Origin of the sequence: Mycobacterium sp. URHB0044 (genome assembly GCF_000620625.1) — a bacterium.
Lineage (GTDB): Bacteria > Actinomycetota > Actinomycetes > Mycobacteriales > Mycobacteriaceae > Mycobacterium.
In genome coordinates, this window is sequence record NZ_JIAW01000023.1 from 55,057 (window position 1) to 110,258 (window position 55,202).

At 68.3% G+C, this 55,202-nt stretch carries 60 protein-coding genes (2 of these 60 only partly in view); 39 read left to right on the plus strand and 21 right to left on the minus strand.

Annotated elements, in window-relative coordinates:
* Both N536_RS0131100 and N536_RS0131105 read left to right on the plus strand, forming a co-directional pair.
* Positions 1-525 carry the 3' portion of a GAP family protein gene (locus tag N536_RS0131100; protein WP_029117186.1) on the plus strand. 162 nt of this gene lie to the left of the window's left edge, so the window shows 525 of its 687 coding nt (coding positions 163-687); its start codon lies off the left edge, out of view; the stop codon is at positions 523-525.
* 227 nt (positions 526-752) lie between these two features.
* Complete coding sequence (locus tag N536_RS0131105) at positions 753-953, plus strand: hypothetical protein (RefSeq protein WP_155948816.1); 201 nt, start codon at positions 753-755, stop codon at positions 951-953.
* An 85-nt stretch (positions 954-1,038) separates the two neighbouring features.
* Here N536_RS0131105 and N536_RS0131110 read toward each other — a convergent pair whose 3' ends face one another.
* A complete protein-coding gene (locus N536_RS0131110) occupies positions 1,039-1,956 on the minus strand; it encodes an AraC family transcriptional regulator (protein WP_029117188.1) in 918 nt (305 codons plus the stop codon).
* 117 nt (positions 1,957-2,073) lie between these two features.
* Here N536_RS0131110 and N536_RS0131115 point away from each other — a divergent pair, with 117 nt between their 5' ends.
* Positions 2,074-3,156 (plus strand): aldo/keto reductase, encoded by a 1,083-nt coding sequence (locus N536_RS0131115; RefSeq protein WP_029117189.1) that lies wholly within the window; start codon positions 2,074-2,076, stop codon positions 3,154-3,156.
* A 90-nt stretch (positions 3,157-3,246) separates the two neighbouring features.
* On the opposite strand, the gene N536_RS0131120 is transcribed toward N536_RS0131115, so the two are convergent.
* From N536_RS0131120 to N536_RS0131145, 6 genes are all read right to left on the minus strand, one after another.
* Positions 3,247-4,422: an acyl-CoA dehydrogenase family protein gene (locus tag N536_RS0131120; RefSeq protein WP_029117190.1), complete on the minus strand. Its 1,176-nt coding sequence runs from the start codon at positions 4,420-4,422 to the stop codon at positions 3,247-3,249.
* The gene (locus N536_RS0131125) at positions 4,415-5,611 is read right to left on the minus strand and encodes an acyl-CoA dehydrogenase family protein (RefSeq protein WP_029117191.1); all 1,197 of its coding nucleotides are present in this window, start codon (positions 5,609-5,611) and stop codon (positions 4,415-4,417) included. Before N536_RS0131125 ends, N536_RS0131120 begins: the two co-directional genes overlap by 8 nt.
* Before the next feature lie 164 nt (positions 5,612-5,775).
* Complete coding sequence (locus N536_RS0131130) at positions 5,776-7,056, minus strand: hypothetical protein (protein ID WP_231514689.1); 1,281 nt, start codon at positions 7,054-7,056, stop codon at positions 5,776-5,778.
* A 137-nt stretch (positions 7,057-7,193) separates the two neighbouring features.
* Positions 7,194-7,859: a hypothetical protein gene (locus N536_RS0131135; protein ID WP_036438244.1), complete on the minus strand. Its 666-nt coding sequence runs from the start codon at positions 7,857-7,859 to the stop codon at positions 7,194-7,196.
* Between the two features lie 155 nt (positions 7,860-8,014).
* Positions 8,015-9,253: a lipase LipE gene (lipE, locus tag N536_RS0131140; protein WP_029117194.1), complete on the minus strand. Its 1,239-nt coding sequence runs from the start codon at positions 9,251-9,253 to the stop codon at positions 8,015-8,017.
* Entirely contained in the window at positions 9,250-9,735 is a 486-nt protein-coding gene (locus N536_RS0131145) for a peroxynitrite isomerase (protein ID WP_029117195.1), read from the minus strand. Before N536_RS0131145 ends, lipE begins: the two co-directional genes overlap by 4 nt.
* 18 nt (positions 9,736-9,753) lie before the next feature.
* Between N536_RS0131145 and N536_RS0131150 the strand changes: the two genes are divergently transcribed.
* The 3 genes from N536_RS0131150 (at position 9,754) to N536_RS0131160 (ending at position 12,533) form a co-directional block, all read left to right on the plus strand.
* Entirely contained in the window at positions 9,754-10,884 is a 1,131-nt protein-coding gene (locus N536_RS0131150) for an FAD-dependent oxidoreductase (RefSeq protein ID WP_029117196.1), read from the plus strand.
* Positions 10,885-11,030: 146 nt separating this feature from the next.
* Complete coding sequence (locus N536_RS0131155) at positions 11,031-12,224, plus strand: PP2C family protein-serine/threonine phosphatase (RefSeq protein ID WP_029117197.1); 1,194 nt, start codon at positions 11,031-11,033, stop codon at positions 12,222-12,224.
* A 54-nt stretch (positions 12,225-12,278) separates the two neighbouring features.
* Positions 12,279-12,533, plus strand: a complete 255-nt coding sequence (locus N536_RS0131160) for a hypothetical protein (protein WP_029117198.1) — start codon at positions 12,279-12,281, stop codon at positions 12,531-12,533.
* A 42-nt stretch (positions 12,534-12,575) separates the two neighbouring features.
* On the opposite strand, the gene mrf is transcribed toward N536_RS0131160, so the two are convergent.
* On the minus strand, positions 12,576-13,772 hold the full coding sequence (gene mrf, locus N536_RS0131165; protein WP_029117199.1) for a ribosome hibernation factor-recruiting GTPase MRF: 1,197 nt from the start codon (positions 13,770-13,772) through the stop codon (positions 12,576-12,578).
* 112 nt (positions 13,773-13,884) lie between these two features.
* On the opposite strand from mrf, the gene rpmB reads away from it, so the two are divergent.
* From rpmB to N536_RS39955, 5 genes are read left to right on the plus strand one after another with little or no spacing between them, the layout of a single operon-like run.
* Positions 13,885-14,121 (plus strand): 50S ribosomal protein L28, encoded by a 237-nt coding sequence (gene rpmB / locus N536_RS0131170; protein ID WP_029117200.1) that lies wholly within the window; start codon positions 13,885-13,887, stop codon positions 14,119-14,121.
* On the plus strand, positions 14,121-14,285 hold the full coding sequence (gene rpmG / locus N536_RS0131175; RefSeq protein WP_029117201.1) for a 50S ribosomal protein L33: 165 nt from the start codon (positions 14,121-14,123) through the stop codon (positions 14,283-14,285). The genes rpmB and rpmG overlap by 1 nt, the downstream gene beginning before the upstream one ends.
* Positions 14,286-14,287: 2 nt before the next feature.
* A complete protein-coding gene (rpsN, locus tag N536_RS0131180; protein WP_029117202.1) occupies positions 14,288-14,593 on the plus strand; it encodes a 30S ribosomal protein S14 in 306 nt (101 codons plus the stop codon).
* On the plus strand, positions 14,593-14,853 hold the full coding sequence (gene rpsR, locus N536_RS0131185; RefSeq protein ID WP_029117203.1) for a 30S ribosomal protein S18: 261 nt from the start codon (positions 14,593-14,595) through the stop codon (positions 14,851-14,853). Before rpsN ends, rpsR begins: the two co-directional genes overlap by 1 nt.
* A gap of 2 nt (positions 14,854-14,855) precedes the next feature.
* Complete coding sequence (locus N536_RS39955) at positions 14,856-15,245, plus strand: hypothetical protein (protein WP_036438247.1); 390 nt, start codon at positions 14,856-14,858, stop codon at positions 15,243-15,245.
* Here N536_RS39955 and N536_RS0131195 read toward each other — a convergent pair whose 3' ends face one another.
* Positions 15,246-15,605 carry a hypothetical protein gene (locus N536_RS0131195; protein WP_029117204.1) on the minus strand — a complete coding sequence of 120 codons (360 nt, stop codon included), beginning with the start codon at positions 15,603-15,605 and terminating at the stop codon, positions 15,246-15,248.
* Between the two features lie 103 nt (positions 15,606-15,708).
* Here N536_RS0131195 and N536_RS0131200 point away from each other — a divergent pair, with 103 nt between their 5' ends.
* From N536_RS0131200 to N536_RS0131230, 7 genes are all read left to right on the plus strand, one after another.
* Positions 15,709-16,599 (plus strand): SDR family NAD(P)-dependent oxidoreductase, encoded by an 891-nt coding sequence (locus tag N536_RS0131200; RefSeq protein WP_029117205.1) that lies wholly within the window; start codon positions 15,709-15,711, stop codon positions 16,597-16,599.
* 44 nt (positions 16,600-16,643) lie between these two features.
* Entirely contained in the window at positions 16,644-17,111 is a 468-nt protein-coding gene (locus N536_RS0131205) for an SRPBCC family protein (protein WP_029117206.1), read from the plus strand.
* An 84-nt stretch (positions 17,112-17,195) separates the two neighbouring features.
* A complete protein-coding gene (locus N536_RS0131210; RefSeq protein ID WP_051574885.1) occupies positions 17,196-18,200 on the plus strand; it encodes a DUF4129 domain-containing protein in 1,005 nt (334 codons plus the stop codon).
* Positions 18,197-18,685: a hypothetical protein gene (locus N536_RS0131215; protein WP_029117208.1), complete on the plus strand. Its 489-nt coding sequence runs from the start codon at positions 18,197-18,199 to the stop codon at positions 18,683-18,685. The genes N536_RS0131210 and N536_RS0131215 overlap by 4 nt, the downstream gene beginning before the upstream one ends.
* Positions 18,682-19,656: a MoxR family ATPase gene (locus N536_RS0131220; protein ID WP_029117209.1), complete on the plus strand. Its 975-nt coding sequence runs from the start codon at positions 18,682-18,684 to the stop codon at positions 19,654-19,656. The genes N536_RS0131215 and N536_RS0131220 overlap by 4 nt, the downstream gene beginning before the upstream one ends.
* On the plus strand, positions 19,653-20,906 hold the full coding sequence (locus N536_RS0131225) for a DUF58 domain-containing protein (protein WP_029117210.1): 1,254 nt from the start codon (positions 19,653-19,655) through the stop codon (positions 20,904-20,906). The genes N536_RS0131220 and N536_RS0131225 overlap by 4 nt, the downstream gene beginning before the upstream one ends.
* A 1-nt stretch (position 20,907) precedes the next feature.
* Positions 20,908-21,351, plus strand: coding sequence for a hypothetical protein (locus tag N536_RS0131230; protein WP_051574886.1), 444 nt, complete (start codon positions 20,908-20,910; stop codon positions 21,349-21,351).
* A gap of 4 nt (positions 21,352-21,355) precedes the next feature.
* Here N536_RS0131230 and N536_RS42700 read toward each other — a convergent pair whose 3' ends face one another.
* Complete coding sequence (locus N536_RS42700; protein WP_051574887.1) at positions 21,356-22,855, minus strand: RNA polymerase sigma factor; 1,500 nt, start codon at positions 22,853-22,855, stop codon at positions 21,356-21,358.
* A 218-nt stretch (positions 22,856-23,073) separates the two neighbouring features.
* Between N536_RS42700 and N536_RS0131240 the strand changes: the two genes are divergently transcribed.
* On the plus strand, positions 23,074-23,898 hold the full coding sequence (locus N536_RS0131240; RefSeq protein ID WP_036438249.1) for an acyl-CoA thioesterase domain-containing protein: 825 nt from the start codon (positions 23,074-23,076) through the stop codon (positions 23,896-23,898).
* A gap of 22 nt (positions 23,899-23,920) precedes the next feature.
* The gene (locus tag N536_RS0131245; protein ID WP_036438251.1) at positions 23,921-24,775 is read left to right on the plus strand and encodes a rhomboid family intramembrane serine protease; all 855 of its coding nucleotides are present in this window, start codon (positions 23,921-23,923) and stop codon (positions 24,773-24,775) included.
* On the opposite strand, the gene N536_RS0131250 is transcribed toward N536_RS0131245, so the two are convergent.
* Positions 24,772-25,149, minus strand: coding sequence for a heme-binding protein (locus N536_RS0131250; RefSeq protein ID WP_029117214.1), 378 nt, complete (start codon positions 25,147-25,149; stop codon positions 24,772-24,774). The two genes, N536_RS0131245 and N536_RS0131250, sit on opposite strands and share 4 nt — an antisense overlap.
* A 325-nt stretch (positions 25,150-25,474) precedes the next feature.
* On the opposite strand from N536_RS0131250, the gene N536_RS39965 reads away from it, so the two are divergent.
* Positions 25,475-26,425 (plus strand): esterase family protein, encoded by a 951-nt coding sequence (locus N536_RS39965; RefSeq protein ID WP_051574891.1) that lies wholly within the window; start codon positions 25,475-25,477, stop codon positions 26,423-26,425.
* Between the two features lie 42 nt (positions 26,426-26,467).
* The gene (locus N536_RS0131260) at positions 26,468-26,920 is read left to right on the plus strand and encodes an SRPBCC family protein (RefSeq protein WP_029117215.1); all 453 of its coding nucleotides are present in this window, start codon (positions 26,468-26,470) and stop codon (positions 26,918-26,920) included.
* On the opposite strand, the gene N536_RS0131265 is transcribed toward N536_RS0131260, so the two are convergent.
* Entirely contained in the window at positions 26,904-27,557 is a 654-nt protein-coding gene (locus N536_RS0131265; RefSeq protein ID WP_029117216.1) for an O-methyltransferase, read from the minus strand. The two genes, N536_RS0131260 and N536_RS0131265, sit on opposite strands and share 17 nt — an antisense overlap.
* Positions 27,558-27,673: 116 nt before the next feature.
* Between N536_RS0131265 and N536_RS0131270 the strand changes: the two genes are divergently transcribed.
* The 6 genes from N536_RS0131270 (at position 27,674) to N536_RS0131295 (ending at position 33,569) form a co-directional block, all read left to right on the plus strand.
* Positions 27,674-28,963, plus strand: a complete 1,290-nt coding sequence (locus N536_RS0131270) for an MFS transporter (RefSeq protein ID WP_029117217.1) — start codon at positions 27,674-27,676, stop codon at positions 28,961-28,963.
* Positions 28,964-28,967: 4 nt separating this feature from the next.
* Positions 28,968-29,957 carry a LacI family DNA-binding transcriptional regulator gene (locus N536_RS0131275; protein ID WP_029117218.1) on the plus strand — a complete coding sequence of 330 codons (990 nt, stop codon included), beginning with the start codon at positions 28,968-28,970 and terminating at the stop codon, positions 29,955-29,957.
* An 85-nt stretch (positions 29,958-30,042) separates the two neighbouring features.
* Positions 30,043-31,245, plus strand: a complete 1,203-nt coding sequence (locus tag N536_RS0131280) for a cytochrome P450 (RefSeq protein WP_029117219.1) — start codon at positions 30,043-30,045, stop codon at positions 31,243-31,245.
* Complete coding sequence (locus tag N536_RS0131285; protein WP_029117220.1) at positions 31,242-32,306, plus strand: phosphotransferase; 1,065 nt, start codon at positions 31,242-31,244, stop codon at positions 32,304-32,306. Before N536_RS0131280 ends, N536_RS0131285 begins: the two co-directional genes overlap by 4 nt.
* 42 nt (positions 32,307-32,348) lie before the next feature.
* Complete coding sequence (locus N536_RS0131290; RefSeq protein ID WP_029117221.1) at positions 32,349-32,603, plus strand: hypothetical protein; 255 nt, start codon at positions 32,349-32,351, stop codon at positions 32,601-32,603.
* A gap of 72 nt (positions 32,604-32,675) precedes the next feature.
* Positions 32,676-33,569 (plus strand): DMT family transporter, encoded by an 894-nt coding sequence (locus N536_RS0131295; RefSeq protein WP_029117222.1) that lies wholly within the window; start codon positions 32,676-32,678, stop codon positions 33,567-33,569.
* A 1-nt stretch (position 33,570) separates the two neighbouring features.
* Here N536_RS0131295 and N536_RS0131300 read toward each other — a convergent pair whose 3' ends face one another.
* Positions 33,571-34,503 (minus strand): class I SAM-dependent methyltransferase, encoded by a 933-nt coding sequence (locus N536_RS0131300; protein ID WP_029117223.1) that lies wholly within the window; start codon positions 34,501-34,503, stop codon positions 33,571-33,573.
* A gap of 182 nt (positions 34,504-34,685) precedes the next feature.
* Between N536_RS0131300 and car the strand changes: the two genes are divergently transcribed.
* Positions 34,686-38,195 (plus strand): carboxylic acid reductase, encoded by a 3,510-nt coding sequence (gene car / locus N536_RS0131305; RefSeq protein WP_029117224.1) that lies wholly within the window; start codon positions 34,686-34,688, stop codon positions 38,193-38,195.
* Positions 38,196-38,336: 141 nt separating this feature from the next.
* Here the strand turns inward: car and N536_RS0131310 are convergent, their stop codons facing one another.
* The 5 genes from N536_RS0131310 to N536_RS39970 all read right to left on the minus strand — a co-directional run bounded on the left by N536_RS0131310 (position 38,337) and on the right by N536_RS39970 (position 43,271).
* A complete protein-coding gene (locus tag N536_RS0131310; protein WP_036438254.1) occupies positions 38,337-39,404 on the minus strand; it encodes a dihydrodipicolinate reductase in 1,068 nt (355 codons plus the stop codon).
* A 17-nt stretch (positions 39,405-39,421) separates the two neighbouring features.
* Positions 39,422-41,512, minus strand: coding sequence for an elongation factor G-like protein EF-G2 (locus N536_RS0131315; RefSeq protein ID WP_029117226.1), 2,091 nt, complete (start codon positions 41,510-41,512; stop codon positions 39,422-39,424).
* 115 nt (positions 41,513-41,627) lie between these two features.
* Positions 41,628-41,927 carry a hypothetical protein gene (locus tag N536_RS0131320; protein ID WP_029117227.1) on the minus strand — a complete coding sequence of 100 codons (300 nt, stop codon included), beginning with the start codon at positions 41,925-41,927 and terminating at the stop codon, positions 41,628-41,630.
* A gap of 247 nt (positions 41,928-42,174) precedes the next feature.
* Positions 42,175-42,624 carry a TIGR03668 family PPOX class F420-dependent oxidoreductase gene (locus N536_RS0131325; RefSeq protein WP_029117228.1) on the minus strand — a complete coding sequence of 150 codons (450 nt, stop codon included), beginning with the start codon at positions 42,622-42,624 and terminating at the stop codon, positions 42,175-42,177.
* The gene (locus N536_RS39970; protein WP_036438256.1) at positions 42,621-43,271 is read right to left on the minus strand and encodes a hypothetical protein; all 651 of its coding nucleotides are present in this window, start codon (positions 43,269-43,271) and stop codon (positions 42,621-42,623) included. Before N536_RS39970 ends, N536_RS0131325 begins: the two co-directional genes overlap by 4 nt.
* Before the next feature lie 222 nt (positions 43,272-43,493).
* Here N536_RS39970 and N536_RS0131335 point away from each other — a divergent pair, with 222 nt between their 5' ends.
* From N536_RS0131335 to N536_RS0131350, 4 genes are read left to right on the plus strand one after another with little or no spacing between them, the layout of a single operon-like run.
* Entirely contained in the window at positions 43,494-44,621 is a 1,128-nt protein-coding gene (locus N536_RS0131335; RefSeq protein WP_029117229.1) for an ABC transporter substrate-binding protein, read from the plus strand.
* The gene (locus N536_RS0131340; RefSeq protein WP_029117230.1) at positions 44,618-45,469 is read left to right on the plus strand and encodes an ABC transporter permease subunit; all 852 of its coding nucleotides are present in this window, start codon (positions 44,618-44,620) and stop codon (positions 45,467-45,469) included. The genes N536_RS0131335 and N536_RS0131340 overlap by 4 nt, the downstream gene beginning before the upstream one ends.
* Positions 45,466-46,245 (plus strand): ABC transporter permease, encoded by a 780-nt coding sequence (locus N536_RS0131345; protein ID WP_036438285.1) that lies wholly within the window; start codon positions 45,466-45,468, stop codon positions 46,243-46,245. Before N536_RS0131340 ends, N536_RS0131345 begins: the two co-directional genes overlap by 4 nt.
* A complete protein-coding gene (locus N536_RS0131350; protein ID WP_029117232.1) occupies positions 46,242-47,291 on the plus strand; it encodes an ABC transporter ATP-binding protein in 1,050 nt (349 codons plus the stop codon). Before N536_RS0131345 ends, N536_RS0131350 begins: the two co-directional genes overlap by 4 nt.
* Here N536_RS0131350 and pyrE read toward each other — a convergent pair.
* Positions 47,279-47,848 carry an orotate phosphoribosyltransferase gene (pyrE, locus tag N536_RS0131355; protein ID WP_029117233.1) on the minus strand — a complete coding sequence of 190 codons (570 nt, stop codon included), beginning with the start codon at positions 47,846-47,848 and terminating at the stop codon, positions 47,279-47,281. The genes N536_RS0131350 and pyrE overlap by 13 nt on opposite strands.
* A gap of 42 nt (positions 47,849-47,890) precedes the next feature.
* The gene (locus N536_RS0131360) at positions 47,891-48,691 is read right to left on the minus strand and encodes a HugZ family protein (protein ID WP_029117234.1); all 801 of its coding nucleotides are present in this window, start codon (positions 48,689-48,691) and stop codon (positions 47,891-47,893) included.
* Between the two features lie 147 nt (positions 48,692-48,838).
* Here N536_RS0131360 and N536_RS39975 point away from each other — a divergent pair, with 147 nt between their 5' ends.
* Complete coding sequence (locus N536_RS39975; protein WP_155948817.1) at positions 48,839-49,999, plus strand: hypothetical protein; 1,161 nt, start codon at positions 48,839-48,841, stop codon at positions 49,997-49,999.
* A gap of 31 nt (positions 50,000-50,030) precedes the next feature.
* On the plus strand, positions 50,031-50,543 hold the full coding sequence (locus tag N536_RS0131370) for a hypothetical protein (protein ID WP_029117235.1): 513 nt from the start codon (positions 50,031-50,033) through the stop codon (positions 50,541-50,543).
* A 13-nt stretch (positions 50,544-50,556) separates the two neighbouring features.
* Here the strand turns inward: N536_RS0131370 and N536_RS0131375 are convergent, their stop codons facing one another.
* The gene (locus N536_RS0131375; protein WP_029117236.1) at positions 50,557-50,946 is read right to left on the minus strand and encodes a hypothetical protein; all 390 of its coding nucleotides are present in this window, start codon (positions 50,944-50,946) and stop codon (positions 50,557-50,559) included.
* A 287-nt stretch (positions 50,947-51,233) separates the two neighbouring features.
* Here N536_RS0131375 and treS point away from each other — a divergent pair, with 287 nt between their 5' ends.
* The 4 genes from treS to N536_RS0131395 form a co-directional block, all read left to right on the plus strand.
* Entirely contained in the window at positions 51,234-53,033 is a 1,800-nt protein-coding gene (gene treS / locus N536_RS0131380) for a maltose alpha-D-glucosyltransferase (RefSeq protein ID WP_029117237.1), read from the plus strand.
* The gene (locus N536_RS0131385) at positions 53,030-54,376 is read left to right on the plus strand and encodes a phosphotransferase (RefSeq protein ID WP_029117238.1); all 1,347 of its coding nucleotides are present in this window, start codon (positions 53,030-53,032) and stop codon (positions 54,374-54,376) included. Before treS ends, N536_RS0131385 begins: the two co-directional genes overlap by 4 nt.
* 71 nt (positions 54,377-54,447) lie before the next feature.
* Complete coding sequence (locus N536_RS0131390; protein WP_029117239.1) at positions 54,448-54,972, plus strand: YkgB family protein; 525 nt, start codon at positions 54,448-54,450, stop codon at positions 54,970-54,972.
* Between the two features lie 19 nt (positions 54,973-54,991).
* Positions 54,992-55,202, plus strand: the start of a protein-coding gene (locus N536_RS0131395; RefSeq protein ID WP_029117240.1) for a glycosyltransferase family 39 protein. 1,721 nt of this gene lie beyond the right edge of the window; 211 of the gene's 1,932 nt are visible here — the first part of the coding sequence; it begins with the start codon at positions 54,992-54,994; the stop codon falls past the right edge of the window.

Sequence of the window (55,202 nt, forward strand, 5' to 3'; positions counted from 1 at the left end):
AGCACGTTCGGCGTCTTGACGGTGTTGGGATTGAACTTCCTGACCGACCGGCTGGACTTCGACCTGACGCCGTCGATCCGCTACTGGGGTCAGCTGGCGCTGGGCGTCGTGCTGATCGCGCTTGCGCTTCTGACGTCCGGGGTCAGGAAGCCTGCGGCGCCACTGTGGGTGCTCAACATGGCCAGGAGCAATCCGTGGCTGCTCGGTCTGGTCGGCCTGGTCATCGGATTCGGGCAAGCCCCCACGGCCGTGCCCTACCTGACCGGACTGGCGATGCTCTCGGCGCGCGAACCGCTGCCGACGGGCTGGCCGGTGATCGTATTCTGCTACTGCGCGCTCACCTTGGTGCCGTCACTGCTCGTGCTGGGATTGTCGACGCGGCGAACCGTCCGGGCCAGGCGTATACAACGCAACTTCGTTCGCGTGCTCACCCGGTACGGGCCGCTTGCCGTCCGAATATTGTTTGGGGGCATCGGAATCGTGCTTGCCGTCGGTGCGCTGCTGCACTACGACGAACTCTGGTAGGCGGGGCTCTGGTTTTGGTGCAGCGCCGATCCCCGTCGGTTCCGCGCGCCGCCGCCCGTCGGTTTCAGTCGGTTCCGCGCGCCGCCGGCGTATGCCGTTTGCCCGCCTCACAGCGACTTTTCGCGTCCCTGCCTCGAAAAGTCGCTCGGAGGTGGGCAATTCGGTGGTGGTCTCGGCGTGGATGGTGCGCTCGAGAAAATGGATTGCGGCGCAACGAGTGATGCGCGTTGACGAATATGGACCAGGGGGAGAAGGCGATACTGGCGGGCCTACCCGAAGTCGGCTACGCCGCGTCGCGTGTCGACTGGAACAGTCTGCGGCAGAATGCCGTTGGCCGTGCGCTGGGCCGGGACACGTCGACGGCGACCCACGTCGTCGAGACCAAGCAGGGGTGGTTCGCGACGATCCTCGCGGAGCTGACCCGGTAGCCAAACCCGTTGGCGCCCAACGTGCGCTCGTGTGCGAGATTTCGGCGATTTTTCGCAATCTAGCGCACGCTCGGCGGGGGGGCGGTCAGATCAGCGCGGGTGCCGGGTGCGGTTCGGTCCGCAGGCGCGCCGCGTCCTGGCCGGGCGGCGCACCGAACAGGCGCCGATACTCGCGGGTGAACTGTGACGGGCTGTCGTACCCGACGAGATGCCCGATGCCTGCGACGTCGCGGGGATTGGCCAGCAGCAGCGACCGTGCCTGCTGAAGACGAATACGCTTCTGAAACTGCAAGGGGCTCATGGCCGTTACGGCGCGGAAATTGCGATGGAAGGCCGACGTACTCATTCCGGAGAGGCCGGCGAGGTCGTCGACCCGCATGGGCTCTGCGTAGTTGTCCCGGATCCAGCCGATCGCACGGCTGACGTGGGTGAGGTCACTGTCGGCCAGCCCGATCTGACGCAGCGTGTCGCCCTGCGGTCCAGTGAGGAACCGCCAGAGGATCTCCTTTTCGACGAGCGGAGCGAGCACGGCGGCATCGGCGGGTTCGTCGAGCAGCCGCAGCATCCGCGCGACGGCGTCGAGCAGGTCGACGCTGGCGTCGCAGGTGGCCATGGCGGATACGTCGGCAGTGGGACGCGGCCTTCGCCGTGTGGCGGTCTCCAGCAGCAACGCCGCGATCGCCGCTGGCCGAAGGACGAGGGCAAGCGCCAAGGACGGATTGGCCTCGCTGGTGCCGATCCAGTGGCCGGTCACCGGCAGGTCGGCGGTGACGACGAGACACTGACCTGCCCGGTACTCGTACGTGCGATCGCCGAGCAGGAGCTGCTTGCCGCCCTGGGCCATGAAGACGAGCAGCGGAGCGGTGAGCGAGTACTCCGGGATGGCGGGGCCCGTCGTCACCTTCGACATCAGCAGACCGTCGATGGACGTGCCCGTGTCCGGTCGTGCGTGCTCGGCGATGCGACCGCGGATCTCGTCGAGCAGCTCGGAACGGGGACGCATGACCCAATAATCGGGAATCGAGTAGGAATGTGCAAGAGGTCGGGCGGAACGGTCTACCGCCACGAACGCACCGGAGCTTTGATTTGAGTACACATTCCGATGAACGAGGAGCACGAAATGGCACTGAGCGACTACGTCACTTTGGGACGATCGGGCCTGCGCGTCAGTCCGTTTGCACTAGGCGCGATGACGTTCGGCGAAGATCCTGGCGGCGCGGGCACGACCATCGAGGAGTCGGATCGGATCCTCGACACCTACCTGAAGCTGGGCGGCAACTTCATCGACACGGCGAACTTCTACACCAACACCCATTCCGAGAAGATCCTCGGCGACTACTTCGCCGCACGCCCCGGTATGCGCGAGCACGTGGTGCTGGCGTCGAAGTTCTTCACGAACCTGTTCCCCGGCGACCCGAACGGCGGTGGCGCCGGCCGCTCGTCGATCACCGCCCAGCTGCATCAAACGCTGCGCCGCCTGCAGACCGATTACTTGGACGTCTACTGGCTGCACAACTGGGATCGGCACACCCCGATCGAGGAGACGATGAGGGCCCTCGACACCCTCGTGCAGTCCGGCAAGATCCGCTACGTCGGCTTCTCGAACGCCCCGGCATGGGTGACGGCGCAGGCACAGACCACGGCGCTGCTTCGCGGCTGGACGCCCTTGATCGCGCTGCAGGTGGAGTACTCGCTGCTGGCGCGCACGGTCGAGGGTGAAGTCGCGCCGCTCGCGCTGGACCAGGGCATGGCGCTAGTGCCGTGGAGTCCGCTGAAGAACGGCTTCCTGTCCGGCAAGTACCAGCGGGGCGCGGACGTCGTCGACTCGGCGCGCGCGGCGTTCGTCGGCGGCCCGAGCGATGCGGAGTTCCGCGTCATCGACGTCGTCGGTGCGATCGCCGACGAGCTCGGCACCACGTCCGCGGCGGTGTCGTTGGCGTGGCTGCTGGCGCGGCAGGGCACCGTCGTGCCCATCGTCGGCGCACGGCGCCTCGAGCACTTGACATCGAACCTCGCGGGTCTCGAGATCTCGCTCAGCGCAGAGCAACTCGGCAGGCTCGACGCGGTCTCGGCGCCGACGCTGAACTACCCCGCGGAGTTGAACGGCGACATGCGCGCAATGCTCCAGTTCGCGGGAACCACCGTCGACGGCGAGACGTCGTCGGTGTATCCGCCGCTGCTGCTGAGCGACGTCCGGTACTAGAACTTCCCGCCGAAACTGCTGGGAGATCGTCGATTTCGATCGAATCGCGATCTGACAGCAGTCTCGGCGCGGACGGGAGGGCGCGGGGTGTCAGGCGTGGGTGCCGTCGGCCACCTTCGGCACCCGATCGGCGGACGCGGTGTCGAGCACCAGCTCGGCGACCCGGGAGCGGTGTTGCTCGGGACTGCCCAGCAGCGCGGCGTCCGTGGTGGCGCGCTTGAAGTACAGATGCGCCTGGTGCTCCCAGGTGAATCCGATGCCGCCGTGCACCTGGATGGTGTCGGTCGCGACGCGGACGAACGCGGCGGACGCCACGGCCTGCGCCATGCTCGCCACCAGTGCCGGGTCGTCCGAGCCATCGGTCAACGCCCACACCGCGTGGTACGCCGCCGAGCGGGCATGTTCGAGGTCGACCAGCAGATCCGCCAGCCGGTGCTTGACCGCTTGGAACGAACCGATCGGCCTGCCGAACTGCAGCCGGGTCTTCGCGTAGTCGACCGACAGGTCGAGCAGATGCTGGGCGGCGCCGACCTGCTCGACGGCCAGCAGCGCCGAACCGACTTGCAGCGCATGCTCGATCACACGCGGCGCCTCACCCGGATCGGCCACCAACCGGGCGGGCGCGTCGGACAAGCGGATCGTGGCCTGCGGCCGGGTCAGGTCGAGTGTCAACAGCGTGGTGCGCTCGACGCCGGGGCCGGCGGCCGCCACGGCGAACAGCGCGACGCCGTCCGGTCCGTCGGCGGCGACGAGCAGGTCGTCGGCGACGCTGCCGTCAACCACCCGCTCGACGGTTCCCGTCAGCGTCCACTCCTCACCGGAACGGGCCGCGGTGACGGACACTTTGGAGGGATCGAACGCGCCCGCTCGGTCGGCGACGGCGAACGCCGCGGTGCGGCGGCCCTCCACCAACTCGGATAGCAGCCCGTCGCGAACCGGCCCGGAGGACGCGGCGACCAGCGCGGGGATTGCGAGGAACACGGTGCCGAACACCGGCCCGCAGGCCAGCGACGCGCCGAGTGCCTCGACGGCGACGGCCTGATCGATCAGCGAGCCGCCGACCCCGCCGTCGGCCTCGGGTACGGACAGCCCGAGCACGCCGAGCTCCGTACCGAGCCGCGTCCAGACCGTCGCGTCGAACGGCGGATCGGACTCCATGAGCCGCCGCACCGTCTGCTCGTCGAAGTTCTCGGCACAGAACTTCGCGACGGCGGCGCGCAGCTGCGCCTGCTCGTCGGTGAACGTGAACGTGGAATTCTCAGCCACGGGGGATCTCCTTCCACGGCATGCCTGCGTCGGCCCGTAGGTCCCCTGGCAGCCCAAGGATCCGTTCGCCGAGGATGTTTCGCATCACCTCTGAGGTACCGCCTTCGATGGTGTTGGCGCGGCTGCGCAGGAAGCGCTGTTGCACCGGTCCCCGCCAGTCGGATTCGTCGTCGTCGTCCCGGCCCATGGCGTAGCCGTGATACAGGATCCCCTCTGGCCCAAGGAAATCCATGCAGAACTGATAGATCTGCTGGTTGAGTTCTGCGCCGACCAGCTTGCCGATCGAGCCCTCGGGGCCGGGTCCGCCGACCGTGGCGGCGGCCCGCGAACGTTCGGAGGTCAGGCGCTGGGCCTCGGCGCGCAACCACAGCTGGGACAGGCGGTCCCGCAGCACCGGCGTCTGCAGGTCGGGGCGCGACGCCCACAGCGAGACCGCCTCGGCGATGGTCCCCGCACCGCGGCGGCTGGCGCTGCCGCCGAGCGCGCTGCGCTCGTTCATCAGCGTCGTCATGGCGACGTTCCAGCCGTTGCCGACGTCACCGAGGCGGTGCGCGTCGGGGATGCGGGCGTCGGTGAAGTAGACCTCGTTGAACTCGGCCTGCCCGGTCATCTGGCGCAGCGGCCGGGTCTCCACACCGGGGCCGTGCATGTCGATGACGAAGTACGTCAGCCCCTTGTGCTTGGGCACGTCGGGATTGGACCGGGCGAGCAGCAGGCCCCACCGCGCGCGGTGCGCGAGGCTGGTCCACACCTTCTGCCCGTTGATCACCCAGTCGTCACCGTCGCGGACGGCCGAGGTGGCCAGCCCGGCCAGGTCGGAGCCGGCGCCCGGCTCGGAGAACAGCTGGCACCAGATGTGCTCGGTACTGGCCAGCGGTCGCAGCCAGGACTTCTTGACGTCGTCGCTCTGCGCGTGTTCGCGGATGGTCGGCGCCGCCATGCCGTAGCCCATGGGATTGAGGCCCAGCGGTACGGGACCGCCGGCCCCCTGCAGGATCCGGTCGGCGTCGGCCTGCAGCCCGCGCGAGACGCCAAGCCCGCCGAGACCTTCTGGGAAGTGCACCCAGGACAGGCCGGCGTCGTAACACGCGGCGAGGAATTCGGGGATGGGGACCGACTTCGGATCGTGGTCGGCGACGACCCGGCGCGCGAGATCCGCGACGCGGTCGGCATCAGCAACATTGCTCATCTCGTCACGATAGGAAATCGACACCCGTCAACTTCCACCGGGGCCGCAATCCCCTGCGCTCATCCCCTGCGCCGAGACTGCGGGGAGATCGCGAATTCGGCGCGGAATGCGATCTCCTAGCAGTCTCGGCGGGGGAGGTGAGGGGATCGGCGGGGGAGGTGTCTTCACCCTCGGTGCTGGCGTACTGCCCCCACCCACGGATCGGCGAGCATCAACATGACCATTTCGATGATCTCGGCATCCTGGCTCCGGTTGCGGCCCGCCAGTAGGTGCGCTGCTTCCTCTATGCGCTGCAAACAGGCGCGAAAAGCGCCGCCGGCGGCATCGAGATAGAAGGCGGCAGCCTCCATCTGAGCTTGATCGGTGAACTGCACTGGCGAATGAGCAAACTCGGGGGATAGGTCCCTAGCTCGCTCCTGCACCATCAACACGAGATTTCGTACCAGCTCGACGTCCGGCGGCGGTTGGGACGAATTGTCCTCGGCCATACCGATTTCCAGCGCGTAGTCGATCTGGTAAAGCGCGTCCACGGCGCTCTCGATGGATCTGATCCGCTCGTCCGAGCGGACGTCCGCCGGCGGAATGGGAATCGTCAGCAATCTCGACGCCATGGTCATCGACGCCGACATCGCCCGAGCTACGTCGGCCTGTGCTTGCCGCACGACATCCTCGGCATAGGCATGCGCGCTGTCGATCTCGGCTTGCGCGGCCTGCCGCGCCTGTTCGATCTCGGCCTCTGCGGCCTGCCTCGCGGCGGCCACCTCGGCGGTGGCCTGCCCACGCGCGGCCGCAACCTCCGCGGCCGCATCGGCGCGCACCTTCTCGGACTCGCGGCGCACCCGAGCGAGCGCTTCCTCCCCGGTCGCCCGTTCCGCCGCGCGCTCCGTCATGCGCTGTTCGGCACGCGCCTCCGCGGCGCGGACCCGTTCCTCGGCCGCCGCCTTCTCGGCCTCCGCATCGGCGCGAACCTTGTCGAGCTGGGCCTGCAGCAGTTGCAACGCCTTTTCGCCGGCCGCCCGTTCCGCCGCGCGCTCCGTCATGCGCTGTTCGGCACGCGCCTCCGCGGAGCGCACCCGTTCCTGGGCTGCTGCCTCACCGGCGGCCGCGTCGGCGCGAGCCTGTTCAGTCTCGGCGCGCGCCAGCTGAATTGCCTGCTGATCGGCCGCCCGTTCCTTGGCTCGTTGACGGTCTTTGCGCGCCGAGTCGGCCTGCACCGCGCGGATCCGTTCCTGCGCTGCGTTGACTGCGCGTGCGGAATCGTCGGCTTCCGCCCGCGCCATCGACGCCGCTGCCTCGGCATCCAACCGAGCCTGGTGTGCGTCGCGTGCCCGGCTTTCGGCCTCACGGCTTCGTTGGTCGGCCTCGACGAGCTGCATCACCAGCGAGGGACGGGGCTTGGCAGGCCCGTGGCGTTGGCGATGCTCGAGGAGTTCACGCTCACTCATCGCCGCTATCGCGACCGACTCTGGCCTTGGCTGCAAGCCCAACCGCTTGGACGACTCGACCGATTCCACGGCAGCGCGTCGCGTCAACCGGGCCCACTTGTCGACGTCGAGGTCCTCGATGTGCTGGCGCGTGGTCGTCACCGGCGCCGCCGCCTTCCGCCGGTCTCTTCGCCCGTGGCGGAGGGTGTTTCACCGGACGCCGGTTCTGGGGCGGCAGCGGTGGCCGGCTCCGCCGCGCGCCGCCGTCTCGGCTCGGGAGCCGACCCGCTCGGAGCGGGCTCTCCGGTGCTCGATGCCTGTCCGTCCGGTGGCGGCGTCTCGACCGGCCCGCGGTGTGCCTGCGCGGGCGCGGCAAGCGTGGAAAGTGGTCCGCTCTGCTGTGCCAGCACCAGGAGAAGCTGCTCCTGGTGGACCGCCACGGCCTTGGCGAGGGTGTCGTCGCCGAGCCGCTCGGCATCACGAAGCAGCCCCCGCAGGAGCTCCAACGTCACCTCCGGTCCAAGGCCCAGGGTCGCGCCCTCGCTGGCCGCAGGTTCTAGCGCGGCGGTGTCCACCACCTGCCACCACTGGTCCCAGCATCGCGCCACGGCCTCCGCGCGCTGCTCAGCCTCGCGACCTTCCTCGTAGTGGCGTTCTCGCTGATCACGCTCAGCGACAGCCCGCTTACCGGCCTGACGAGACGCGAACAGCACAGCGCATAACACGATGACAGCGGCGACCACCGCGGCCGCGCCCGCGAAGCCAGCGGAGAGGACGAAGTCCCGCGCCGGCGGAAAATCGATTGCTAGTACAACTCGGCTCACCCCGTCAGTCTCGCACCCGACGGCGCCGTCGGATGCACGGAATTGGAGTCGACATCCCCTGCGCCGAGACTGCTGGGAGATCGCGAATTCGGCCCGGAACGCGATCTCCCAGCAGTCTCGGCGGGGGGGGGGGGGATCGGCGGGTGGGGGTGGGGTCAGCGAGCGACGGGGATCTCCGCGGCGATGGCGTCCAGCAGCGCGGGGTAGCGCTTGGCCTCGCGGTGCCCGCCGGGCTTGCCGCTGCTGACGACGCCCGCGGCGAGCCCGCGCGACGGGTCGGCCCATACCGCGATGTTGACCAGACCGGTGTGCCCGAACGCGTCGGGGGCGTTGCGGCCGAACGGCCCGAACCGCTTGGAACCCAACATGAATCCGGTGCCCCAGCGCAGCGGCACCCCACCCGTCGCGACGTCCGGGCGGAGCCTCCGGGCCTCGCGCGTCGCCGCGCGCAGCGTCTCGGGCCGCATCACCCGCACGCCGTCGAGTTCGCCACCACGGCACCAGATCTCGGCGAAGCGGGACAGCTCGTCGGCGTTCGACACCGTGTTGGACGACGGCAGCACGCCGGTGAGATAGCGGGGCGTGTTGGTGAACGGAATGATCTGGTGCGTCGTACCGCCGATGGCCGTGCGGAACGCCGCCGCGATCAGCGCGGGCAACGGCTTGCCCGTGGCGTGACTCGGCGCTACCAGCGGAACGTCTTGCGGCGCAACGCCGTAATTCGTCCAGCGGAAGCCCAGCGGGTCGAGGATCTCCTCGGCGAGGACGTCGCGAATGTTGCGTCCCGTTGCAGCCGACACGATCTCGCGGACCAGCGGACCCCACGTCAGTGCGTGGTACACGTGCACCAGACCGGGCCGGTAGATCGGTTTCAGCTTGCCCAACATCTCGCGGGCGTACTCGCTGTCGTCCATGCGCTTCACGTCGGGCCGTGGCCCGGTGGCGAACGGCACGCCCGCACTGTGCGTCAGCACGTGCCGGATCGTGGTGCGGTCCTTGCCGTGACTGGTGTAGCTCGGCAGGTAGTCGCACACGCGGTCGTCGAGCGAGAACGCGCCGCGCTCGACGAGCATGTGCACGACGGTCGTGGTCATCGCCTTGGCCGCCGAGTACACGCAGAACGGGGTCTGCGTGCTCACCGGCACCTGCTCGGCGTCCGGTGGGTCGTCCGGGCCGTTGCCCCAGCCGTGCCCGATGGCACGGTTCAGCACGACCTTGCCGTCGTGTCGCAGGCAGACCTGGATGGCCGGGTGCATGCCCGCCCGATACCAGTGCCGTGCGGCCTGCCAGATCCGTTCCACCGCCGCGGGATCGATGCCGGAGTGGTCCTCGACGCCGACTGACGTCACCGCATCCAGGTCCGCGGGGACGCGGATCCGGCCGTCGGCCGTCATGCCGGTTGTCTCCGCAACGTCGCGGCGAGGTGGTGTTGCAGCGGTTGGCCAACCGCGCCGAGGCGCAGCGTGTAGGCCAGCTCGCCGCCGTCGACGCGGATCGAACGGCCAAGGGCCGTCACGTCCTTCGCCGATGCGGTGAGTCCGATGGTCGTGGCGGTCAGTTCCATCTGGATGACCGTCCCGTCGACCGTCAGCGTCCCCTCCTGAATCTCGGTGATCCCGGTCGGGTGCGCCAGCACCCACTCGACGCGGCCGGGGGTCGGCACCCGCAGGTACCCGACCTCCGCGTGCAGCGGGCGGCCGTCGTCGACGGCCCTGGTCTTCTGGCCGTAGGCGAGGAACGGCTTGCCGACGTGACCGAACGTCACCTCCTCGACGTAGCCGAACGACGGAATCGTCGGGTATTCACCCGTTCCCGACCCGGCCCACGCGCCAAGCAGCGGCGCGAGTACGGCGATGTCGGGGTGCAGATCGACCACGCCCGTAGGGTACTCACCATGGCGAAACCGCGGCGCCGCGTCATCGTCGCCGGACTTGGGGACAGCGGCGTGCTCACCGCGATCGGGCTGGCACGTCACACGGACGTACTCGGCGTCTCGGCGAAGCCGGCCTTGGTCAGCGGCCAGGAACTGGGCGTGCGGCTGTCCCGGCCCGACGACTGGGCGCGCGACTACTGGGTTGCGTTCGACCGGTTCCGCGGCCTCGACCGGGTGGACACCGTCCAGGGCACGCTGACCGGCGTCGACCTCGACGCTCGCACGGTCGGCATCAAGCGGGAGGACGGCGTGACGCTCAGCGAGGCGTACGACGCGCTCGTCATCTCCACCGGCGTGTCGAACGGCTTCTGGCGTCAGCCGACGGTGCAGTCCGCTGCCGAGGTGGGCGCCGACCTCCGTGCCGCACACGATCGGCTGGCCGCGGCCGACTCGGTGATCGTCATCGGCGGGGGTGCGGCGGCCGTCAGCACCGCCGCCAATCTCGCAACGACGTGGCCGCACAAGCGAATCGACCTGTACTACCCCGGCGACCGTGCGCTCGTCGGGCATCACCCGCGCGCCTGGGAACGCGTCAGGGGCAGGCTCACCGACCTCGGCGTCGGCCTGCATCCGGGACACCGCGCGGTCATCCCCGACGGCTTCGCGTGCGACGAGATCACCGAAGGACCGGTCGAGTGGAGCACCGGCCAGCCGCCGTCGTCCGCCGCCGCCGTGCTGTGGGCGGTGGGACGGGTGCGGCCGAATACCGACTGGCTGCCCGCCGAACTGCTCGACGACCACGGCTTCGTGTGCGTCACACCGGAGCTGCGGGTGTCCGATCGCCCCGGCGTGTTCGCAGTCGGTGACGTCGCCGCGACCGACCCGCTGCGGGCGTCCGCCCGCAACCGCGCGGACAAACTGCTCGTGCACAACGTGCTCGCGCACTTCGCGGGCAAGCCGCTGCGCACCTACCGGCCGCCGCAGCGGCGTTGGGGGTCGGTGCTGGGTGCACAGCCCGACGGCCTCGAGGTCTTCGCGCCCAACGGTCGGGCCTTCCGCTTCCCCGCGTGGTCGATCGACCGGGTGCTACAGCCGTGGATCGTGCGACGGGGCATCTACCGCGGCGTGCGCGACGATCAGCCGCTTCGCTGACGACCACCAGACCGGCAACCAACGCGACGCCCGCTGGGTATTGTCTACCCATTGAAATAGATCGAACGAGGTCGGCAGAGCCGCGGTGCGCACCTCGATGAACGTGTTTGGCGACGGTTGCGTCGCATCACCCCGAACGGACGTACATGCTGCCACCCGACGCTGACCCCGCCGCGCCTGGCGTGCCGCTGTCGCTACTGGTGGTGGAGGACGACCGAGCCGACGCCCTGGTGGTTCAAGAGCTGATCTCCAACGCCGAGGCCGACATCCACGTGGTGTGGGCATCGTCGATGGCCGACGCCGAACGCGAGCTCGAGAATGCTCGTCCCGACTGCGTGCTGCTGGATCTCGACCTGCCGGACGCCAACGGGATCACCGCGTTGGACCGCATCGCCAAGCGGGACGACCACATCCCGGTGGTGGTGCTGACCGGACGCAACGACGAACACTTCGGTGTCTCCGCGGTGGCGTCGGGTGCACAGGACTATCTGGTGAAGGGTCGCGTCGACCCGGAAATGCTGCGACGGGCGTTGCTCTACGCGATCGAACGCAAGCGTGCCGAGCTCACTGCGGTGGAACTGCACGCGAGTCAGTTGTTGGCACAGGAGAACGCGCGCCTCGAGCGGGGACTCCTGCCCACGCCGCTGCTGTTGGAGGACCCGGGCGTCGACATCGTCGCCCAGTACCGGCCCAGCCACCGGAACGCCCTGCTGGGCGGCGACTTCTACGACTTCGTCCAGACGCCGGACCGGACCGTCCACGTCATGGTCGGCGACGTGGCCGGACACGGTCCCGACGCCGCTGCCGTCGGAGTGGCATTGCGGATCGGCTGGCGTGCGCTGACCTTCGCCGGCCTGCGCGGCAATGAGCGGATGCGCCAGCTCGAGCGGATACTCCTCACGGAGAGCCCGCGTCAGGGCATCTTCGCGACCGTGCTCAGCTTGGCCTTCGCGCCAGACAGCCTGAAGTTCACCGCCGTTCGCGCCGGCCATCCCGGCATGCTGTTCCACGGGCCGAACTCCGTCGAGTGGGTCGAACCGCCCGCCGGGCCCGCCCTCGGGCTCAACGGCACCGACTGGCCGCTCAACGTACTGGAGCTACCGGAGGGGCACGGCTGCCTGCTGCTCACCGACGGCCTGTTCGAGGGGCATTCCGGTGACGGCAACGAGCGCCTCGGGGAAACGGGCCTGCTCGACCTGGCCCGCTCGCTGGCCGCGCTGCCGGGCCCCGAGTTCGTGACCAGGCTGATCGACGGGGCCGAGAAACGCGCCGAGGCGCACGGCGGGCTGAGCGACGACATCGCGGTGGTGCGGGTGGAGCGCACGGCCCGACCCGACTGACGTTTGTCGCATGGCCGACCGGGAACTCGTTGGGGACGACAACGAGGAGGGCTCATGACGATCTGCGCGACGTGCGGCAACGACTACGACAAGGCGTTCACCGTCACCTGGCCCGACGGGCGCACGGCGAACTTCGACAGCATCGAGTGTGCTGCGGCTCAGGTCGCACCCGAGTGTGCCCATTGCGGTTGCCGCATTCTGGGCCACGGGATCGAAACCGACGACGGGATCTTCTGCTGCGCGAACTGTGCCCGCAAGGACAGCAACGCCGACGTCAACGACCGGTTCCCGGTGCCTGCCGGCGGGTGACTCGGCCCGACGCCGGGCGGTAGGCGGGCTCGATCCCACGTTTCATGGACGGCGTCCGTCGTTGGTGTCGTGCAACGCCTCGGCGGCGGTATCAGCCGTGTCGGTACACGGGTCTTCGTGCCAGTCGCCGAACGGATCCGGGTAGCGGATCCACTCATCGGGGTCGAGCATCTCGACGTCGGTCAATAGGGCGCCCGTCAAGGCTGCGCGTAGCTGGGCGGGGTCGGCGCCGCAGGCAAGCACGGCCATCGCGGTATGCCGATCGCCGAAGTGCGGGTGCCACTTCAGATCTGCGAACGCACGGCGCTCGGGGTTGACGTAAGCCACCTCCTGCGGCGTCATGGCGACCATCCACTTTCCGGCCGAGCTCACCCGCAGGCCGCCACCTGCTGACTCGAGCCACATGGCCTGCTCCGGGCGGCTGGCCAACCACAGCCGCCCGCGGGTGCGGATCACGCCGTCGAGCAGCGCGTCGATGGCCGCGTGCAAGCGGTCGGGGTGAAAGGGCCGGTCGGCGTTGAACTCCACCAGCGCGACCTGCGCGTCGCCGTGCAGCGGCGGTTCGCCTGCCAGCAGCGCATCGTGCGGATCGTCGGTCCGGCCACGTCGCGCGTCCGGCTCGAGATGCGCCAGCGCCTGTTCGACGCGCTCGACGCCGACGGTGATGCGGGCGCGCGGTGTCAGCCTCCGCAACGCGGCCAGGGTCGTCGGCTCCGCCGCGGTGAGCACGAGGACGTCGGCGAACTCGGCCTGACCCACGACGACCTGGGCGACCGTGCGCCCGTCGTCGAGCTCGTCGTCGCCGAGGGCGCGTCCCAGCCACGTGACGGTGTCGACGCACGTGAGCACGGCGGCGATCTCCACGTCGCGCGCCGCGGGTCCGTCGGTGTAGCCGGGTCCGACGTGAACCCGGACGTGGTTGATCGCCCAGCAGATGGGCTCGGGTTCGAGCCAAGGGGACAGGTGCACGACGATGCGGTCGACGTCCGCGCGGCGGTGCAGCGTCCGCAGCAGCACCAACAGGTCGGTGCGGATGGTGCAGGCCACGCAGCCGTGGGCCAACTCCAGGGCCGTCTCGGCCGTGGTGAGCACGCCGTCGTCCAGTGTGGTGAGCGTCCGCTTCACCACGTGACCGTCGATGCGATGCTCCACCACCAACGTTCCTGGTCGACGCAGCAGTGTGCCCGTCACCGCATCCGTGTCCCCTTGGCCCGACACCAGCAGCACCGGAGTCCGCATGTCCCTCCTATTGGCAATGATTGTCATTAAGCCTGCCGTCACGGTACAGTCCCGATCGCGGCTTGTCGAAAACGATTGTCAATAAGCCGCACGTCGAGAGGAAGGTCACGAGATGTCCGCGACATGTCAGATCACCGGCCGGACAGTCGGTTTCGGAAACAAGGTGTCGCATTCGCACCGCCGAACGCGGCGACGGTGGTCGCCCAACATCCAGATCAAGACGTACTACCTGCCGTCCGAGGATCGGCGCGTCAAGCTGCGCGTCAGCGCCAAGGGCATCAAGGTCATCGACCGTGACGGCATCGAAGCGGTCGTGGGCCGACTGCGCCGCGAGGGGCAGCGCATCTGATGGCGCGCAACGAGATTCGCCCCGTCGTGCGGCTGCGTTCCACCGCCGACACCGGCTACACCTACGTGACGCGCAAGAACCGACGCAACGACCCGGACCGAATGGTGTTGCGCAAGTACGACCCGGTGATCCGCCGCCACGTCGACTTCCGCGAGGAGCGCTGACGATGGCCAAGAAGTCGAAGATCGTCAAGAATGACCGGCGTCGCGAAATCGTGGTCCGCTACGCCGAGCGACGCGCGGAACTCAAGGAGATCATCCGGTCACCGGCCAGCACGGTCGACGAAAGAATAGCTGCGCAGCGGGAATTGGCGCGACAGCCCCGGGATGCCAGTCCGGTGCGGGTGCGCAACCGCGATGCCGTCGACGGCCGCCCCCGCGGTCATCTGCGCAAGTTCGGCCTGTCACGCGTGCGCGTGCGCGAGATGGCGCACGACGGGCACCTCCCCGGCGTCCGGAAGTCGAGTTGGTGATGGCGGGCCAATCGACGAGGACCCGGCGGCCCGCACCGGCGCCGCAGCGCACGAGGAAGAACCTGCTCAAGACAATGGGTCTGACGGAGGTCGACTACAAGGACACCGCAGCGCTGCGAGTGTTCATCTCCGACCGCGGCAAGATCCGGTCGCGCAGCGTGACCGGGCTGACCGTGCGCCAGCAACGCCAGGTGGCCACGGCGATCAAGAACGCGCGTGAGATGGCGCTGCTGCCGTACTGCTCCCGCCCGTCGGGGTGACGATGAAGAAGCCGAGGACCGTTACGGACCGCGCCTTCAACTTGGTGGTGTGCACGGCTTGTATTACGGGACAGTATCTTTCGGTGCTCGACGAGCTGCGCGGTGTGATCAGACGGTGCCCGCAGGGTGTGCTGGTCTCGGCGGGGTGCCTGCTGGGCCCTCTCACCTGCGCGTCGCGTCCCGACGGCCCCGGAGCGCTGGTGGTGTTGCAGCCGTGCGCGACCGATCGCTCGCCGGTGGGCGCGGCGATCTGGGTGGGCCCGATCAACGACCGCGCCGACGTGGCCGACGTCCGGGCGTGGGTGCAGCGTGGCGAGTGGAGTCTCGGTTCGCTGCCGCCGCACCTGCGCCCGGCGCTGAACCGGATGCGTCAGGTTGGGAGCCGGAACTGACTACAGCGGGACGAACTTCTCGCTGTTGAGTTCGCGCCACAGTCGGCGGCATGCGGCTTGCAGGCGTCGGCGCGCGGGGTTGGCGGACATGTGGTCGATCAGGTCGAAGTCCGCGATCACGTAGCCGTCCTTGGCCCGGTGCCACACCTCGGCCAGGCACAGCTCCAAGGCTGCCATCGTCGTCACCCGCGCCGGTGCGATGGCGTCGAGGCCTTCGTCGGAGATGAACGCCGGCCACATGGTGTGCACGCTGTGGTCGACCGCGCGGACGTGGATCTCGAGTGCGAGCGGGGACAGCACAGGCCCCTTGCCGCGCCCTCGCAGCGTCTCGACTTCGGTGTAAACGACCTTGTCACGCATGCCAAAAGTATAGGGGTAACACCGCCGTAACAATCCATTTACATCAGCGGGATTCCCATGGACACGTGTTCGCCGGCCCCCGTCGGCCCCATAGGCTCGACGCATGGCATCAACGTGGTCGCCGGCCCGACTCGGCAACTTGACCGGCAAGCGCGTCATCGTCACCGGAGCCACCAGCGGTGTGGGGCTGGGCACCGCGCACGCACTCGCCGGCGCCGGGGCGCACGTCATCTTGGCCGTGCGCAACCCCGAACTCGGCGCGCAGCGGGCCGCCGAGATCGGCGGCTCCACCGAGGTCCTCAAGCTCGACCTGGCCGACCTGTGGTCGGTGCGCGCGTTTCCCGACCTGCTCGACGACGACGTCGACATCCTGGTCAACAACGCCGGCGCGCTGAGCCAGAACCGTACCGACACCGCGGACGGCTACGAGTTGACGATCGCCACGAACTACCTGGGGCCCTTCGCCCTGACCAATCTGCTGTTCCCGCGGGTGCGGTCCCAGATCATCAACGTCGGGTCGGAGGCGCACAAGTCGGCGAAGTTGCACCTCGACGACATGCATCTGCGCCTCAACAAGTGGACGATGATGGGCGCCTACGCGCGGTCGAAACTGGCGGTCATGCTGTGGGGCCTCGAACTCGACCGCCGGCTGCGCGCGGCCAAGTCGCCGGTGATTGCGCAGCTCACCCACCCCGGATGGGTGGCCTCGAACCTCTCGCAGCTGTCCGACAAGCCGCTGATGTCGCTCGCGCACCGGGTCGTCAGCATCGCGGGCAAGGCCCTCGCCAACGACATCGACAAGGGCGCCGCGCCCACGCTGTACTGCATCAGCGAGCCCATCCCTCCCGGCAGTTACGTCGGCGTCGACGGCAGGTTCGGGCTGCGTGGCGGTCCCGTGCTGATCGGCCGGTCGCCTCTGGCCTGCGACTACGACGTCGCCGCCAAGGTGTGGGAGTTCGCCGAACGCGAGACGGGCACAAGCCTTCCCGCGTAGCGGGGACGGTAGGGTCGCGGCAGTTCTCACCACCGGGAGGCGGCATGTCGGGTCGGACGTTCTCGTTCGAGGTCAACCGCACCAGCACTGCGCCGGCGGCCACGTTGTTCCGGATGGAGACCGACGGGGCGAATTGGTCGGACTGGGCCAGGCCGTTGATCGTCCACTCGAGTTGGGAGCGGCAGGGCGATCCTGCGCCCGACGGGGTCGGCGCCGTCCGCAAGGTGGGGATGTGGCCGATCCTGATGCTGGAGGAGACCGTCGAATACGAGAAGGACCGTCGGCACGTCTACAAGGTGAACGCACCCTGGAGTCCAGTCAAGGACTATCAGGCCGAGGCGCTCTTCACCCCGAACGCCTCGGGCGGCACCGACGTGCGGTGGCGGGGATCGTTCACCGAGGGCGTCCGCGGCACGGGACCGATCATGCGGGCCTTTCTCCGCGGCGCGATCCTGCTCATCTCATCGCTGCTGATCAAGGGCGCCGAACGCCAATTCGCCAGCGGCTACTGAGCGCAATCACGGCCGGGGGCCGTGACGATCGGCTTACTATCGGGGCACATAGCGGCCGCTCGCAGCGCCGCTAGGAGGTCTGCGATGGCACGCCGGACGGACGGGACGCGGCCCGCCGGGTCCGACGGTGCCGAGCACGCGACCCGGCAGGCCGTGACGCTGGCCGTCCTCGTCGTCATCGCCGCCGTGGCGCTGCGCGGATACGTTCCCGGTGCCGAGCAACCGGAACGCGAACGCGCGGCCGAGAGTCCGGTCGCCACCGGCCTCGTCATCACCCTGCTTCTCGCCTCGGTGGCGATCGTCGCCGTGGCCGTCATAACCCGGCTACGCCACCGAAGAGCCGCTGCGGCAGGCACTTTCGACAGGGCGGACTGGCTGCGCCGCGAACGATCGCGGCCGACGTGGCGACTGCTGGCACTCGCGGCCGTTGTGGTGGCCGTGTGGGTGGCGGTCATCAGGGTGCTCACCCGGCTAGGCAACCTCGTTGCGGTGGGTCCGCCGGAAGGTGCGGTGCCGGAATCCCCACCGGCCACGGGCATTCCGGCAACCGACACCGCACCGGTGCCGCGGCTCCCCGAACCCGACGAGGGGCCGAACCTCTTCGGCTACTTCTACGGGGCGACCGTCGCATTTCTCCTCATCCTCGTCGCAGCGACGATCGTCGCGTCCCGCAGGAAACGCCGGAGCACCGCTGCCGCACCGCCCGCGCAGGCTCACGATGGCGCGCACACGGGCGACGTCGCCTCCGAATCCCTGGCGCGCGCCGCCGAAGTCGGTCTCGCCGAGGTCGGTGACCTCAGCCGCGAACCGCGCAAGGCGATCATCGCGTGCTACGCCGCAATGGAGGGCGAACTGTCGCGTGTCCCCGGCGCCATGCCGCAGGAATTCGACACCGCGTCCGAGGTGCTGGACCGCGCCGTCGCACACCATGCGCTGGGACCGGACAGCGCGACGCAACTGGTGGACCTGTTCGACGAGGCGCGGTTCAGTCCGCACGTGATGACCGAGGAGCACCGCGACGCGGCGGTGCGGGTGCTGCAACGGGTCCTCGTAGAACTGCGGAGCACCGAGTTGCGGGTGGGCTCGTGACGAAGGCCGTGGTGGTCGGGAGCATCTGCCTGGTGGCGGGTGTGGCGGCGCTGGCGCTGACGCTGCCCGATCGCCGAATGGTCCCGTGGATGGTTGGCGCGGTGACGGCGTTCGCGCTGTTCACGGTCCGTTGGCTGCTGGCACGCGACGTGCGCCCGGCCGTCGATGAGTCGACGTCCCGAGATCCCGGCGAGACGCTGCGGCGCTGGCTGGCGCGGACCGAAACCCTGATCGAGCGGTCGCAATCCAGTCGATCGGACTGGGACAAGCATTTACGGCCCATGCTGGCACGACAGTTCGAGATGGCCTCCGGGCAACGAAAGGCCAAGGATCCGAGGGCCTTTCACGCGACGGCGCTGATGGTCTTCGGCGCCGACCTGTGGGCCTGGGTCGATCCGGACAACGTGGATCGATCCGGTGGCCTCGAGCCCGGACCCGGACGGGCGGTGCTCAACGACGTGCTGGAGCGGTTGGAGCGGATATGACTGAACCTGCGCAGGCAGCCACCTCGACCGCGGCGAACTGCGAAGCCGTCCTCGACGAGGTGCAACGTGCAGTGGTCGGCAGGCGCGCGGCGCTCACGCTCATCATGACCGCGGTGCTGGCCCGCGGCCACGTGCTGATCGAAGACCTTCCCGGCCTTGGCAAGACGCTCATCGCGCGGGCGTTCGCCGCGGCGTTGGGCCTGGACTTCAAGCGGGTGCAGTTCACCCCCGACCTGCTGCCAGCCGATCTGCTCGGCTCCACCATCTACGACATGCAGTCGGGCAGATTCGAATTCCGGCAAGGCCCGATCTTCTCCAACCTGCTGCTCGCCGACGAGATCAACCGGACCCCACCGAAGACACAGGCCGCGCTGCTCGAGGCGATGGCGGAGCGCCAGGTCAGCATCGACGGCGTCACCCACCCGCTGCCCGCGCCGTTCGTCGTGCTCGCCACGGACAACCCGATCGAGTACGAGGGCACCTATCCGCTGCCCGAGGCTCAGCTCGACCGGTTCATGATCAGGCTCGAACTGCGTTATCTGTCGGACGGCGAGGAGCTTTCGATGTTGCGCCGCCGCATCGACCGCGGTTCACCCGAACCGGAGGTCGGCCAGATCGTCGATGCGCACGACCTGCTCGCCATGCGGGAATCGGTGGAGCAGGTCACGGTGCACGACGACGTCCTGCGCTACGTGGTTTCACTGGCCACGGCCAGCCGGCAGCACCCCCAGATCGCCGTCGGTGCCAGCCCCCGTGCCGAACTCGACATCGTCCAACTGGCCCGCGCCCGGGCACTGCTGCTCGGCCGCGACTACGTCATCCCCGAGGACGTCAAGGCGCTCGCGGTGCCCGCCATGGCCCACCGGGTGAGCCTGCGTCCCGAGATGTGGGTGCGGCAGGTGCGTAGCTCGGACGTGATCGCGGACCTGCTGCGCCGCGTGCCGGTGCCGAGGACGCACGGAGCGACGTGATCGACACCCGGTCGACGGAGGTCGACTTGCGTTGGCAGGCCTCGCCTTTGGCGCGTGCGCTGGCCAGCTGCGCGGCGGTGGCGCTGGCCTGCGCAGTGCTCGGGTCGGCGTGGCAGCTGGTCGCCTTCACGGCGCCGCTACTCGGCGTCCTGGTGTCGATCCGGTGGCAGCGTCCTGCGCCCGCCGTGCACGTGCACGCAGAACCCGGTCTGCTGCGCTGTTTCGAGGCCGAGCAGGTGCGGCTCGCGGTGTGGGCGACCGCCGACGACGGGTCGGATGTCGAGCTCGTGCTCGACGTCCCCGACGGCATGGCCCTCGAGACGACGACCGATGGTGCAGGTCGCCTAGAGCTCGTGGCATCAGCCGAACGCTGGGGGCGATATCCCATCGAAGCGCGGGTCAGCGTGCTCGGGCGAGGCGGACTGCTCATCGGGGCGGCGACGGTGGACGTGGCCGACGTCTTCGTGTTTCCCGTTGCGCCTGCGCAGTCGACGGCGCTGCCCCGCACCGAACTGCTCGACCGGCTCGGTACCCATCTCACCCGACACATCGGCCGCGGCGTCGAGTACGGCAACATCCGCACCTACGTGCCGGGCGACCAACTGCGCACCGTCAACTGGCCGGTCAGCGCGCGCCGCGGAGCCCTGCACGTCACCGAACGGCTCAGTGAGCGCGCCGCGGACGTGGTGGTGCTCGTCGACACGTCGCTGCAGCCGCGCGGACCGGCGACGGAGGCGACCGAGCGGACCGTCCGGGGCGCCGTGCAGGTCGTCCAACACGCGTTGCGCAGCGGCGACCGCACTGGCGTCGTCGTCCTCGGCAGCCGGCCACGCTGGCTCGGCATCGACATCGGCCGCAGGCAGTTCTACCGGGTGCTCGACGCGGTGCTGGGAGCCGGCGACAACTTCGAAGATACGACCGGAACGTTGGCGCCGCGCCCCGCCGTGCCGTCGGGGGCCATCGTGGTCGCCTTCTCCACGTTGTTGGACACCGACTTTGCGCTCGCGCTGATCGATCTGTGCCGACGTGGCCATGTGGTGGTCGCCGTCGACGTGCTGGCCGGGCCGCCGTTCGACGAGGAGCAAGACCCTCTGATCGCGCGGATGTGGGCGTTGCAGCGCTCCTTCATGTACCGCGACATGGGCACGATCGGCGTGGACGTGCTGCCCTGGAGCGGCGACGGCCCGCTGGATCAGGTGATGCATCTGGTGCCCGATCACCGTCGCCGCGTCCCGGCGAGAAGGAGATGACATGACCCCCTCAGCGATGGCGACGGCACTGTCAACGGCATTCGGTCTGCTGATGGTCGCGGCGACCGCCATTGCGGCAGAAGGAACTTCACTCGTCGTGGCGGCACTCGCGGTGGGTGCCGTGGTCCTGGGCGTCAGGATCGCCGCAGCCGCGACCGCCGCGGTGATGTTCAGCGTGGTGACCGTCGTCCTCGCCGACGCACCGGCGATGGCGGCGGCGCTCGCCGGTCTGTCCGCCACCGCGTACCTGCTGCTGCGGCATGCGCGCAACGTCGAGGCCGCCGTAGAGATGCCGACGGTCGTTGGTGCACTGGGCCTTTCGGCCGTCGGGTTGGCAGCGACGGCGATTCCGGTGAGCGTGCCGTGGTTGCCGTTGGCTGCGCCGGTAGCGGTTCTGGTGGGTTACGTGCTGGTCGTCCAGCCGCTGTTGACCTCGAGCCGCTGACCCGTCACTGGAAGATCGGCCCTCCGCCGCCGTTGCACGTCGGATCGGTCTGTGGGCAATCCGGCGAGACGTCCGCGGGCGGCGCCTTGGTCACGACCGGTGGTTTCGGCTTGGTCGGCTTGGGGGTCGACGGTGAAGGCGACGGTGGCGGCGGTGACGGCTCCTCCTCGATGATGGGCGGCGGTTGCGGCTCTTCCTCTTCTTCCTGCGTCGTCTTGGTGGTGGTCTTCGGCTTGGTCGTGATCGGGTCCTTCGTCGAGGACTCCGGCTCGGTCGTCCGTTTCGGCGCCTCGGCCGGGACGGGTTCGTCCGTGGTCGCCGGTGCGATGACCACGGCCGTGGTCGTAGTGACCACGGCAGGCGGCAGGGTCGACGGGACAGTGCTCGGCGCGGTGCGTTGCGCGATCGACGGTGTGGCGGAGGTGACGAGCGTGGTCGTCGTCGTCGGCGGCGCAAGCGACTCGCGCGAGTCGGCAGGCACCACGCGGAACGCCGCCGACGGAACGAGTGCGACCGCGCCGCCGATGCCGACCAGCACGAGTGCCGCTCCCAATCCCGCACGGACCACCGGCCGTCCGGATCGCCCAGGCGCCGCCGTGGCGCTCGGTTCGTCGAGCCCGTCGGTGTCGAGATCGCGCGGGGGCCACCAGGATTCGTCGTCCTCGGGGCCGGTAGGAACGGCATGGGCCCCGGGTAGCTCGCCGATCGCCCGGTCGAGGGTGCGTCCGCGCAACCAGGTCGGCGCGGGAATGGCCAGCGGCGAGGCACCGAGTAGCGCGGCCGGGCTGACCATCCTGGCCCGGTCCTCCTCGCACACCGCGCAACCGTCGATGTGGCGAGCCACCCGCTTGCGCATCAATGGAGTGAGCTGACCGTCCCACCCATCGAGGATGGCGGCCAACTCGGGGCACCTGTCGGGGTCGGCCTTGACGCCGCGGCACAGCAACAATGCACCCAGTGAACGCGCGATGGTCTCGCGGAGGCGTTCGACCAAGGTGTTGGCGTTCCTGGCCGTGACGCCGAGTGCGTCGGCCAGCTCGGGACCGTCGAGACCCTGGCGGTAGGCCAGCTCGAGCACGACGCGATCGCGGTCGCTCAACCCACCGCTGGCGTCCCTGATGAGGTCGGCCAGCTCGTTGCGTGCCGCCAGTGTTGCCATATCTGCTTCGCCGCTGGGCATTTCGGGGAGCTCCTCGCTGAGCTGTTCGCGCTTGCGATCGCGGATCCGGGCCAGCGCCTCGGATCGGGCGATCGCATACAACCAGGACCGCAGCCGATCGGGTTCGCGTAATTGAACTAGTTTCGTTGCTGCGGTGACGAATACGTCTTGGACGCAGTCGGCGGCGGCCTCCCGGTCGCGCAGCATGCCGACGCAGAAGTCGTGCAGTCGGTCGGCGTACCGGTCATAGATCTCGGCGAACGCCGCGCGGTCGCCCGCCGCCGCCGAGCGTGCCAGCGTCGCGTCATCGAGACCACTCGCCGACGACCTTGCGAAACTCGTCATCGATCCACCCCTAGAGCGCACCTCGTGTGTGCCAAGAAGGTCATCATCGTCTTCGTCTCCATGTCGTGCGGTCGTTTGGACAAGTGATCGGGTTTGCTGCTCGCGCGTTTCGGCGCGGCCCGTCGACCGCACTCATGGGTAGGAGCGATCAGCCGTCGGGAATCCCTCACTTTTTCGCGAGAAGCGTCGGAGGAGCCTTCCGCTAGGGTCGACGTCCGATGACAGGTGTCAAGTCTGTGGGCCCGGAGCCCGGCGTGGACGAACGAAGCTGGATCGCCCGGTTGCTGGAGTTCGACCGTGACGGCGACGTGTTCATCGCGCCCAATCCGAGGATCGGCTCAGGTGGGAGATTGTTCGGCGGGTTCATCGCCGCTCAGGCACTGGCGGCTGCCGGCGCCACCGTTGACCCCGAGAAGCTGCCGCAATCCCTGCACCTGTACTTCGTGCGCGGCGGCGAATTCGGTGTCGACGTCCAACTGCAGGTGGAGCGCACGCGCGACGGCCGCTCCTTCGACACCCGCCGGGTGACGGCACGACAGCACGGCAAGACCATCCTCGAGATGATCGCCTCGTTTCACCGCCAGGAGCCCGGCGCCGACTGGCATCCGCCGATGGTGCCGGGGGTCGCACTCGACGATGCTCTGCCCAAGATCGCGGACGTCGAGGTGGCGGAGCGATTCGACATCCGCACCAAAGTGGGCGATGAGTCGCCGTTCGCGATACCGCCGTTCTGGATCAGAACCAAGGACGTCATCGAGGACGATCCGTTGATCCGCGCGTGCACGCTCACCTTCCTGTCCGACTTCGGACCGGTGCCGATCGCGCGGCCGCCAGACGCGCCGGCGAGTCCGGCGGTCGGGTACGCCGCAAGTTTGGATCATGCGGTGTGGTTCCACCGGCCGTTTCGACCGGACCAGTGGCACCTCTACGAGGTGCGGTCGCTGAACAACAGCGACGCCCGCGGTCTCGTCGTCGGATCGCTGTACGACGCTGCCGGCGCACTGGTGGCGAGCACCACCCAGGAGGCGCTGTGGCGGTTCTGAACGGGGCTGCGAGAGTAGACGCGTGAGCACCCCGTACAACCCTGCTTCGGGTACGGCACCGAGCTGCTACCGGCATCCCGGGCGCGAGACCTATGTCAGCTGCACCCGTTGCCGGCGCTACGTGTGCCCCGAGTGCATGCGCGTCGCCGCCGTGGGCCACCAGTGCGTCGAGTGCGTCAACGAGGGCGCCCGCTCCGTCGTGGCGCCCAAGACCGCGTTCGGCGGGCGGCGGACGGACTCGCCGATGGTCACGTACGCATTGATCGCGATCAACGTGGCGATGTTCGTGGTGCAGACGACGTCCACCGAGTTGGAGCGCCGGCTGGTGCTGTGGACCCCGGCCATTGCGCACGGCGATCTGTACCGGTTGTTGACGTCGGCGTTCCTGCACTACGGGATCGCACACCTGCTGTTCAACATGTGGGCCCTCTACGTGGTGGGGCCGCAGCTCGAAAGCTGGTTGGGCCGAACGCGATTCATCGCGCTCTACGTGCTCAGCGCCCTCGGTGGTTCGGTGCTCGTCTACCTGCTGTCACCGATCAACGCCGCCACCGCGGGCGCATCGGGTGCGATCTTCGGGCTGTTCGGCGCCACCTTCGCGCTGGCGCGCAGGCTCAACATCGACGTGAAGTGGGTGGTCGGGCTGATCGTGATCAACCTTGCCTTCACCTTCCTGGCCCCCGCGCTCGGATCCCAGCCGATCAGTTGGCAGGGGCACGTCGGCGGATTGATCACCGGCGCGACCATCGGGTGGGCCTACGCGTATGCGCCCCGCGACTACCGAACCCTCGTCCAGGTCGGCGTCAGCGTCGCAGCGCTGATGCTGTTCGCCGCGCTGGTCTGGTGGCGCACCGCCAGCCTGCTCGGCCTGGCCTAGGGGCTCGGCGGAGCGCCGCAGCGGTCCTTGAGGTCGGCGAGCGGCTGCCGTATCCCGATCATGTCGGTCTTGACCTGCGGATTGGCGGCCTCGTACACCTGCATCTTCTTGGCGACCTGCTCGCGCGACAGCCCGGACAAGCTGGAGACGTAGGCGTTCACGTCCGGATGGGTGAACAGGTACGCCGACGTCGCCGCCTCCACCCCGGCCCGGACGCCCTCCAGATCCGCGGCGCTGCAGTTCGGCGGATTGGCTGCGGGGTCTTCGTTGGCAAGCGCCGAGGGGATGCCACCGAACAGCGCCGCGCCCAGCAGGCCGCCGGTGACGATCGCTCCGCTGGCGAGTGAGCGCGCGGTGCGTTGGGAGAAAGACATTGACTGCTCCTTGTCGTGTGGTGCCCTGAGTTTGCCGCCACGACGGCCGCGCGACGTGCCACGCAAGTGGATTCACAGGCTATCCGAGTGTGGCTCACAGCTGGCATTGGGCGGGCACACAACCAAGCGGTGAGCCTCAGCCCGCCGAACCCCTTGATAACGAGGCGATTACGGCGCGGCGTGCCCGGATCGCGCCGATCCGGCCCGCTGTTAGCTTGCGATCGACAGGACACGTGAAAGGGGTTGACCGGTGTTGAAGACGGGTGTGCAGAGGAGTCGACGCGCGATCGTGCGGCGGTTGACCGTCGCCGTTGCGGCCATCGCGATGGTCCCCGGCCTCGTCGGCCTGACCGGATCGATGCCCACAGCGGCGGCGTATTCACGCGAAGGCCTGCCCGTCGAACAGTTGGACGTGCCGTCACCGTCGATGGGCCGCAACATCAAGGTCGAGTTCCAAGGCGGCGGCCCGAAGGCGGTCTATCTGCTGGACGGCTTGCGCGCCCAGGAGGACGCCAGCGGCTGGGACATCAACACCGCTGCATTCGAGTGGTACTACCAGTCCGGGCTCTCGCTGGTGATGCCCGTCGGCGGCCAGTCCAGCTTCTACAGCGACTGGTACCGGCCCGCGGCGGGCAGCGCGGGCACCGTGACCTACAAGTGGGAGACGTTCCTGACACAGGAACTGCCCGGCTGGCTGGCGGCGAACAAGGGCGTCGATCCGGTCGGCAACGCGGTGGTGGGCCTGTCGATGGCGGGCGGCGCGGCGTTGACGCTGGCGATCTGGCACCCCGCGCAGTTCATCTTCGCCGGCTCCCTGTCCGGATTCCTGAACCCGTCACAAGGCTTGTGGCCCACCATGATCGGCTTCGCGATGAAGGATGCCGGCGGGTTCAACTCCACCGACATGTGGGGCACGGCAAGCGACCCGGCGTGGCGGCGCAACGATCCCATGGTCAACATCGGAACCCTGGTCGCCAACAACACGGCGGTGTGGGTCTACTGCGGCAACGGCAGATCGTCCGACCTGGACGCGCCCGGTGACTTCGGCACCATGTACAGCGCCCAGTTCCTCGAGAACATCACGATCAGCACCAACAAGGACTTCCAGAAGAAGTACCTGGCCGCGGGCGGGCGCAACGCGGTGTTCAACTTCCCGCCCAACGGCACGCACAGCTGGGGCTACTGGGGGTCGCAGCTGCTGGCGATGAAGCCGGATCTGCAGCGGGTGCTCGGCGTGCCGGCCCCTCCGCCCCCACCGCCCGCTCCGCCGGCGTAGCTCCGCGATTGCCCGGCGCCGTCAACGGGTAATGAGGGGGACATGGCTGGTGTCGACGTATCCGTATCCTCCGACCTCTCACCCGACCGGGCCTGGGCGTTGGCGTCGGACCTGAACCGGTTCGACGAGTGGCTGACCATCTTCGGCGGCTGGAAGAGCCCTGTGCCGGACGAGATCGGGAAGGGCACCAAGGTGTCCTCCTGCATCAAGGTGAAGGGAATCAGCAACACCATTCACTGGGAAGTCACCGATTACGACGCGCCGAAGTGCATCGGGATGCGCGGCCGCGGGCGTGGCGGCGTGCGGATATCCCTGAACCTCACCATCCGCGACGATCGCCCGGGGACCACGTTTCACCTGGTTGCAAACCTTGCCGGGCCGATGCTGAGCGGACCGTTGGGGAAGTTGGTCGCTAGGGTGCTGCGTTCCGACGTCGAGAACTCCGTGCGGAATCTCGCTCGTCTCGGCTCGGAGTCCGTCAGACCCGGCAGCTGATCTCCATGCTGTCGGAGTCCCTGGCGAGGAAGTTCACGCTGACGTAGCCGTTGGCCGGGTCCCGCACGTAGTCGAGGTACGGCTGGGTGTCGGCCATGTTGGTGTTGTCGGCGACGATCAGCGCGCCGGGCGTCAGCCGCGCTTCGAGAAGCTTGATCACCGGCAGGTAGAGCTCCTTCCACCCGTCCAGCAGCACGAAGCCCACCGGGCCGTCGAGCGTGGTCAGCGTGGTCAGCGCATCGCCTTCGAGCACGGTAATGACGTCGGCAAGTCCGGCGTCGGCGAAGTTGCGCTTCGCCGTCTCGACCTTGGCGGCGCTCAGTTCGGTGGTGACGACGCGTCCGCTGCCGTTGTCGCGCACGGCCGACGCCAGGTGGATGCCGGACAGGCCCAGCGACATGCCGAACTCGACGACCGTTTCCGGGCGCGCTGCCCGCACCAGTGCGTAGAGCAGCCGGCCGGCTTCGGGCGTGACGGGCAGATAGAAGTCACTGAGCGCATCGGCGCGCTCCTGCGCGGTGGCGTTGGCCATGTCGACGCCGTCGAACCGGGACCGCAGCGTCGACATCTGATCGCGGGACTCGGAGTACATCCTGTCCAGGGCCGACGCGACCCTGGTGTCTGCAAGCGTGGTCATGGACTCGAAGCTACGCGCCGAGGCTGTGCGTGTCATAAGTCCCTCGGCGATGCTAAGCGGATCGCTCAAATCCGTTCTGCGCCCAGGGAAACGGAGGATGAATAGCCTAGGTCGCCATGCCGCCCAAGTCAGCCGTCCGCAAGGCCATCACCGGCGCGTCGATCGGCAACGCCGTGGAGTGGTTCGACTTCGCCATCTACGGCTTCCTCGCCACGTACGTCGCCGCCAACTTCTTCCCGGCCGGCGATGACACCGCGGCGCTGCTGAACACGTTCGCCATCTTCGCCGCCGCCTTCTTCATGCGTCCGCTCGGTGGTTTCGTGTTCGGTCCGCTGGGCGACCGGATCGGCAGGCAACGCGTGCTCGCGATCGTGATCCTGCTGATGTCCGCTGCCACCGTGGCGATCGGGCTGTTGCCGACCTACGCCGCGATCGGCGTCGGCGCGCCGCTGCTGTTGCTGTTCTTCCGCTGCCTGCAGGGGTTCTCGGCCGGTGGTGAATACGGTGGCGGCGCGGTGTACCTCGCGGAGTACGCGGCTCCGCAGCGGCGTGGCCTCGTGGTCACGTTCATGGCGTGGTCGGGCGTGGTGGGCTTCCTGCTCGGGTCCGTCACCGTCACGGTGTTGCAGGCCGCACTGCCCGCCGCCGCGATGCAGAGCTACGGCTGGCGCATCCCCTTCCTGCTCGCCGCGCCGCTGGGCCTGGTCGGTCTGTACATCCGGTTGCGCCTCGACGACACCCCGGAATTCACCGAGCTGAGTACGCGAGACGAGGTGGCGAAGCGGCCGCTGCACGAGGCGGTCACGACGTCGTGGTTGCCGATCCTTCAGGTGATCGGGCTGTTCCTGATCTTCAACGTCGGCTACTACGTGGTCTTCACGTTTCTGCCGACCTACCTGATCAAGACGTTGCAGTACTCGAAGACGGCGTCGTTCACCTCGGTCACCCTGGCTAGTCTGGTCGCGCTGATCCTGATCCTTCCGCTCGCGGCGCTGTCGGATCGGGTTGGCAGGCGGCCGATGCTGATCGCCGGATCCGCATTGTTCGCAGTCTTGTCGTATCCTCTTTTCCTGCTTCTCAATTCGGGATCGCTGGCGTCGGCGATCACGGCGCACTGCATGCTGGCGGCGATCGAATCGGTCTACGTGTCGACCGCCGTCACCGCGGGTGTGGAACTCTTCTCCACCCGGGTGCGCTACAGCGGGTTCTCGATCGGCTACAACGTCGCGGTGGCCGGGTTCGGTGGGACGACGCCGTACGTCGTCACGTGGCTGACCACGAGCACCGGCAACGTGCTGGCGCCCGCGTTCTATCTGACCGCCGCCGCCGCGGTGTCGCTCGCGACCGTGTTCGCGTTGCGGGAAACCGCCGGTCAGCCCCTGCGTGCGCTCGCCGTGCCACCATGACCCCATGGGAGTGAAGGGAGCAGCCCGGCCGACCAAGGCCGACGTCGCACGGCTGGCCAAGGTCTCCACGGCGACGGTCACCTACGTCCTGAACGACGTCGCGGGCCAGACCATCTCGGCGCAGACCCGGGCGGCGGTGCGCGCCGCGGCCGCCGAACTCGGCTACCGGCCGAACCTGGCGGCACGCAACCTCGCGGTCGGAGGCAGCGGCGTGATGTTGTACATCGTGCCGCGCATCTCGCTGGGCGACCTGCTCATCGAGGTCGGCAGCCGGCTGACGGCGGCGCTGGCGCGACACGGCGTCGTGCTGTCGCTGCAGTTCGAGACGGAGGACGGCCGCAACGTCGTCGACGCCATCGCCGATCTCAACCCGATCGCCGTGACCAGCGTGTTCCCGCTCAGTGGGGCTGCGTTGGAAGCTGTCACGGCGGCGCGCATCCCGCAAATCCATCTGGGCAGCGCCCAACTGCACGCGATGGGCGCGCTGCACCTGACGATCGGTGACATGCGGGTCGAGCACCTGGTGTCGCGGGGCCACCGCCGACTGGCGTTCGCGTTCTCGGACCTCGATCCGCTGCGACCGCTGGGCGAGTACTGGCTCGAGGGGCTGCGGGTGGCCGCGTCCGCCAGGCAACTGCCCGCCATCACGACCGCGACGTTCGACAGGGACGGGACGAACGCGGCCGACGAAGTCCGCGCGCTCGTCGCCGACGGCGTCACCGCGGTATGCGCCGACAGCGACGAGACCGCCATGGTGGTGCTGCACGGCATCCGCCAGGCCGGCATGCGCTGCCCGGAGGATCTGGCCGTGATGGGCGTCGACGCGAGACCACTCGGGGCGGTCAGCGCGCCGCCGCTGACCTCGGTCTCCTTCGACGCCGAGACCATCGTCGCCGTCTCCGTCGCGGCCATGATGACGGAGCTGGGCTATCCGTCGGTGCACGAGCCCAGCAGTGAGAACGTGGCGACGCTGGTTCAGCGCGACTCCACCTGACATCGTCCCGACCTTGCCGTGCGAGCGCTCAGCGGGGTAACTTACGCGGGTAAGTAATGCTGCAGTCCTCGGAGAGGCGGACGTCGTGACGCTCGAAACCACCAGTGACGTGTACTTCGACCCCTACGACGTCGAAATCAACACGGATCCGTATCCGACTTTCGCACGACTTCGCGAAGAAGCACCGCTCTACTACAACGAGCAGTACGACTTCTGGGCGCTGAGCCGCTTCGCCGACGTCAACCGGGCGCTCGTCGATCACGAGACGTTCAGTTCAGCGCGTGGCGCGATCATCGAACTGATCAAGGCGAACATCGAAATCCCTTCGGGGGCATTGATCTTCGAAGATCCGCCGATTCACACCACGCACCGCAAACTGCTCTCGCGGATGTTCACGCCGCGCAAGATCAATGCGCTGGAACCCAAGATCCGCGCCTACTGCGCGGAGAGCCTGGACCCGCTCGTCGGCACCGGCAAGTTCGACTTCGTCACCGACCTCGGGGCCACGATGCCGATGAAGGTGATCAGCGCGCTGCTCGGCATCCCCGAGGGCGACCAGGAGATGATCCGCGACCACGCCAACGCCCAATTGCGTACGGAGGCGGGCAAACCCATGAAGGCCGCCGAGGAGGGTCTGGTCACCGGCGAGATCTTCGAGGCCTACATCGACTGGCGCGCCGACAACCCGTCCGACGACATCATGACCGAACTGCTCAACGTCAGCTTCGTCGACAACCGTGGGGTTACGCGCCGGCTGACCCGCGAGGAACTGCTGATCTACATCAACGTGGTGGCGGGCGCTGGCAACGAGACCACCACCCGCCTGATCGGTTGGGCCGGAAAGGTTTTGGCCGAGCATCCCGACCAGCGCCGCGAGCTGGCGCAGAATCCCCACCTGATCCCGCAGGCCATCGAGGAGCTGCTGCGGTTCGAGCCCCCCGCGCCACACGTGGCCCGCTACGTCACCCGGGACGTCGAGTTCTACGGCCAGACCGTGCCTGCGGGCAGCACGATGATGATGCTGATCGGCGCGGCGGTGCGCGACCACCGCCAGTTCCCACCCGACGGCGAGGTCTTCGACATCCACCGCGAACCGCGCCAGCACCTGGCGTTCAGCGTCGGCACGCACTTCTGCCTCGGCTCGGCGCTGGCGCGGCTCGAAGGGCGCATCGCCTTGGAGGAGATCCTGAAGCGCTTCCCGGAGTGGGACGTCGACCTGGACAACGCCGCGCTGTCGCCGACGTCGACCGTGCGGGGCTGGGACAGCATGCCGGCGTTCATCCGATGACCGCGAGCCTGCTCGTCCCCAGCGACTGGGCGGAGGTCACCCCGGAGTGGATGACCGTCGCGCTGGCGCAGGTTCACCCCGACGCCGTCGTGGCCGAGGTGCGCGTCGACATGCGCGACGACGGCACCAACCGGCGGGCGCGGCTCGCGCTGAGCTACTCCGCGGGTTCCGGCCCGGCGACCGTCTTCGTCAAGGCCGTCGACCCCGACCACAAGGCAATGATCAAGATGACCAGCGGGCTGCTCCACGAGCCGCGGCTGTTCAACTCGAATATCGTTCTGCCGCTGGAACATCCACTGGTCTACGCTGCGCCCATCGACGAGGCGGAGGAAGACTTCCTGCTGGTGATGGAGGACCTCACCGCCCGCGGTGCCGACCCGCGCGACGCCACCCGGCCGCTGACTCCCGAACAGGCCGCCAACGGCGTGCGCGCCCTGGGCCGGATGCACGGCGAATTCTGGGGCGCGCGCGTGGACCGGCCCGAGCTCGCCTGGCTGGAGGCCTTCGTGCCGTGGGACGGCATGCAGTACGCGCCGCTGCCCGCCGCGCTGGAACGCCTCGGCGACGACGCCCCGGCCTCCGTGCACGCACTGACCATCGGCGGCCTCATCGAGGACCTCTGGAAGCCCTACGTCCGCACGCTGACCGTCGGCCCGCCCACGCTGCTGCACGGCGACGCGCACATCGGCAACACCTATCTCCTGCCCGACGGCGACGTCGGATTCCTCGACTGGCAGGTGGCGCGGCGGGGCAACTTCGCGCTGGACCTCGGCTACTTCCTGCAGGGCGCACTGACCACCGAGGATCGCCGCCGCACCGAGCGGACACTGCTGGAGGAGTACCGCGACGCGCTGGGGTTGCCCGCCGACGAGCTGCCGTCGCTGGACGAGATCTGGCTGCGCTACCGCGCCTCGGTGGCGCACGGCCTGACGCTGTGGCTGTGCACGGCCAGCGCGGGCGAACTGTGGCAGCGCCCCGACATCGCTCTGGCTCTCGCGCAACGGTATTCGGCGGCCTACGAGGACCTGCAGACGGCTGCGGCCATCGCCGACCTGATCTGACCGCTACGCTGGTCGGCATCCGTCACGATGGGGGTTGCCGATATGCGGATCAAACTATTGCCCTACGTCACCGTCGAGGTCGACGACCGGTTGCGCGACCGACTACGGACCGCGGGGGAGCGGCTGCGGATCAACGTCAGGTCCTACCTGCTCAGTGCGGCCGACGACGTCGATACCGCCGGGGGCAAGGTCCGCGACCTGTGCGACGCCGCGGTCAGCCGGGTCGACGACGCCGTGGCCAAGGTGACCGACAAGATCGATCCGGTCACGCAGGACACTCGAGTCGAAGCGAGCTGACGACACCTCTACGGTGGAGTCGACAGGTACCAATACGGCCTGTCGCGCGCCGATGAAGGGATGTCGAGGACGTTGGTGGCCCAGGGGCTAGTCGTCCTCCTCGCGTTGTGCGCGGCGGTGTTCATGGCGATCGGCATCGTCGTCCGCCAGCGCGCGACCATCGACGTGCCGTCCGAGCAGGGCGTCAGCGCCGTCATGTTCACCACGCTGCTGCGGCGCCCGCTGTGGTGGGCAGGTACCGCTGCGGCCGTGCTCGGGTACGTCTTCCAGGCGCTCGCCCTGATCAAGGGCTCCCTCATCCTCGTCCAGCCGCTGCTGGTGTCGGCGTTGCTCTTCGCGCTGCCGATGAGCGCGCGGCTGGCGGGCCGCCGCGTCACCCGCGGCGAATGGTTGTGGGCCGGAGTGCTGACCGCATCACTGGCAGTGTTCGTGCTTCTCGCCAGGCCAGGTCCGCAGGAACGCCCTGCGACGGTCCCCGTCTCGACGATCGTCGCCATAGTCTGCGGCGTGATCATCGTGGGCGCCGTCGTGGTGGGAGTGAAGATCGGTGGCTGGCAACGCGCGGTGCTGCTCGCCGTCGCCGTCGGCGTGCTGTTCGGCTCCGTCGCCGTCCTGACGAAGGTCGTCATGCACCTGTTCGACGAGCGCGGGGCACTGAGGCTGCTGGCCACCCCGGCCCCGTACGCGCTCGTCATACTCGGCGTCCTGGCGACGCTGCTACAGCAGTCCGCGTTTCACGCCGGTGCGCTACAGACGTCGGTGCCGACGATGTTGGTGCTCGAGCCCGTCGTTGCGGTCTTCCTCGGCGCCATCCTGCTCGGCGAGGAACTCGATGCCGGCCGGTACGAGGCCATCGCGCTGACCGTCGCCATCGCCGCGATGACGGCGGCCACCGTCGCGCTCGGTCGTGACGAGGGTGCCTACGAGGCCGAGATCGAGATGAAGGCCGCACGCGGCGCGGCGTGAGTCAGCGCAGTATCGAGGTGAAGTAGGTGACGCCGTTCATCGTCATCCGCTCGTCCTCGTCGTCGGCCTTCGTGATCGCGGGAAAACCGTTGCTGGCCAACAGTTCGCTCATCGGCGTGCCGACCGACTCCCAGCCGTGCGCGTCCAGGTAGTCGCCAACGTGGTTGCGTTCGCCCTCGAACCCCAGCTCGGAGAAGTCGAGGTCGAAGCCGTGGTCGCGCCACTTGGCCGTGGCCTGCCGCATCTTCTCCCTGGCCTCGTCGGCTGCGAAGTCCGCGGTGTTGGGCACGGCCTCGGTGCCCAGCCGGCTGCCGGGCGCGCTGAGTGCGGTGACGGCGTCCAGCAGCCGATCCTGGGCCTCGGGCGGGAGATAGCCGAGCAGGCCCTCGGCGATCCACGCCGATGGCTTGGTGACGTCGAAGCCGGCGGCTTTCAGCGCCGTCGGCCAGTCGTCGCGCAGGTCGATCGCGACCGTGCGCAGCTCGGCCTTTGGCTCGGCGCCGAGCCCGGCCAGCGTCGTCGTCTTGAAGGCGATGACCTCGGGCTGATCGATCTCGAACACCGTCATGCCCGCCGGCCAGTCCAGCCGATAGGCCCGGGCGTCCAGGCCGGATGCCAGGATCACGGCCTGGCGGATGCCTGCGTCGGCGGCCTCGGCGAAGAACTTGTCGAAGTACCGCGTGCGCGCCGCCATCGCGGTGGGCATCTGCTGCAGTCCCCAACCGGAGCCCTCGACGTCAAGGTCCTCGCCGGTCAGTTGGCCGGTGGCCCAGCGGGTGAGAAAGTCCACACCGACCGCGCGGACGAGTGGCTCGGCGAAGGGATCGTCGATCGCGTCGGCGTTGGTCGCGATCGCTCGCGCTGCCGCCACCATGGTCGCCGTGGCCCCTACGCTGGTCGCCAGATCCCAGCTGTCGTCGTTGGTCCTCGTCATGCTCCACCTCTCAGAAGTTACTTAGCCAGTATAACGACCAAGCTGGCGAGTTGTTCCCGTCACAGGAAACTCCCAGGTCAGCCATTTGGGGCATATCTTTAGTTTTGCTAACGTTGTGTCGGATGGTTGGGCAGCGAGGCCCACCAATAACCAACTTTCCGCGAATTTCGTAGAGGATTTTCATGTCGATCCACACCCGCGAAGCGCGCCTCGAGCGCCGCATCGCCGACCTGTACGCCCACGACGAGCAATTCGCCGCCGCCAAGCCCGACTACGCCATCAGCGCCGCCGCCGACCAGCCCGGCCTGCGGCTGCCCGACGTCGTGCGCACCGTGATCCAGGGCTACGCCGACCGGCCGGCCCTCGGCCAGCGCGCTGTCGAGTACGTCACCGACGGTACCGGCCGCACGACGGCCCGCCTGCTGCCGCGATTCGACACCGTCAGCTACGGCCAGCTGTGGGAACGCGTGCACGCCTTCGGCGCCGCCCTGCACGACGCACCCGTCCGGCCCGGCGACCGGGTCGCCATCCTCGGCTTCACCAGCGTCGACTACACCGTCGTCGACACTGCCCTGACGCAGCTCGGCGCGGTATCCGTGCCGTTGCAGACCAGCGCGCCGCAGGCTCAGCTGCGGCCGATCATCGCCGAGACCGAGCCGGTGCTGATCGCGTCGAGCATCGACTACGTCGACGACGCCGTCGAGCTCATCTCCTCAGGGCCCGCGCCAGAACGGTTGGTGGTCTTCGACTTCCAGCCCGAGGTCGACGACCAGCGCGACGCCCTCGAGGCGGCCAAGGCAGCACTCGAAGGCAGCGGCGTGATCGTCGAGACGCTCGCCGACGTGCTCGCACGCGGCCGTTCGGTGCCCTTCGAGGGAGTGACGGCCGACGGTGACGATCCGCTGGCGTTGCTCATCTACACCTCCGGCAGCACCGGTGCCCCCAAGGGCGCGATGTACCCCGCGGGCAAGGTCGCGAACATGTGGAAGTCGGCCGCGAACGCTGGCTGGGACGACAACCAGGGCGTGCTGCCTGCGATCACGCTGAGCTTCCTGCCGATGAGCCACGTGATGGGCCGCGGCATCCTGTACGGCTCGCTGGCCGCAGGCGGCACCGTCTACTTCGCCGCCCGCAGCGACCTGTCCACGTTCCTCGAAGACCTGGCGCTGGCCCGGCCGACCCAGCTGAACTTCGTGCCGCGGATCTGGGACATGCTCTACCAGGAGTACGTCAGCCAGACCGATCGCGGCGCCGGCGTCGACGAGCTGCGGGAGCGCCTGCTCGGTGGCCGGTACGTCACCGCCATCACCGGCTCCGCGCCGATCTCCCCCGAATTGAAGGCGTGGGTCGAGGAGTTCCTCGACATGCACGTGATCGAGGGCTACGGCTCCACCGAGGCGGGCGCCGTCTTCGTCGACGGGCAAATCCGGCGGCCCCCGGTCATCGACTACAAGCTGGTCGACGTGCCCGATCTGGGCTACTTCGGCACCGACGTGCCGCACCCGCGCGGTGAGCTGCTGGTCAAGTCCGACCAACTGTTCCCCGGGTACTACAAGCGGCCCGAGGTCACTGCCGAGGTGTTCGACGCGGACGGTTACTACCGCACCGGTGACGTCGTCGCCGAGCTCGGCCCCGACCGGCTGCAATACCTGGACCGGCGCAACAACGTGCTCAAGCTCTCGCAGGGCGAGTTCGTCACCGTCTCCAAGCTGGAGGCCGCGTTCGGCGACAGCCCCCTGGTGCGGCAGATCTTCGTGTACGGCAACAGCGCACGGCCCTACCTCTTGGCAGTCGTCGTGCCGACCGAGGACGCCCTGTCCCGGTACGGCGCCGACGAGCTCAAGGGCGCGATCAACGCGTCGCTGAAGGAGGCCGCCCGCGCGGCGGGTCTGCAGTCCTACGAGATTCCGCGCGACTTCATCATCGAGACAACGCCTTTCACGCTCGAGAACGGTCTGCTGACCGGGATTCGCAAGCTGGCGTGGCCGCGGCTGAAGGAGCGCTACGGCCCGCAGCTCGAGCAGCTCTACGTCGATCTCGCCGACAACCAGGCGGGCGAGTTGCGCGCACTGCGCAAGAGCGGCGCGGAGCGCCCGGTGCTGGAGACCGTCAGCCGCGCCGCGACCGCGCTGCTCGGCGCCGCCGCGTCCGACGTGCGCGGCGACGCCCAGTTCACCGATCTCGGCGGAGACTCCTTGTCGGCGTTGACGTTCGCCAACCTGCTGCACGAAATCTTCGACGTGGACGTGCCCGTTGGCGTGATCGTCAGCCCGGCAAGCGATTTGGCGTCCATCGCCGCCTACGTCGAGACCGAGCGCGCGGGCGGGTCGAAGCGCCCCACCTACGCGGCCGTGCACGGCCGTGACGCCACCGAGGTGCACGCCCGCGATCTGACGCTGGACAAGTTCTTCGATTCGGAGACCCTTTCCGCCGCGGCATCATTGCCCGGCCCCGCCAAGGAGATCCGCACCGTATTGCTCACCGGCGCAACCGGATTCCTCGGCCGCTATCTGGCCCTGGAGTGGCTCGAGCGGATGGATCTGGTCGACGGCAAGGTGATCTGCCTGGTCCGTGCGAAGGACGACGCCGCCGCGCGCGCCCGCCTCGACGCGACGTTCGACAGCGGTGACCCGAAGCTGTTGGAGCACTACCGTGCACTGGCCGCCGAGCACCTCGAGGTGTTCGCAGGCGACAAGGGTGAGGCCAACCTCGGCCTCGACGACGCGACGTGGCAGCGGCTGGCCGACACCGTCGACCTGATCGTCGACCCCGCCGCCCTGGTCAACCACGTACTGCCCTACAGCCAGCTGTTCGGGCCGAACGTGCTCGGCACTGCCGAGCTCATCCGCATCGCGCTCACGACGAAGATCAAGCCGTTCGTCTACGTGTCGACGATGGCCGTCGGCGCGGGGATCGACCCGAGCGCCAACACCGAGGACGCCGACGTCCGCGTGGTCAGCGCGACCCGCAACGTCGACGACAGCTACGCCAACGGTTACGGCAACAGCAAGTGGGGCGGCGAGGTGCTGCTGCGCGAGGCCAACGAGCAGTTCGGCCTGCCCGTCTCGGTGTTCCGCTGCGACATGATCCTGGCCGACACGACCTACGCCGGACAGCTCAACCTGCCCGACATGTTCACCCGCATGATGCTTTCGCTCGTTGCGACCGGCGTTGCGCCGCAGTCGTTCTACGAGCTCGACGGTGAGGGCAACCGCCAGCGGGCGCACTACGACGGGTTGCCGGTGGAGTTCATCGCGGAGGCGATCTCGACGCTGGGCGCGAACTTCGGAGGGCAGGAGCGAAGCGACCCGGGAAGTGATCGAGTCCAGGGGTTCGAGACGTACCACGTGATGAACCCGTACGACGACGGCATCGGCATGGACGAGTTCGTGGACTGGCTCATCGAGGCGGGCTATCCGATCCGGCGCGTCGACGACTACGGCTCCTGGTTGCAGCGGTTCGAGACCACGCTGCGGGCCCTGCCCGAGAAGCAGCGCGCCGCATCGCTTCTGCCGCTGTTGCACAACTACCAGAAGCCGGAGCACCCGCTCAACGGCTCGATGGCGCCCACGGACCGGTTCCGTGCGGCGGTGCAGGACGCGAAGATCGGTCCAGACAAGGACATTCCGCACATCTCGCCTGCGGTGATCGTCAAGTACGTCACCGACCTGGAGCTGCTCGGCCTCCTCTAACCCCGCAACCTCCCCGCCGAGACTGCTGTCGGATCGCAATTTTCGCCGAATTTGCGATCTCCCAGCAGTCTCGGCGCATGGGGAGAGGGGTGGCGCATGCGGAGAGGGCGGCGCATGGGGGGAGGGGGCTGGAGGCGGCGCTCAGGTGTTGCCGAAGCCGATCATGCTGCGGACCGGGCCCAGCGACGGCGTTGCCGCGAACCCCGGCGCCGCCGCGCACACCGCGGGCACTGCGTTCAACACCTGCATCCCGGTTGCCACGTTCGCGGAGTTGACGTGCTCGAGCATGGTGGCGTCGCGCTCGAAACTGGCCAGCGACAGGAAGTGGGTGCGCATCGACGGGTCGCCCTCGATCGTGAGCGTCCAGCCGTGCTGCGGCTTGGGCCAGTGCTTCGGGTACTCATTGCCGACGGTCCACAGCGTCTCGATCTCGACGAGTGCCACACCATCGCGGCGTCCCACCCAGTTCCACCGCTGACCGGACGTGGTCCCGGCGCGCAGCACGTGGTCGAAGATCTCGTGGTCGTGTTCGGCGGCGACTGCCTCGACGGTCGCCGTCACCTCGTCGATGCCTGCGTGCAGCGCATCGGCAAGCAGCCACACCTGCTCGGTGAAGATGGAGCTGTTGAACGCGAGGAATTCGTTTGCGGTGACGGCGATCTCGTCGACCGGGCTGCCGAAGCGCATGTTGTCGAACGTGATCGCGGTGCTGTCGTACACCGACCAGTCGGCCCGCTCCTGCAGCGTCAGCTTGTCGATGGTTCGGCTCATGCCCGCCATCGCCAACGGCAGTGCGCCGGACAGGTTCCCGGGATTCAGCCCGCTGCCGTGGACGCTGACGCCGCCGGCGTGACATGCGGCCAGCAGACGGTCGCGGTCGGCGGCGGGCAGGCGGTCCGGGTGGAACAGGAATGCCGTGGTGACGACGTTCTTGCCGCTGGCCAGGATGGCGCAGACCTCGTCGAGGTCGGTCAGGCGCGGTGTGTACACCACGCAGTCGGCGTCGACGGCGAGGATGCGGTCGACGTCGGTGGTGGCGATGACACCGACCGGCTCGCGGCCGATCAACTCTCCGGCGTCGACGCCGTCCTTGTCGTCGGAATACACTCTGACCCCGGCCAATTCGAGCCCGGACCGGGTGTCGAGGATGGTGGCGAGCACTTCCTTGCCGATGGCACCGGTACCCCATTGGATGATGCGCAGTGCCATGTCGGTGTCCCGTCCCTTCAGGCGCCGACCTTCAACTTGGCGGCGGCTGATTCTGGCATGGGCTCGTACCGGACGAAGGAGCGGGTGAAGTTGCCCGCGCCGTGGGACAGGGCGCGCAGGTCGATCGCGTAGCGGGTCAGCTCGACCTGGGGGATCTCGGCGTTGACGACGGTCCGCTCGTCATCCCCCGGCGCGGTACCCAGCACGCGGCCGCGCCGACCAGCAAGGTCACTCATGACCGCGCCCACCAGGTGATCCGGAATCACCACGGCGACCAGGTCGACGGGCTCGAGCAGGCTCACGGTCGTGGCCGCGGCCGCCTCGCGCAGCGCGAGCGCGCCCGCCATCTGGAAGGCGAAGTCCGACGAGTCGACGCTGTGTGACTTGCCGTCGAACAACGTCACTCGGATGTCGACCACCGGATATCCGGGGCCCACGCCCTTCTCCATCTGTGCGCGGACGCCCTTCTCGACGCTCGGGATGAATTGGCGAGGAACGGCGCCGCCCACCACCTTGTCGACGAACTCGAACCCGGCCCCCTGCGGAAGCGGTTCGACCTCGATGTCGCACACCGCGTACTGGCCGTGCCCGCCGGATTGCTTGACGTGCCTGCCGTGGCCCTTGGCCTTGCCGCCAAACGTCTCTCGCAGCGGGATGCGCACCTCCACGACGTCGACGCTGACGCCGTAGCGCTTGGCCAGCGCGTCGAGCACGACACTCGCATGCGCCTCGCCCATGCACCACAGCACGATCTGATGCGTTTCGGGATTCTGGTCGATGCGCAGCGTGGGGTCCTCGGCGGCGAGCCGTTGCAGGCCGACGGCCAACTTGTCCTCATCGGTCTTGGCATGCGGCTCGATGGCGATGGGTAGCAACGGTTCCGGCATGGTCCACGGTTTCAGCACGACCGGCTCGGCCTTGTCCGACAACGTGTCGCCGGTTTCGGCGTGCGTGAGCCTGCCGATGGCGCAGATGTCGCCCGCCACCACCGACGGCGCCACGCGCTGCCGCTTGCCGAGCGGGAACGACAGCGCGCCGATCCGTTCGTCCTCGTCGTGATCCCCATGTGAAGGGCCAGTTGTGGATCCGAAGAACGACGAAAAATGGCCCGACACGTGAACCGTCATGTCGGGCCGTACGGTGCCGGAGAACACCCGCACCAGGCTGACCCTGCCCACGTACGGGTCCGACGTCGTCTTCACCACCTCGGCGACCAGTGGGCCTGCCGGATCGCAGGCCGGTGACCGCCGCGAGGCGCCCGACGGCGTGAACACCTCGGGCATCGGATGCTCTGGGGGCGAGGGGAATCCGTCGACGATGACGTCCAACAGCTCGCGCGTCCCGACGCCGGTGGTGCTGCACACCGGCAGCACCGGAAAGAACGACGCCTTGGCGATGGCCTTCTCGAGGTCGTCGATCAGTACCGACGTCTCGACGTCCTCACCGCCGAGGTAGCGCTCCATCAGCGTCTCGTCCTCGGACTCCTCGATGATGCCCTCGATCAAGGTGCCGCGCTGGTCGGCCACCGCGTCGTCGTCGGCCGCGGACAACAACCCGACCACACCGCCGTCGCGCGGCACGAACAGCGGAAGGACCTTGTCGCCGAACGCGTCCCGCGCTGCTGTCACCGCAGTGTCGAAGTCGGCGCGGGCATGGTCGAGCTTCGTGATCACCACCGCGCGAGGCATGCCGACCCGGCTGCACTCCAGCCACAACGACCTGGTCGGTTCGTCGACGGCCTCGTTGGCGGCGATCACGAACAGCGCGCAGTCCGCCGCGCGCAGTCCCGCACGCAGCTCGCCGATGAAGTCGGCATAGCCGGGAGTGTCGATCAGGTTGACCTTCACGCCAGAATGCATCAGCGATGCCAGTGCCAGGCCAACCGACCGCTGCTGCTCGACCTCCGCTTCGTCGCAGTCGCACACCGTGGTTCCTTCGGCGACCGATCCTGGCCGGGTGAGCACACCGGTGGCCACGAGCAGGGCTTCGACCAAGGTGGTCTTGCCGCCGCCGGATGGCCCGACGAGCACCACGTTGCGGATGGCGGCCGGAGTGTCCGCGACGGGCACCGCGCCGTTGCCTTGGGAATTGTTCGACTTGTCTGCCATGACATCCCCTCTGCCCCGATCAATCCCACCTTTCACCCAAACCGGTGGAGGGCACAAGGGTCGGCAGACACGAAAGAGGGGCACCCGCTCGGGTGCCCCTCTTCGATGGTGGGTGTTACTTCACGTCGACGTAGACGGTCTTGTCGGTGACCGTGGTCAACAGGTCGTCTCCAGGGTTGCCGGAGTCGGTGCGGCTGTAGGTCTGTCCGGGACGGACGGCGATGACCGACGCCTGCTCGATCGGGGTGCTGCCGACGTGATTCACGATCACGTTGTAGCCCTGCGATTCGAGCTTGCTGATCGTGTCTTGTGCGTTGCCCGGACCGCTCGGTGCGGCGTCGGCGGGCGCTGCGAGCCCGAGGACGGCCGCTACGAGACCGCTAGCGACGACGGTGGCAAATCCGAACTTCTTCATGTTTCGACTTCTTTCTTCCTCTTCATCCGCTCTCGAGCCGTGGTGCCGGACACGCGGTTCGGATGCTTCCTCGACCGTTCAGAGGGGATCCCCCGACCCGGTCGATGAGTTCAAACCAACAGGTCAGGGGTTTAATTCCGGTGGCAGAAATTGATCGACGGATGGCAGAAATTGATCTAGGGGCCGTGCTCGCCCGCGCGCCGGTGGGTGTGACCACCAGCGCGCAGCCGCTTCGATGTCAGCAACCTCACGCCCGCCAGGACGCCCAGCGTTGCACTTCGATGGTCACCACTGGGCCGTCGAGCGCGATCCGCTGGTACTGGGTGTACTTGCGGCGGAGCAGCGCGTACCCGATCGCCATTGCCTCGCCCGCGGTGTGGATGTCGGCCAGTCCGTCCGCGCGCACCCACCACAACTGCGTCCAGTCCGCGTCGTAGTGGTCGACGAGCAAACTCACCCGGGGGTTGGACGCGATGTTGGACAGCCTCCGCAGCCGTTGCGTGGACTTCCGCTTGGCGTCGACGGCGGTGTAGATCGTTGCACCCCCGGCGTTCTCGTCCACCGCGAACACCACCGGCACGACGTGCGGAGCGCCGTCCGGACCGACCGTGGCGAGCACGGCCACCGGAGCGGTTGCGAACGAGCCCGCCGCGTCGAATCCCGCGGCGTCGAATCCCGCGGTGTCGAATCCCGTCATCGGTGCGGGCGTGGCTGCGGGGCGACGCTGATCGGCGAGCGGGTGATCGGCGTGCGGGTGACGCCGATCTCGGGTTGCTTGCTCGGCCGCGGCTCACTGCGCGGCCGGTTGTACACGGGCGGCGGTGGGGGAGGCGGAGCCGAGGTCTCCGGTGGGGGCGGCGGTGGGGGAGGCAGCGAGCTGATGTCCTCCGGGGTGGTGGCTGCCGTGGTCGGGGTGGACGACGTCTCGGGGGCGGGGGCTTCGTCGGTGTCCTCCGGTCCGCGAACCGCGAGCAGCACCACGGAGACCACCAGTGCGACCACGGCCACCACGACCGCGACGATTGCCGTCACGGCACCCTGGGTGCGGTACCACGGCAGTGCCGCAGGCTTGAAGTTCCAGGTGTTGGCGTTGAACGCGTCGAAGCGGTCCTCGTCGAGGACGACCGTCTCGGGCACGACCGGATGTGCGTCCTCCCAGACGATGTCGCCGGGCGGGTCGGCAGGGTCCGGTTCGTCGAAGAGGTAGTCGAAGCCGCCACCGACCGGCTCGGACTCTTGGTCGGCCGCGGGCAGCTGAATGGCCAACCGGTCGGTGTCGACCGGGTCGTCCAGGCGAAATTCCCCGGTGTAGTCGGATTCCCCCGAGGCTTCACTTTCAGCCACCCCCCGATGCTATGCGGCTACCTGGGCAAACGTGCGGTGGGGCGGATATCGGCGCGGCGTGGCGGCTATCGGGAAGTGTCTGCCCTGAACGCGCCGCGCCGTCGGGAGCCCGGCGGTAAGGTCACGCGACGTCGGCTTCGTTCACCCGGACGAACCCGTTCAGTCATGTTGACGTCACGCCTCCACCACCGCAGCGCCTTGCGCCCGTTAGAAGGTTCGCCAATGAAGAATTCTCGGTTCGCCGTGACCGCCCTTGCCCTCCTCGTCGCAGGAGGGCTCGTCGCGTGCGCGCCGCCGGAAAAGGACAACGGGGGCGCGACCACCGACTCCGGTGTCAAGGCGAGCGAGGCGACCTCGGCAGGCGACTTCGGCGGCATCGACAAACTGGTCGAGGCCGCCAAGAAGGAAGGCGCGGTCAACGTCATTGCGCTGCCGCCGGACTGGGCGAACTACGGCGCGATCATGAAGGCCTTCGGCGACAAGTACGGCATTAAGGTGAACTCCACGCAACCCGACGCCGCCAGCCAGGACGAGATCAACGCAGCCAACCAGCAGAAGGGCAAGTCCACCGCGCCTGACGTGTTCGACCTCGGCCAGTCCGTCGCGCTGGCCAACACGGCCCTGTTCGCGCCGTACAAGGTGGAGACCTTCGGCGACATCTCGGACAGCTTCAAGGATCCCGACGGCAAGTGGGTGAACGACTACGGCGGCTACATGTCGATCGGTTTCGACTCGTCGAAGGTGCCCGCGGTCACCGGCGTGAACGACCTGCTGAAGCCCGAGTTCAAGGGCAAGGTCGCGCTGAACGGTGACCCGACGCAGGCCGGCGCGGCGTTCTCCGGCGTCATGATGGTGTCGGTGTCCCAGGGTGGCTCGCCCGACGACATCGCGCCCGGCGTCGAGTTCTTCCGCAAGCTCAAGGAGGCAGGCAACTTCCTGCCGGTCGACCCGACGCCGGCGACCATCGAGTCCGGCCAGACGCCGGTGGTGATCGACTGGGATTACCTCAACGTCGCCGAGACCAAGAAGCTGCCGTCGTGGAAGGTGGTCATCCCGCCGAACGCCGCGGTGGCCGGCTACTACTACCAGGCGATCAACAAGGATGCGCCGCACCCGGCGGCGGCCCGGCTGTGGCAGGAGTTCCTCTACAGCGACGAGGGTCAGAACCTGTACCTGAAGGGTGGCGCGCGTCCGGTGCGGGCCGACACGATGGTCGCCAAGGGCACCATCGACCAGGCCGCCTACAAGGAGCTGCCGCCGGTGGACGGGGCCGCGACGTTCGTCTCGGTCGAGCAGAACCAGGCGGCGACCAAGTACCTCGAGGCCAACTGGGCGAAGGCGGTCGGCTGATTCTGCTCCGCCGACTGCGGGACGCGCTGCCCCTACTGCCGTTCTTCGTCCTCGTCGCCGTCTTCCTGATCGTCCCGACCATCACCGTCATCGTCAGCGCGTTCATCGATGACGGCCGGTTCTCGCTCGACCGCATCGAGGCGCTGTTCTCCGAGACGGCGTTGTCTGCGCTGAGCAAGAGCGTGCTGCTTTCTGGTAGCACCGCCGTGGCGGGCGCGGTGTTCGGTGCGCTGCTAGCGTGGCTGATCGTCAGCAGGCCGCCGACGTCGCTGATCCGCCGCACGGTGGTCTCGCTGTGCAGTGTGCTTGCCCAGTTCGGCGGTGTGGCACTGGCTTTCGCGTTCCTCGCCACCATCGGACTGAACGGCGTGCTGACGCTGTGGGTGGCTGACCACCTCGGTGCGAACCTGGCGGGCTCCGGCTGGCTGTACGGACTGCCGGGTCTGATCCTGGTGTACACGTACTTTCAGATCCCGCTGATGGTGATCGTGTTCCTGCCCGCGCTCGAAGGGTTGCGCTCGCAGTGGCGCGAGGCAGCGATCAGCCTCGGCGCGTCGACGTGGCAGTACTGGCGCGAGGTGGGCATCCCGCTGCTCACCCCGGCGTTCCTCGCGTCGCTACTTCTGTTGTTCGCCAACGCCTTCGCGGCTTATGCGACGGCGGCAGCGCTGGTGAGCCAGGGCAGCCCGATCCTTCCGCTGCTGATCCGATCGGCACTGACCAGCGAGGTGGTGCTCGGTCAGGCCGGCTTCGCCTACGCGCTGGCATTGGAGATGATCGTCGTGGTCGCGGTGGTGATGTTGGCCTACAACCTGCTGATGCGCCGCACCTCGAGGTGGCTGCGATGAAGCCGAACGGTTCGACGTCGACGCGGGTGACGCGGGCGGGGCTGTGGGTGCTGTTCGGGGCGTTCTTCCTCTTTCCGCTCTACGCCATGGCCGACTTCTCCACCCGCAACCTGATCAAGGGCGGCCGCACGCTGACCGCATGGGCGAACCTGTTCGCCGACGACGCGCTGTATCAGGCGATCATCACGTCGCTGTCGCTCGCAGTCCTGACGGTGACGGGCATGCTGATCGTGTTGGTGCCCACCATGATCTGGGTGCGACTGCGCGCGCCGTGGGCCAAGGGCGCCGTGGAGTTCCTCTGCCTGTTGCCGTTGACGATCCCCGCGTTGGTGATCGTCGTCGGACTGAAGAACGTGTACCTGTGGGTGACCTACCTGCTCGGCGAGTCCGCGCTGACACTGACGTTCGTCTACGTGGTCATCGTGCTGCCGTTCGCCTACCGGGCGATCGACGCCGCGCTGTCGGCGATCGACCTGCGGACCCTGGCCGAGGCAGCCCGGTCGCTCGGCGCGGGGTGGACGACGGCCATCCTGCGCGTGGTGGTGCCGAACATCTGGTCGGGCATCCTGTCGGCCGCGTTCATCTCGGTGGCCGTCGTGCTCGGCGAATACACCATCGCCTCGCTATCCGGCTTCGAAACGCTGCAGGTGCAGATCGTCGCAATCGGCAAGAGTGACGGGCCGACCTCGGTGGCCGCATCGTTGGCCACGCTGCTGTTCGGTTTCGTTCTGCTGCTTGCCCTTTCATTGATTTCACGACGGAGGCGCCCCCTATGACCACCAGCGTGGCGGTCGAACTGACTGACCTGACCCGGGTCTATGGCACCGTGCGGGCGCTCGACGGCCTGACCTTGCACATGGAGCCCGGCGAGTTCGTCGCGCTGCTCGGCCCCTCGGGGTGCGGCAAGACCACCGCCCTGCGGATCCTGGCCGGCCTCGACGAGGCGACGTCGGGGACGGTGTCGGTGAACGGCCGCGACATCACCCGCGTGCCTGCGAACAAACGCGACATGGGCATGGTGTTCCAGGCCTACAGCCTCTTCCCACATCTGACGGCGCGCCAGAACGTCGAATTCGGGCTGAAGGTGCGGGGCAAGGCGAAGCGCAACCGCGCCGAGCGCGCCGCGGAGATGCTCGAGCTGGTCGGCCTTTCGGAGCACGTGGACAAGTACGCCGTCGAGCTATCCGGCGGGCAGCAACAGCGCGTTGCGTTGGCGCGCGCGTTGGCCATTCAGCCCAGTGTGTTGCTGCTCGACGAGCCGCTCTCGGCGCTCGACGCGAAGGTGCGTGCGCAGCTGCGCGACGAGATCCGCCGCGTGCAACTGGAAGTCGGTACGACGACGTTGTTCGTCACCCACGACCAGGAGGAGGCCTTGGCCGTGGCCGACCGGGTCGGCGTGATGAACAAGGGCAGGCTCGAACAACTCGATCCTCCCGCGAAGGTGTATGCCGATCCCGCAACGCCTTTCGTCGCCGAATTCGTCGGGCTCAACAACAAGGTGCCCGCGGAGGTAAGTTCGGGCCAGGCGCATGTGCTCGGCACGTCGGTGCCGACGCTGGCCGGTTCGATCGCCTCGGGTACGGGCACCGCGCTGGTGCGGCCGGAGTCGGTGACGGTGACCACCGATCCCGCGGGCACGTCGACGGTGAAGTCGGTGGCATTCCTCGGGCCGATCTCGCGGGTGTACGTCGCGCTGCCCGACGGTGCCGTCATCGACGCTCAGCTGCCAAGCGCGTTGGCCCGCACGTTCGAGCCGGGTTCGCCGGTCACCGTGGGAGTGGAGCCGACGACGCTTCTGGTGGTGCCTGCTCAGACGTCCTGAACCGGATCGATGCCGAGATCCTTGTACGTGACCAGCGCCGCGAACGGCACGTTGCGGGCGGCGAAGCGCTTGGCGGCGACGTCGCCACGGTCCACCATCGGGATCACGCCGGTGACGACGGCGCCGACGGCGGTCACCCGCTCGAGGGCCAACTCGGTGGAACCGCCCGTGCTGATCACGTCGTCGACGAGCAGGACGCGGGTGCCGGGTTCGAGCCGGGTGCCCTCGATCCACTGCTCCCTGCCGCGCTGCTTCTGCTCCTTGCGCACCGAGAACCACGCCTTGCCGGTCACCATCGCGACGCCGTGGGCCAGCGGATCGGCCCCCATGGTCAGCCCGCCGACGGCGTCGAACTCGATGCCGGACCGTGCGGCGAGGTCTGCGACGGCCCGGCTGACGGTCGTCAACCGCTCGCCGGTGTCGACGGCGTACTTGCCGTCGATGTAGTCGTGACTCAGCTGACCGCTGACGAGCTTGAACGGCTCGTCGCGCCGCTCGTGGCCGCGGGTGCGGATCAAGTCGAAGGCGGCTTGCCAGGATTCGGGGCGCTCGGGCATACGGCGATGGTATCGGCCCGGGGGCGGACGGGAGGGAAGCGGTCAGTCCTGCCGGGCGCGGCGCGCCAATTCGACTGTGGCGGCGCGCAATTCGTCGATCGAGTCGATCGGTGCTCCGTAGCCGATCCGGGTGTACGCCACTCCCCGGTCGGTGGTCACCCGTAGATCGAGCCCGTACCGGTCGGCGCCGGTGCAGGTGGCGTGCTGCGTGTCGGGGTAGCCGCCGAGCGTGCGGGCCATCGCGGTGAGCGCCGCCGCGTGGTCGGCATTGAGGTGCCCGACGGCGCCCGCGGCGCTGGGCTTGACCGGATCGGGTTGGGCCGCCGCGTAATCCTCTGCGGTCGCGGAGTCCATGCGGCCGTAGCCGCCGACCCAGCGCACCCGCTGCACGCGCAGCACCCAGAGCGTGAAGTCGGCGTAGTCGACGTAGTACTTGGCGGCGGGCACGGCGTCCAGATGTGCCTGGCGTGCCGCGGCGTGCTCGTCGCCGGACGGTTTCGCGACCACGCCGGCCAGCGTGATGCGCCCGTTGGCGAGTGGGTCGCCTTCGGTCGCAGGCGCCACGACCGACAGGCTGGCCCGCTGATCGCCTGACAGGTTGCGACCGTGCTCGGCGAGGTTGGACACGCACAGCACCGGCGCGCCACCGAGCAGCCCGTACGTCACGAACGAGGCCCACGGGTCTCCGTCCGCCGTCAACGACGCGAGCGTGCCGACGTTCGTGGACGCCGCGATGGTGCGGGCTTCCTCGGCGGCCGATGGGCGCACGGCATCGACGGGAGGGTGCAGTGGGGGCGGGACCGAGGGGGCGTCACCGGGGTCACCGTGGTCGCGGGAAGCCACGTCGGCACCCTACACGCGCACCGGGCAACCATTCTTTTCTCCGTGGTCAATTCTTTTCGAGCAACCATTCATTTACGGAGTCGTAGTTTCTTATGTCACAATGGCCAAACGCTTTTCGGCGTTTTTGTTTTCGAGAAACGAGAGGTTGTGCCCGCCCCGGTCAGACGCTTGGCGATATTCATCGGCGCGCTTTCGGCGACGCTGGTTTTGAGCGGTGCCGCGGCGGGCATCGCATATGCCGAGCCTGACGATTCTGGCAACTCCGGCGATCCCGGAACCGGCACCGAGACGGGCACCGTCAGCGAACCTCCGACGACGGTGGCAACGCCCGTCGCACCCACCGATCCGCTCAGTCAACTGCGCGAGGCGCTGCAGCGGCCGCTCAGCATCTTCGGAAACGGAAGGGCTCCAGGCGAGCCGACCACGAAGCCCGGCAGCAAGACGCCGGACCGGACCAAGCCCGAGCTCGAGCCGGAAGTGAAGCCCGATCCGCCCGTCGAGACGACGGAGGAGGGCACCGGTACCGAGGTGATCGAGCCCGAGGTGCCCGTCATCGAGCCCGAGATCCCCGAGAAGAAGCCGGAGCGACCGGCGCAGCGGTCGGTGGGAAGCAGTGCCGAGTTGACCATTGGCCCGGCGCACCTCGCGATTCCGCTCTTCACCATTCCCTGGACGACCGAGCGGACGTTCTCCATCAATCTCAGTGATCCCGAATCCGCCTTCTCGTCGGTGCAGGACACGTTCGCCAGTTTGAATTCGCTGTGGGCCGAGGCCTACGCGCCCTTCAACCCGTTCCCGCCGCCCCCGCCGAAGCCGACTTTGCGGACCATGGAGGAAGAGCCCGTCGTCGACTCCTCCGGCGGTGGCGGTAGTGGCGCCGTCCAACCGATGTTCGAGCACGTGGCGGACCTGCCGGTGCTGCAGGCGCCGACGGCCTTCCCCGTGGTGCGGCCGGGCCCGCCGCGTCCCGTCGCCGAGACCGTTCCCGCGGGTGCGGCGTCACCTCGGGTGCTCGGCGTCGGAACTGCCGGTGTGCGCGCGGTGGCGGGACGTGGCTCCGTCACGCAGGGGTCGGTGCAGGCCGGTGAGGCCACCCCGCGCTCCACGACGACGCCGACGGTCAACACGGCGTACCGCCAGGGGTTCACGCAAACCCTGCGCACCGCCAGGGCCGGGGAGATCGCCGTCGTCGCGTTGCCCGGGCTCGCCGGACTGCTGGCGATCACTGCGAGCGGCGGCGTGCTGGGTTACCGGCAGGCCAACTCCGGCCGTTACCTTCGCGCGGGGGCCGACCGCTTCCTGCAGTAGATGTTTGCTGCTGCGGTGGTAACTTTCGTCGATGGCGGCGCGAGAGGTCGTGGATCCGGCGGGGATTCGGTGGAACGTACGGCGACGGTGGTACGCGTGGCACCGGTTGTTGTCGTTCCGCGAGACGCTGAGCAATTCACCGAGCGAACCGGCGGAACCGGCGCCCGATGCCCCCGCCGATGAGGAATCGGCCGACTCCGGCCTACCGCGAAACGTCGTGTTGAAGGTGCTGCTGATCGTCCTGGCCGGCCTCGTGTGGGTCCTGCTCGGCGTCGGCAAGATCCTGATGTACTCGGCGGCCATCGTGCTGTTCGTCGTGCTGTCGCTCGCGGAATTGGTACTCGAACTCCTCGCGATGCCGGTGGTGCTGCTCCTCAGATTGCTGGGAGTGGCACGCTGGCCGGTCCAGATCAACCGGCAGGGCAAGCACTTCGCCACCAGATACGCGGACGGTCTGGCCTCGGCGAGCGCGTTGCGCGACGAGGTGGCCGGCCAGATCGAGCTGGGCGGCCTGCCGTCCGAGGACGCCGCCGTCGCGGCGTAACGGAGTCGGGGTCCTAGCCGCCGAGCGCGGCGATGAGGTCCTTGATCCGTGCCGACTCGTCCTCGGTGGGGGTCTCCTCCGCCTCGACGGCTTCGATCAGATCCCTGCGCAGGCCGACGCCGTTGCCGGCCTCCTTGGTCGACAACTTGGCATGTCCGCGCGCGACGTACAGGCGCTGGCCGAGTGTGGCGCCCGGCCCGTTCGCCGCCGTCTCCATCAGCTCGTCGTAGCGGCGCCGCACGTCACTGAGCGCGACGATCACCGTCGGCGTGACCCGGCTGCGACCCGCCGCATCGGACAGCGAGCCCTGGAGTTTGCGGAGCCCGGCGAGGATGACGCCGACGCGCCCCGGGTACTCCGGATCGCTCGGGTCGGGAAGCGACTCGATGGCGGCGGCGTACATGTGCATCGCCGCATCGGACAGACCAACGATTACTGGAGCTTCGCCGTCATTCGGCGCCGAATCAGCCACGCGCACTCGATTCTCGTTCGGTTTTCCACTTCGCCAGTGATGGCTCGAGTGCCAGTCTGACGGACGCAGGACGCCGAAACGTTAACGCGTATCCGGTGCTTGTACAACCGCTACGTCTGCCCGGATTTGGCGCGGCCGCCGGACACCTCGGCAGTGAAAGTTTGCGCGCGAAATGCGGTGATTCAATTAGCGTCGCCGTGGGTAGGTTTGAACTCTGTATGGACCACATCAGAAGTGTCCCGGAAGCCGCCGACCCCGATTCGGCGGAAGGCAGCCACGTCGAGGACGGTGTGGTGGAACATCCCACCTCCGATGACTACGAACACGCTCGCACGTTGCCCGAAGATCGGACCTGGTTCAAACATGCGGTCTTCTACGAGGTGCTGGTGCGCGCGTTCAACGACTCGAACTCGGACGGGGCCGGTGACCTTCGGGGCTTGACCGATCGCCTCGACTACTTGAAATGGCTTGGCGTCGACTGTCTTTGGCTACCGCCGTTCTACGATTCGCCGCTGCGCGACGGCGGCTACGACATCCGCGACTTCTACAAGGTGCTCCCGGAGTTCGGCACGGTCGACGACTTCGTCACGCTGCTCGACGCGGCGCACCGGCGCGGCATCCGGGTCATCACCGACCTCGTCATGAACCACACGTCGGACTCGCACGCCTGGTTCCAGGAGTCCCGCCGCGACCCCGACGGACCGTACGGCGACTTCTACGTGTGGAGCGACACCAGCGAGAAGTACGCCGGAGCACGGATCATCTTCGTCGACACCGAAGAGTCGAACTGGACGTACGACCCGGTGCGACGGCAGTTCTACTGGCACCGGTTCTTCTCGCATCAGCCCGACCTCAACTACGACAATCCGGCCGTGCAGGAAGCCATGCTCGACGTCCTGCGCTTCTGGCTCGACCTGGGCATCGACGGGTTCCGCCTCGACGCGGTGCCGTACCTGTTCGAGCGGGAGGGCACCAACTGCGAGAACCTGCCGGAGACGCACGCGTTCCTGAAGCACTGCCGCAAGGTGATCGACGACGAGTTCCCCGGGCGGGTGCTGCTGGCCGAGGCCAACCAGTGGCCCGCCGACGTGGTCGAGTACTTCGGCGACCCGAGCACCGGCGGCGACGAGTGCCACATGGCGTTCCACTTCCCGCTGATGCCCCGCATCTTCATGGCGGTCCGGCGCGAGTCGCGGTTCCCCATCTCGGAGATCCTGGCGCAGACGCCACCGATCCCCGAGATGGCGCACTGGGGCATCTTCCTGCGCAACCACGACGAGTTGACACTCGAGATGGTCTCCGACGAAGAGCGCGACTACATGTACGCCGAGTACGCCAAGGATCCCCGGATGAAGGCGAACGTCGGCATCCGCAGGCGGCTCGCACCGCTGCTGGAGAACGACCGCAACCAGATCGAACTGTTCACCGCGCTGCTGCTGTCACTGCCCGGTTCGCCGGTGCTGTACTACGGCGACGAGATCGGCATGGGCGACATCATCTGGCTCGGCGACCGCGACGGCGTCCGCACGCCCATGCAGTGGACGCCCGACCGGAACGCCGGCTTCTCGACGGCCAATCCGGGGCGGCTGTACTTACCGCCGAACATGGATCCGATCTACGGCTATCAGTCCGTCAACGTCGAGGCGCAACGCGACAGTTCGACGTCGCTGCTCAACTGGACGCGCACCATGCTGGCCGTCCGCCGCCGTCACGACGCGTTCGCCGTCGGCACGTTCCGTGAGTTGGGTGGTTCGAATCCGTCGGTCCTGGCCTTCGTGCGCGAACTCGAGCGCAACGGCGACGAGGACGCGGTGGTGTGCGTCAACAACCTGTCTCGTTTCCCGCAGCCCATCGAACTGAATCTGCAGCAGTGGACCGGGTACACACCGGTCGAGATGACCGGCCACGTCGAGTTTCCTCCGATCGGGCAGCTGCCCTACCTGCTCACGCTGCCAGGACATGGGTTCTACTGGTTTCGGCTCAGGAAGCCCCTAAGAGAGTCAGAGGAAATTCGATGAACGCGCCGGCCCAACTTCCATGGACGACATGGTTGCCGTCGCAACGCTGGTATGCCGGGCGCAGCCGCGAATTGGCGGACGCCAGGCCCGGCGAGGTCGTGCCGTTGCGCGACGATCTCGACGTCGTGCTGCTCGACGTCGACTACACCGACGGCTCGTCGGAGCGGTACCAGATTCTGATCCGCTGGGACACCGGTCCCATCGACGAGTACAACGTCGTCGCGACCATCGGCACCGTGGTGGACGAGCAAAGTGAGCGGACGGCGTACGACGCGCTGTACGACCCCGGCGCAGCAAAGGAACTGCTGTCGCTGATCGACCAGTCGGCGTCGGTCGGGCCGCTGCGGTTTCTCAAGGAGCCGGAGGCGGAACTGCCGATGGACGCGGCGCCGCGGGTATCCAGCGCCGAGCAGAGCAACACCAGCGTGGTGTTCGAGGACGCAGCGATCTTCAAGGTGTTCCGTCGGGTCACACCCGGTGTGAACCCCGACATCGAGCTCGGCCGTGAGCTGGCGCGAGCCGGCAACCCGCACGTCGCCCAGCTCCTCGGCTCGTACGAGGCCGTCCTCGACGGTGAGCCCTACGCACTCGGCATGGTGGCCGAGTTCGCGGGCAACTCCGCCGAGGGCTGGGACATGGCCTTGGCCAGCACGCGAGACCTGTTCGCCGAGGGCGACCTGTACGCCGACGAGGTGGGCGGCGACTTCGCGGGTGAGTCGTACCGGCTCGGCGAGGCGGTCGCGTCGGTGCACCTGACCTTGGCCGAGGCGCTCGGCACGTCGCACGTGCCGTTCCCGATGGACGCCCTGCTGGGCCGGCTGCACGCGGTGGCGAGGGCTGTTCCCGAACTGGAGCAGTACGTCACGACGATCGAGGAGCAGTACCGCAAGCTCGCCGACGAGACCATCGTCGTCCAACGGGTGCACGGCGATCTGCACCTCGGGCAGGTGCTGCGCACCCCTGAGCGCTGGCTGCTGATCGACTTCGAGGGCGAACCCGGGCAGCCGCTCGACGAACGGCGGCGGCCCGACTCGCCATTGCGGGACGTGGCGGGCGTGCTGCGGTCCTATGAGTACGCCGCCTATCAACGTCTCGTCGAACGCGGGGGAGATCCGCGGCAGGACAAGCAGCTGGCGGCACGCGCCCGCGAATGGGTGGAACGCAACTGCTCGTCGTTCGCCGAGGGATACACGGCGGGCGGCGGCACCGATCCCGCTCGTCAGCCCGACCTTCTCGCCGCCTACGAACTGGACAAGGCGGTGTACGAGGTCGGCTACGAGGCCAGGCACCGACCGGGATGGTTGCCCATTCCGATGGGTTCGATCGTCAGGCTCGTCGGCTGAGCGTGTAACGGATCGGCGCTCACTGGTCACGGAAGAGACATACACGTTCGATTCCGACCAGGGAGACCGACATGAGCACGCACACCGTCATTCGTCCGAACCTGCAGCCGTCGACCGTCAACACCGTCGACGCCGTCACCGGCGCCCTAGCCCGCTACGGCCTCGTCGTGGTGCTGGCGTGGTTCGGGGTACTGAAGTTCATGGAGTACGAGGCCAACGGCATCGTGCCGCTGGTGTCGGAGAGCCCAATGATGAACTGGCTGTACGGCATCTTCTCGGTCACCACGTTCTCGGCGCTGCTCGGTGTGTTCGAGCTGGCCGCCGCGGCGCTGTTGGCCGTCAAGCCGTGGTGGCCGCGCATGTCGATCCTCGGCAGCCTGCTGGCGATCGTGCTGTTCGTGGCAACGATCAGCTTCCTGTTCACCACGCCCGGTGTGACCGAGGCGACTGCGGGCGGGTTCCCCGCGTTGTCGATGACCGGCGGGTTCCTGATCAAGGACGTTGCGCTTCTCGGGGTGGCCGCATGGACGCTGTCCGACGCGCTGCGAGCAACCCGCAGCCGTCTCTCGGCCGGTTCACAGGCCGGCCCACGGTAGCGATGCGTCACTGGGCGGTGTGACAACGACGTTCAACGCCCTCGAGACGGCGCCGGCCTCCGAGCCCATTCCGACATCGCCCGCCCGGATCTCCACCGCTGCGTGGAACCGGGTGGGCCTCGTCGTGCTGCTGGCAGGCACCGCGGTGCTCTACCTGTGGGACATCACCATCAACGGCATGGGCAACCAGTTCTATGCGGCGGCCGCCCAGGCCGGTGCGACGAATTGGG

What these genes read in the sequence shown, in the direction of transcription:
- N536_RS0131390 (WP_029117239.1), top strand. Translation starts at nt 54,448, where the DNA reads ATGAGCACGCACACCGTCATTCGTCCGAACCTGCAGCCGTCGACCGTC.
- N536_RS0131275 (WP_029117218.1), top strand. Translation starts at nt 28,968, where the DNA reads ATGGGAGTGAAGGGAGCAGCCCGGCCGACCAAGGCCGACGTCGCACGG.
- N536_RS0131290 (WP_029117221.1), top strand. Translation starts at nt 32,349, where the DNA reads ATGCGGATCAAACTATTGCCCTACGTCACCGTCGAGGTCGACGACCGG.
- N536_RS0131315 (WP_029117226.1), bottom strand. Translation starts at nt 41,512, where the DNA reads ATGGCAGACAAGTCGAACAATTCCCAAGGCAACGGCGCGGTGCCCGTC.
- N536_RS0131205 (WP_029117206.1), top strand. Translation starts at nt 16,644, where the DNA reads ATGTCGGGTCGGACGTTCTCGTTCGAGGTCAACCGCACCAGCACTGCG.
- N536_RS0131155 (WP_029117197.1), top strand. Translation starts at nt 11,031, where the DNA reads ATGCTGCCACCCGACGCTGACCCCGCCGCGCCTGGCGTGCCGCTGTCG.
- N536_RS0131320 (WP_029117227.1), bottom strand. Translation starts at nt 41,927, where the DNA reads ATGAAGAAGTTCGGATTTGCCACCGTCGTCGCTAGCGGTCTCGTAGCG.
- N536_RS0131265 (WP_029117216.1), bottom strand. Translation starts at nt 27,557, where the DNA reads ATGACCACGCTTGCAGACACCAGGGTCGCGTCGGCCCTGGACAGGATG.
- N536_RS0131200 (WP_029117205.1), top strand. Translation starts at nt 15,709, where the DNA reads ATGGCATCAACGTGGTCGCCGGCCCGACTCGGCAACTTGACCGGCAAG.
- N536_RS0131195 (WP_029117204.1), bottom strand. Translation starts at nt 15,605, where the DNA reads ATGCGTGACAAGGTCGTTTACACCGAAGTCGAGACGCTGCGAGGGCGC.
- N536_RS0131345 (WP_036438285.1), top strand. Translation starts at nt 45,466, where the DNA reads ATGAAGCCGAACGGTTCGACGTCGACGCGGGTGACGCGGGCGGGGCTG.
- pyrE (WP_029117233.1), bottom strand. Translation starts at nt 47,848, where the DNA reads ATGCCCGAGCGCCCCGAATCCTGGCAAGCCGCCTTCGACTTGATCCGC.
- N536_RS0131260 (WP_029117215.1), top strand. Translation starts at nt 26,468, where the DNA reads ATGGCTGGTGTCGACGTATCCGTATCCTCCGACCTCTCACCCGACCGG.
- N536_RS0131310 (WP_036438254.1), bottom strand. Translation starts at nt 39,404, where the DNA reads ATGGCACTGCGCATCATCCAATGGGGTACCGGTGCCATCGGCAAGGAA.
- mrf (WP_029117199.1), bottom strand. Translation starts at nt 13,772, where the DNA reads ATGCGGACTCCGGTGCTGCTGGTGTCGGGCCAAGGGGACACGGATGCG.
- N536_RS39955 (WP_036438247.1), top strand. Translation starts at nt 14,856, where the DNA reads ATGAAGAAGCCGAGGACCGTTACGGACCGCGCCTTCAACTTGGTGGTG.
- N536_RS0131230 (WP_051574886.1), top strand. Translation starts at nt 20,908, where the DNA reads ATGACCCCCTCAGCGATGGCGACGGCACTGTCAACGGCATTCGGTCTG.
- N536_RS0131240 (WP_036438249.1), top strand. Translation starts at nt 23,074, where the DNA reads ATGACAGGTGTCAAGTCTGTGGGCCCGGAGCCCGGCGTGGACGAACGA.
- N536_RS0131270 (WP_029117217.1), top strand. Translation starts at nt 27,674, where the DNA reads ATGCCGCCCAAGTCAGCCGTCCGCAAGGCCATCACCGGCGCGTCGATC.
- N536_RS39965 (WP_051574891.1), top strand. Translation starts at nt 25,475, where the DNA reads ATGGTCCCCGGCCTCGTCGGCCTGACCGGATCGATGCCCACAGCGGCG.
- N536_RS0131125 (WP_029117191.1), bottom strand. Translation starts at nt 5,611, where the DNA reads ATGAGCAATGTTGCTGATGCCGACCGCGTCGCGGATCTCGCGCGCCGG.
- rpmB (WP_029117200.1), top strand. Translation starts at nt 13,885, where the DNA reads ATGTCCGCGACATGTCAGATCACCGGCCGGACAGTCGGTTTCGGAAAC.
- N536_RS0131110 (WP_029117188.1), bottom strand. Translation starts at nt 1,956, where the DNA reads ATGCGTCCCCGTTCCGAGCTGCTCGACGAGATCCGCGGTCGCATCGCC.
- N536_RS0131220 (WP_029117209.1), top strand. Translation starts at nt 18,682, where the DNA reads ATGACTGAACCTGCGCAGGCAGCCACCTCGACCGCGGCGAACTGCGAA.
- treS (WP_029117237.1), top strand. Translation starts at nt 51,234, where the DNA reads ATGGACCACATCAGAAGTGTCCCGGAAGCCGCCGACCCCGATTCGGCG.
- N536_RS0131160 (WP_029117198.1), top strand. Translation starts at nt 12,279, where the DNA reads ATGACGATCTGCGCGACGTGCGGCAACGACTACGACAAGGCGTTCACC.
- N536_RS0131210 (WP_051574885.1), top strand. Translation starts at nt 17,196, where the DNA reads ATGGCACGCCGGACGGACGGGACGCGGCCCGCCGGGTCCGACGGTGCC.
- rpsN (WP_029117202.1), top strand. Translation starts at nt 14,288, where the DNA reads ATGGCCAAGAAGTCGAAGATCGTCAAGAATGACCGGCGTCGCGAAATC.
- N536_RS0131285 (WP_029117220.1), top strand. Translation starts at nt 31,242, where the DNA reads ATGACCGCGAGCCTGCTCGTCCCCAGCGACTGGGCGGAGGTCACCCCG.
- N536_RS0131335 (WP_029117229.1), top strand. Translation starts at nt 43,494, where the DNA reads ATGAAGAATTCTCGGTTCGCCGTGACCGCCCTTGCCCTCCTCGTCGCA.
- N536_RS0131150 (WP_029117196.1), top strand. Translation starts at nt 9,754, where the DNA reads ATGGCGAAACCGCGGCGCCGCGTCATCGTCGCCGGACTTGGGGACAGC.
- lipE (WP_029117194.1), bottom strand. Translation starts at nt 9,253, where the DNA reads ATGACGGCCGACGGCCGGATCCGCGTCCCCGCGGACCTGGATGCGGTG.
- N536_RS0131250 (WP_029117214.1), bottom strand. Translation starts at nt 25,149, where the DNA reads ATGTCTTTCTCCCAACGCACCGCGCGCTCACTCGCCAGCGGAGCGATC.
- N536_RS0131325 (WP_029117228.1), bottom strand. Translation starts at nt 42,624, where the DNA reads ATGACGGGATTCGACACCGCGGGATTCGACGCCGCGGGATTCGACGCG.
- rpsR (WP_029117203.1), top strand. Translation starts at nt 14,593, where the DNA reads ATGGCGGGCCAATCGACGAGGACCCGGCGGCCCGCACCGGCGCCGCAG.
- N536_RS0131385 (WP_029117238.1), top strand. Translation starts at nt 53,030, where the DNA reads ATGAACGCGCCGGCCCAACTTCCATGGACGACATGGTTGCCGTCGCAA.
- N536_RS0131350 (WP_029117232.1), top strand. Translation starts at nt 46,242, where the DNA reads ATGACCACCAGCGTGGCGGTCGAACTGACTGACCTGACCCGGGTCTAT.
- rpmG (WP_029117201.1), top strand. Translation starts at nt 14,121, where the DNA reads ATGGCGCGCAACGAGATTCGCCCCGTCGTGCGGCTGCGTTCCACCGCC.
- N536_RS0131370 (WP_029117235.1), top strand. Translation starts at nt 50,031, where the DNA reads ATGGCGGCGCGAGAGGTCGTGGATCCGGCGGGGATTCGGTGGAACGTA.
- N536_RS0131375 (WP_029117236.1), bottom strand. Translation starts at nt 50,946, where the DNA reads ATGTACGCCGCCGCCATCGAGTCGCTTCCCGACCCGAGCGATCCGGAG.
- N536_RS0131115 (WP_029117189.1), top strand. Translation starts at nt 2,074, where the DNA reads ATGGCACTGAGCGACTACGTCACTTTGGGACGATCGGGCCTGCGCGTC.
- N536_RS0131300 (WP_029117223.1), bottom strand. Translation starts at nt 34,503, where the DNA reads ATGACGAGGACCAACGACGACAGCTGGGATCTGGCGACCAGCGTAGGG.
- N536_RS0131130 (WP_231514689.1), bottom strand. Translation starts at nt 7,056, where the DNA reads ATGAGTGAGCGTGAACTCCTCGAGCATCGCCAACGCCACGGGCCTGCC.
- N536_RS42700 (WP_051574887.1), bottom strand. Translation starts at nt 22,855, where the DNA reads ATGACGAGTTTCGCAAGGTCGTCGGCGAGTGGTCTCGATGACGCGACG.
- car (WP_029117224.1), top strand. Translation starts at nt 34,686, where the DNA reads ATGTCGATCCACACCCGCGAAGCGCGCCTCGAGCGCCGCATCGCCGAC.